Below are 50,751 nucleotides of genomic sequence, written 5' to 3' on the forward strand. Positions count from 1 at the left end.
CCCCCCCCCCCCCCCCCCCCCCCCCCCGATCCCCGATCCCCGATCCCCGATGATTCTGCCGAGCGCCCCCGGTCCAACCCCGATCCAACCCCGATCCAGCCCCGAATCAGCCCCAGACCCCACGCCCTCCTGCAGGTCAGCCGCAAACCCCACCCCAGCTACGGGGGAAAGCCCCATGGCGGCGCCCGCCCCCAGATAGCAAGCTGGAGTCATGACCAACACCTACGCCCCCGAACCTGATGCAGTACCGGGATCCCGCCCGGCAGCAGTGACGCAGACTCAGCCTCGCCGCCCGGCTTTCTTCCGCAGCGCCACCTGGCGTGCCTTCGGGTACCACGGCGTCACCTTGCTTCTGGCTCCCTTCGCGCTGGCCTACGCCGTGACCACGGTGTCCCTCGGTGCATCCCTGCTGGTGACCGTAGTGGGTCTGGTTATTGTTGCCGCCATGGTGGTCGCCGGCAGGTACTGGGGCACCGTCAACCGGAGCCTCACGGCGTCCCTGCTCGGCAGGCACATCGACGCACCGCCGCCGTTCACACCCCGGCGCGGGTTCTTTGGCTTCCTGTGGTCCGGGCTGGCCGACACAGCCGGGTGGAGGGCAATCGCCCACATGGTCGTCAGCTTCGTCACCTCGGTAACGGCCGCGGTCCTCAGCATCACTTTCCTGGTTACCGGCCTTGGCTGCATGACCCACTGGTACTGGTCGCAGTGGCTGCCTGCCACGCAGGCGTCGGACGGGTCCTGGCACCGCGGCAGCATGATTGCCCCGGATGTGTTCGTGGAAGGGTTCTGGTGGCAGGCAGCCTACGTTGGAGTGGGCGTGCTGATGACCTTCGTCCTTTGGCCGGCTATCAACAACGGTTCCGCCCGGCTGCAGGCTGCACTGACCGCTGCGCTCCTGGGTCCAACAGCTGCACAGGTCCGGGTCCGTGACCTGGAGGCCAGCCGCAGCAGTTCCGTCACCACAGCCGACGCCCCGGCTGGCCAGGATCGAACGGGATCTACACGACGGAACGCAGGCGCAGCTGGTTGCCATTGCCATGAAGCTCGGGGATGCCCGGGACCGCCTCTCCGCAGGTGAAACGAACGAAGACCTGCAGCGCCTCCTGGACAGTGCACACGGAACCGCCAAGGATGCACTGGCAGACCTCCGCGGAATCGCCCGCGGCATCCGGCCCGCAGTGCTAAATGACGGGCTCGACGCCGCACTCGAGTCTCTGGCCGCGACGTCGCCCCTGCCGGTGGAACTGGACTACCGCCTGGTGGTGCGGCCGGCCCCCGCCGTCGAAGCCATTGCGTACTACTCCGCGGCGGAGCTGGTCACCAACGCGGTGAAGCACTCTCGCGGCTCTGCCGTCCGCATTTCAGTCGCCAGCGAGGGCGGGCAGCTGGTTCTCAACGTCAGCGACAACGGAACCGGCGGCGCCAATCCGGCAGCCGGCAGCGGGCTGGCAGGCCTGGCCGAACGCGTCCGCACGGTAGACGGCACCCTGGAACTCGACTCCCCCGCCGGCGGTCCCACCACGGTGACGGTCCGGCTCCCCCTGGCATGAGCACGGCCCGGCATTTCCGGACGGCGGCAGCATGGGGCAGGCTTCAAGGATGAAGATCGCGATTGCCGAAGACTCCGCACTGCTGCGTGTTGGCCTGGTGGAGCTGCTCGGCGGGCGTGGACACCAGGTTGTTGCTGCTGCCGGCAATGCAGAGGAACTGTTCACGGCTCTTGAAACCGCGGAGCCCGACGTCGTAATCCTGGACAACCGGATGCCGCCCACCCACACCAGCGAGGGAATCCGGGCGGCACTGACGCTGCGGGCGACCCGGCCGGAAATCGGCGTCCTGCTCCTCTCCCAGTACGTGGAGACCCGCTACGCCACGCAGCTCTTCGCCGGCCAGCCCCGCGGAACCGGGTACCTGCTCAAAGACCGTGTGGCGGATATCCGTGCCTTCCTGGACGCGCTCGAACGGATCCGGGAGGGAGAAACCGTCCTCGACCCGGAAGTGGTCCGCCAGCTGATGGGGGCCGGGAACACAGCGGGCCTTGGATCCCTGACTCCGAGGGAACACGACGTTCTGGAACTCATGGCGCAGGGACGGACAAATGCCGGTATTTGTGCTGAACTGTTCCTCTCCGCAGGCGCGGTGGAAAAACACATCACATCCATTTTCAGCAAGCTGGACCTAGCACCGGCGGCCGGCGACCATCGAAGGGTCCTGGCCGTTCTGCAGTACTTACAGGCCGCCTCGCCGGGTGTGGCCTGACCATTTCCCGGAAACCGGAATTCCGGAATAGATTTGAGTCGGGATAAAAGTCCCGCAGACGTCATGGATCAGGATCGTATGTCAGCCACAGCGCAGAACTTTGCCCCAGCAACCGCGTCCCTCGAGGGTGAGGGGATCAGCACCCGGGAGATCGACCGCCGGAAAATGGCGCACGATGCTTCCCACTACCTGCTGATTCCGCAGGCGGTTGCCACGCCCACGAACACTGCCGAAGTGGCACAGCTGATGCGCCGCAGCCGTGAGCTCGGCATCCCGGCAACCTTCCGCTCCGGCGGAACCTCACTCTCCGGCCAGGCCGTCAGCGACAGCCTCCTGATCGATACCCGTCACCATTTCCGGGACATCGAAGTGCTCGACGGCGGCGCCCGGGTCCGCGTGGCCCCCGGCGCGACGGTGCGCTCGGTCAACTCCCGGCTGGCTGCCTTCGGACGCAAGCTTGGACCCGACCCCGCCAGCGAGATCGCCTGCACCATCGGCGGCGTGGTGGCCAACAACTCTTCCGGCATGGCCTGCGGCACCGAGTTCAACACCTACCGGACCCTTGAGTCCATGGTCCTGGTGCTGGCCAGCGGCACCGTCCTGGACACCGCGGCACCGGACGTGGAGGAGAAACTCCGCGCCCTTGAACCGGAACTTTTCGAGGGCCTGCTGCGCCTGCGCGGCCGCATCGTGGCGAACCCGGACTCCGTCGCCACCATTACCCGACTGTTCTCGATGAAGAACACGATGGGCTACGGCCTGAACTCCTTCCTGGACTTTGAGAATCCGGCAGACATCCTGGCCCACCTGATGATCGGCAGCGAGGGAACCCTGGGCTTCGTAGCGCAGGCGACCTTCCGGACCATTCCGGCGCTGCCCAAGGTCGCCACCGGCCTGATGTTCTTTGAGTCGCTCGACGCCGCTGCCACCGCCCTGCCGGAGCTCACCGCTACCGGTCTGGCCACGGTGGAACTCATGGACGCCACGTCCCTGCGCGTCGCCCAGCAGGCAGCGGATGCCCCGCTTGAACTGCGCGGACTCCAGATCCAGGCCCATGCCGCTTTGCTGGTGGAGCACCAGGCCACTACCGCGGATGAACTCGAAGCCAAGCGGGAAGCCTCCCGGCCGCTGTTTGAGTCCCTGCGCCTCGCAGCTCCGTTCGCCATGACCTCGAACGCCCGGGATCGGGCGGGTATGTGGCACATGCGCAAGGGCCTCTACACCACGGTGGCCGGCGCCCGTCCCTCCGGCACCAACGCACTGCTGGAAGACATTGTGGTTCCGGTTCCGTCGCTGGCACGGACCTGCGCCGAACTGGCCACCCTGTTCACGGACCACCACTACCGGGACTCCGTGATCTTTGGGCATGCCAAGGACGGCAATATCCACTTCATGCTGAACGAAAACTTCAGTGATCCCGCCGAGCTCGCCCGTTACGAGGCCTTCACCGAGGAGATGGTGGAGCTGGTCCTGGGCGAAGGCGGCTCGCTGAAGGCCGAGCACGGCACCGGCCGGATCATGGCCCCCTACGTGCGGCGGCAGTACGGCGATGAGCTGTACGAAATCATGCTCGAGATCAAGCGCCTCATCGACCCGGCCAACCTGCTCAACCCCGGTGTGCTGATCAATGAGGATCCGCGTTCCTACGTGCAGAACCTCAAGATCGCTCCCACGGTGGAAAAAGAAGTGGACCGCTGTGTGGAGTGCGGCTACTGCGAGCCCGTCTGCCCGAGCAAGGACATCACCACCACACCCCGCCAGCGCATTGTGCTGCGCCGGGAAATTGCCGACGCCGAGGCCCGCGGGGATTCGGTGCTCGCCGCCACCCTGCGTGCGGACTATGACTACGACGGCGTGCAGACCTGCGCAGTGGACGGCATGTGCGGCACCGCGTGCCCCGTGCTGATCAACACCGGCGACCTCGTTCGGCGGCTGCGGGCCGAGAACACCAACAAGGCTGCCGACGCCGGCTGGAAAGCAGCTGCCGGACGCTGGGGCACCATGACCTCCGTCGGCGGCAAGGCGCTGACCTTTGCGAAGGCCGTGCCGTCGCCGCTTCCCAAGCTGGCCACCGCCGTCGGGCGTGCCATTCTCGGTGCGGACAACGTTCAGTCCTACGAGACCGTACTGCCGGCCGGCGGAACCCGCCGTGCCGCGCACGAAGACACGGACCCGGTTGCAGTGTTCTTCCCGGCCTGCATCGGCACCATGTTCGGTCCCGGCGAAGGCGGCGAAGGATCCGCCCCGGCATTCATGGAACTGTGCGAACGTGCCGGCGTGGGGGTCCGCATCCCCAAGGGCATTGAGAACCTGTGCTGCGGTACGCCGTGGAAATCCAAGGGCTTCACCTCCGGCTACCAGGTGATGACGGAGAAGGTACTGGCCAACCTGTGGGTTGCCACGGGCGGCGGGGAACTTCCGGTGGTGTGTGACGCAGCTTCCTGCACCGAAGGCCTGGACACCATGAAGCGCCTGGCCGGTGAAAGCCCGGTCTACCCGGGCCTGCGGTTCGTGGATTCCGTGGACTTTGTCCGGGAGAACGTCCTTCCGCGGCTGGAAGTTACCCGGAAACTGGGATCGCTGGCCCTGCATCCCACCTGCTCTTCCACCCAGCTTGGTGCCAATGATGCCCTGACGGAGATTGCGGCTGCGGTCAGCGCTGAGGTCTTTGTTCCTCCGAGCTGGGGCTGCTGCGCCTTCGCCGGCGACCGCGGCCTGCTGCACCCCGAACTGACGGCGTCGGCGACCAAGCGGCAGGCAGAGGAAATCAACTCCCGGGTCTTTGACGGTTATGCCTCCTTGAACCGGACCTGTGAACTCGGGATGACCAAGGCGACGGGACACACCTACCGCCACATCCTGGAGTACCTGGCTGAAGCCACCCGCTGAGCAACGGGTCCCGCGGCACCGGGCCACTGGTGCTGCGGGGCCCGGTTAGGCTTCGGCGGCGGCCCGGGTTCGCTTAATGAGGCAGCCCCGGTGCGGCCGATCGGAAGGCGCGGCTGCGGCCGGTGCGACCGGTTCGACTAACGCGGCCGTCCGGGAGCAAAATCAAAGGAGCGAGCAGATTTTGCATCCTCCGGAGGATGAGCTTCCATGAGCAAGCCAAAAAACGGTGCCGCCCGGACCGCCGGCGCACTCGCCGTCGCGCTTGGTGTTTCGGCCGCTTCGATGCTGGCCGGGTGCGGCGTCCAGGAACCGGAACCCTACCGGACCGTGCTTCCGGCGCCGTCACCAGCAGTCAGTGTTCCCGCCACTGTCCAGGCGCAGGCTCCTGCACAGCAGTATGTGCCGGCACCCGCCCCCACCCCGGAAAGTGAGACTCCCGATCCCGGGCTGGAATCCAACGCCGGCGACCCCGCTGACAGCGGGATGCCCGGCAGCGGCGAGTCTGGCGCCGTGCCCCCGGCCCCGGCCCCGGCTCAGATCCAAATCCCGGCCCCGGCCCCGGCCCCGACCCCGACCCCTGAACAGCTGGAGCTGGCAGGACGGGTTGTGTGGGATCCTTCGGAACGTGACCGGGCTGCCGCTGCCCTCGCCGAGGCTGACGCCTACACTGCGGCCCACCCCGATACAGCCGAGGCTGCCGTGTTTTCCTCTATCCGCCGGGACCTGGCCTGTGGTTCCGGGGAGAACGGGACCGCCCTGGTGACAAGGGCGCTGCGGGCCGCCGGCTACACGTTCTCGGGTTTAGCGCCGCAGGACATTGTTTCGTGGTTCGCGGCGCATCCGGGGTCCGGAACTCTCGTACGTGATCCGGGAGCAGCCAGACCCGGCTCCGTGCTCCTAACCACGGGGGCGTGCGGCACCCAGACCCTGGGCGTTTATTTGGCCGACGGCCTGGCGGTGTTCGCCGGTGCTGACGTTCCGGCCAGCGCCGGTTTCACGGCGTTTGGTACGGCACGGATCGCTCCCGTGGATCAACTGCCTCCGGGCGTTCCCGCCCTGCCGGCGGATCCCGTTTACGTCCGCGTGGCTCCGTACGTGTAGCTGGCAGCCAGCTCCGGCGGGCACACGCGCCCCCTCCCACCTGCAGGAACAGACGAAAAAAGGTCTTGCATTCTTACTTTCTTCACCGTATAAAGTAAGAATGTCGTCCACCTCACATGCACCAACGGGCCGCCAGGAACTCCGGCGGATCCGGGTGGAATCCGTTGTGGGGGCCCTCCTGTCCCAAGGCCCCATTTCCCGTACCGATCTAGCTGCCGCTACCGGGTACAGCCCATCGACGGTCACCGGGATTGTCCACGAGCTCCAGGAACTGGGTTACCTCCACGAAGTGGGACAGCGCGAATCAACAGGGGGACGGCGCAGGACCCTAATGGAGATTGACCGTTCGGCAGTGGTGCTGGTGGTCGCAGAAGTCTGCCAGGGAAGCGTCAGGGCGAGCCTTGTCGATCTCGATGCCGCAGTGCTGGAGACACGCGAATTCGCTTTCAATGCCGAAGATCCGGTGTCCTCAACCGCCCAGGCTGTCTCTGAACTAGCTGCAGCTGCGCCCCGGCAGCCGGCCCGGCTGGTCCTGGCACTGCCCGGCGTGGTGGGAACCGACGGCACGGTCAGTCTCGCTCCGGACTTCGCCGCCGCCAACGGATCCCAGCTGGCCGATGAACTGCAGCGGCGCACCGGACTGGCCGTAACCGTTGAAAACGACGTCAACCTGGTGGCGCTCGGCGAGCGCAGTGCCGGAGCCGCAGCCGGCGTTGATGACCTGGTGCTAATCCACATCGCCGAAGGCATCGGAGCGACTATCCTCTCCGGCGGCAAGCTGCTGCATGGCTCCACCCGGTCCGCGGGCGAGGTTGGTTTCCTGCCTGTTGCACCCCGCCCCCTCCCCCACGGCAACCGCGGCCCGTTTGAAGCTGCCTGGAGCACTCCGGCCATTGCCGCCGCCGCCGAGTCCGCCGGGCTGGACAGCGGCGGTCCCGTGGTAGGCCGGATCTGCTCCGATCACCGTGCCCAAACGCTCTTGAATGACGTCCTGGATGCCTGGGCCTGGGCCGCCGTCGTCTGCGCCTGCGTCCTGAACCCCGCGCTCGTGGTCTTTTCCGGCGACGCCGTCCAGCTGGACGATCCGGCACGCGCAGCACTTACAGACCGCATCCGGGCAGCAGCACCTTCTGCCCCGGACGTCACGTTCGCTTCCCTTGGCGGAGCCGGCATCCTTCACGGTGCCGTTGCCCGCGTCCTCGAAGACCCCTCTGCCCTCATCACTCCCGGCGGCTAAGCCGCAGGGGCCCGAAGTTCACCTGGCACCACCCAACCCTAGGAGAAGTACATGGCTCTGCACCGCACTATCCGTAAACCGCTCGGCGCCGTTGCCGGCGGGCTCGCGCTCATGCTTGCGCTCTCGTCCTGTGGCCTGGACGATTCGTCTTCCGGGTCGGAAGGCTCAGGCGGCGAGACCCTGACCATTTACACCGCCCGGGACAAAGGCCTCGCCGAAGCAGTCGTGGCCGACTTCGAATCAGCCAACCCGGACTACGCCGGCAAGGTGGAAATCCTGACCCTTGGCGCCCAGGAAGCACTTGAACGTATCCGCGCAGAAAAGGCCAACCCGCAGGGCGACATCTGGTGGGGCGGAACCGGCCAGCAGATGAAGCAGGCAGCCACGGACGACGTCCTGGCCCCGGCTCCGGACGCCGTCGTCGAAGCCGTCCCGGAGGAACTCCGGGATCCGGATGGTCTGTGGGTGGGCGAAATGCAGCTTGCTGAAGTCATCTTCTACAACCACGACATGCTCAGCGAAGAAGAGGCCCCGAAGGACTGGGACGACCTCGTTGCGCCGGAGATGGCTGACAAGCTGGCCATCCGCGACGTCGAGGCTTCCGGCACCATGCGCAGCATTTACGCAGCCATGATCGACCGCCAGTATGACGCCGCGGGCTCCCCCGAAGCCGGCTACGAGTGGCTCGGCAAGCTCGACGCCAACACGAAGGTCTATGCCGCGAACCCCACGGACCTGTACCTGCGCGTGACCCGTCAGGAAGCAGCTGCCAGCGCCTGGAACCTGCAGGACGTCATGCTGCAGATCGAAAACCAGAACGCTCCGTTCACCCCCGTTGTCCCCGAATCCGGCGCACCCATGCTGGTAGACGGCGTTGCCAAGATCAAGAACGGTCCGGCGTCGGACGCCGCTGACGCCTTCCTCGAGTTCCTCTTCAGCGAAGATGCCCAGAAGAAGCTCTCCGAGACCTATTACCAGATCCCGTCCATCAGCATGTCCGAGCAGCCGGCCTGGCTCGCAGACCTGGACCTCGTGGAAATGAAGGTCGACTGGGACCGGATCGGGCAGAACGAATCCGAGTGGATCGGCTACTGGGCCGAGAACATCAAGGGCAAGAACTAGCCCGGAGCCGGGACGGGCGGCACACCTGCTGCCCGTCCCTGGCCTTTCCCCATCCCCCAAACCCTGCGGAGAGCAGCCATGACACGAGTCCTCCTCGAATCCCTCGAAAAGCGGTACCCCGGCGCCGCGCCGTCCGTGTCCGATCTGGACCTCACTATCCAGGACGGAGAGTTCTTCACCCTTCTGGGGCCGTCCGGATGCGGCAAGTCGACTACCCTGCGCATGGTTGCCGGCTTCATTGCCCCCACCCGCGGACGCATTCTTTTCAACGACCGCGACGTCACCAACACCGCCCCCAACCGGCGCGACACCGGCATGGTGTTCCAGAACTACGCCCTCTTCCCCCACATGAGCGTCCGCGCCAACGTTGGATACGGACTTAGTGTCCGCCGTACCCCGCGGGCGGAAAAGAACAAGCGGGTGGACCGGGCACTGCAGCAGGTTGGACTGGAACGGTACGCCGACCGCCGGATCGATATGCTCTCCGGCGGCCAGCAGCAGCGTGTGGCCCTGGCCCGCGCCCTGGTCATTCAGCCGTCGGTGCTCCTGCTGGATGAGCCGCTCTCCAACCTCGATGCCAAACTCCGCGAGGAAACCCGCGCCGAAATCCGCGGTACACAAAAAGCGGCCGGGATTACCAGCATCTATGTCACCCATGACCAGGCCGAGGCCATGGCGATGAGCGACCGCGTGGCCATCCTTGAATCCGGCCGCCTCCACCAGGTTGCCCCGCCGCGCGAGGTCTACCACCGCCCTGCAACGTCATTCGTGGCACGCTTCATCGGCCGTTCCAACGTGCTCCCGTGCACAGTCCTTGCCATCGGATCGGACACCGTGGACGTCCGGTTGGAGGACGGTTCCCTGCTGCGGGCGCCCCGGGTTGCCGGCACCCCGTCCTGGCTTGCAGCCGTTGGAGACCAGGCCGCCGTCAGCCTGCGGCCGGAGGCCTTCACCATGTCCGTGCAGCACGGGGCTCCCTCGCTGCCGGAGGCCGGAGAGCTGGAAGGGACCGTGAAAACGGCTGAGTTCACCGGCGCAGTAAACGTCTATGAAGTGGACTGGAACGGAACCGAGCTGGTCGTCTCCGTGCCGGACGCCGAGGACCGCGCACAGCCCGGCGACCGGGTCATCCTGGCACCCCATCCCGCACGCGTGTGGCTGGTGGCACCGTGAGCAGCCTGGTAGCGAGACTGCGCCTGCGCAGCGGTACGACGTCGTCTGACCGGTTCATCTACTGGCTGGCAGTGCCGCTGGCACTGATCCTGCTCATTTACATCGTCATCCCCATGTTCGCTACCGCCCGCACCTCGCTCGACGGCGGTACCGGCAACTACGCCGGCTTCTTCGGCGGCAACTCGGGCCGGGCCCTTGGGCTGTCCGTGGGCATCTCCGTGGTTTCCGTCATCACCACGGGCGTCATCGGCACCGCCCTGGCCGTGCTGCTGACCCGGTTCGATTTCCCGGGCCGGAACGTGCTGCGGCTGTTCGCCATGCTGCCAATGGCCCTGCCGCCGCTGATCGGCGCCGTGTCCTTCTACTTCCTCTACGCCGAGAGCGGGATTGTTCCGCGTTTCCTCGCGCAGTACTTCGGTGCGGATCCCTCCGCGGTGTCCGCCAACGGTGTCCTTGGCGTCCTGCTGGTCCACACCATGACCATGTACCCGTACTTCTATCTCGCGGTCGCCTCCGGCCTGGCCGGTTCGGACGCGTCCATGGAGGAAGCAGCACTGAACCTCGGAGCCAGCCGCTTCACCATGTGGCGCACGGTACTCCTGCCCATGCTCACTCCGGCGCTGGTATCCGGTGCCCTGCTGACATTCATGGTCTCCATGGCGTCGTTCACGGCACCGCAGTTCTACAACGTACAAACACTGACGATGCAGATTGTCGCTTCCCGGACCTCGGGTGCCTATGAACTGGCTGCCGCACAGTCAACCGTGCTCTCCATCGTCTCGATCCTCTTCCTGCTCGCCATGCGCTGGTACCAGAACCGGCGGGTGCACCGCAGCGCTTCCAAGGGCACTCCGCAGGCGGTCAAAGTCCTGCATGGAACCCTCCCCCGGGTGAGCGCCGGCATCGGCTCCGCCCTCCTGGTGCTGATCCTGATGGCACCGGCTGCAGTGATCGTGCTCCTTGCCTTCACGGTGGACGGATCCTGGACCGTGCAGATCCTGCCCAGCGAATACACACTGGGCAACTTCGAGCGGATCTTCACGGACCCCTCCACCCTGCGCCCGATCCTGGTCAGCAGCCAGATGGCGTTCATCGCGATGATCGCCTGTGCGGTGGTCGGAGTGCTCGCCTCCTGGGTGGTTACCCGGTGGAAGGGCCCGGGCAAGGGCCTGCTGGACGTAATGGTCATGATTCCCTGGGCACTGCCCGGCACGGTGGTCGGCGTGAACCTGGTGACCGCCTTTGCCTCCCCCAGCCCCTTCAACCTCGGCCAGGTGCTGATCGGCTCGCTCTGGATCCTTCCCGTGGCGTACTTCGTCCGGTTCCTGCCCCTGGTCTTCCGGTCCGCCAACGCAGCACTGGCACAGATCGATCCGTCGGTGGAGGAAGCCGCCCGCAACCTGGGAGCCGGATCCTGGCGGGTACTGCGCACCGTTACCGTGCCCTTGATGTACCGCGGCATCCTGGCCGGCGCGCTGATGGCCTTCATTCAGGGCTTCGGCGAGTACGTGGCATCCGTCGTCATCTACCCCGCCCGCTTCGCCCCTCTGTCAGTGGAGATCTACAACCGCATCTACTCCAACGAATTCGGCACGGCAGCAGCTTACGGTGCACTGCAGATGGGCCTGATCCTGATCGTCCTGATCATCTCCCAGCGCCTGGAGAACCCGCGGGCCGGCGGGATTGCAGCCCTGCTGCGCCGCCGCCGTCGTCCCACCGTGGAGACACCGCTTGTGGGGCCGATCCCCTCCAGTGCCACGCCGCTGCCCATTCCCGCACCTGAACCAGCCGCCCCCGACCTGAAGCCGGTGAAATAAGCATGACCGAGTCTCCCCGTCCTCCTCTGACCGACCGCCCGGATCTGTCCGTCTACTGGGACAACCACCTGCGTGATGCCTTCGAAGAAGCCGCGTCCTACATCTATCCGCCCATGGTCGAAGCATCCCTGGCCCATGTGTGGATGCTCGACGACGAAGGCATCCTTCCGCGGGAGCGTTCCGCCCGGCTGGAGAAGGGTCTGCTTGATCTGTGGAAACGGATCACCGACGGCACCCAGGAATATGTCTTCGACGGTTCGGTGGAGGACCCCTACTACTTCATGGAGCAGCAGCTGGCTGCTGCCTGCGGGATTTCAACCTCTGAACTGGATGTGCAGCTGGCCCGCAGCCGCAACGACCTCGACGCCGGTGCGTTCCGGATGGTGCTTCGGCGCCAGATCCTCGACCAGGTGGACCTGGTTCTCCAAACCGCGGCAGACGCCGCTGAACTGGCGCGCCGGCACGCAGACGCGCTGATTATCGGCTTCACCCACCGGCGTCCTGCCCAGCCCACCACCATCGGCCACGTCATGGGGGGCCTGGCCGAAGCTTTGCTGAGCCAGGGCCGGGAACTGCTGGACATCTACGCAGAGATGAATGTGTCTCCGCTGGGATCGGCTGCCTTCACCGGCTCCGACGTCCCGATCAACCCGCAGACGGTTGCGGACCTGCTGGGCTTCGACTCAACCTTCACGTCCAGCTACGAGGCGGTTGCCGGCGCCGAGCACTTTATGCGCCTCGCCGCCGCACAGGCGCGGATCTGCGCCACCGGTGCCCGTTTTTCCCGGGTGCTGCTGGAATGGATGACGTTCGGCTGGGTCGCTACCCCGGATGCCTACACGCAGGGCTCCTCGATTATGCCGCAGAAGAAGAACCCTGTGGTCCTTGAGCACATGGTCTCCATGGCCGGGGCTGCTGCAGCGGACATGTCCGCAACCTACGCGAACATCAACTCCGGCTGGTATGAGGACTCGAACAACGCCACCACCGATGTGCAGAAGCAGCTCTGGCGCGCCTCAGACCGGGTCATCCGGTTTGTGCGCATGCTGGACGGCCTGCTGGGCGAGTTCACTGTGCAGCGTCTCCCTGAGAAGGAGGAGATTGTGCGTTCCGGCGCCACCACCACCTCCGTGGCTGAAGCCCTGGCTGTGGCCGGCGTGCCCTGGCGCGGCGCCCACGACGTCGTTGGCCGGCTTTTCAAGTCCGCAGACCCAACCGCGTGGTCACGGGAACAGGTAGAGGAAGCACTCGCTGCCGGAAACATCAGCACTGCCCTGACGGATCTGGTGCTCGCGGCGGGAACTGATCCCGGGCGTGTGCTGGACCGGCCCCAGGCCGGCAGCCCCGGCAGCAAGGCCGTCACCGTCACGGCGGACCTGGCTTCGAGTGCTGCGCAGCACCTCGCCGCGCGCGCGGCTGAGCTCCGCTCCGGGATCGACGGAGCGCGGGAAACGCTGCTCCAGCGGGCACACTCATTGGCGGGAGCGGCATGAGCGGTGCGCCGTCCGCGGTCACGGTAGTAGGCAACACCAATCTGGACATCATGGTCTCCGGCGCAGCGGCGCTTCCCGAGCCCGGCACTGAGTCCATAGTCCCCGGCATCAGCATTCGCCTGGGCGGCTCCGCGGGCAACCTGGCAGTCCGCTGTGCGGGCCTGGGCCAGTCCACCACCTTGGTAAGCAAGGTCGGCGACGATGCCTCCACACGGCTGCTCGAACAGGAACTGGCATTACCGGGACTTGAGTCTGTGCTGGTTCGTGACGCCGGGCTGCCCAGCGGCATCACCGTGGCGGTGGAAGCTCCAGGACGGGACCGGGCGTTTCTCTCGTCGCTCGGGGCAATGGCCGAGCTGACCCCCCAGGATGTCCCGCCAGCGGCCCTCGAGGCCGGAGCAGTAGTACTGGCGGGCTACTTTCTGCTCCCCAAGCTGCGTGCCGGTGCCGCCCAGGCGCTCTTCGCTGCCGCGCATGCCCGGGGAGCGTTAACAGTGCTGGATACCGGCTGGCCGGCCGAAGGCTGGACGGAAAGTGTCCGGGAAGAAGTGCACAGCGTGCTGGCATCGGTGGATCTGTTCCTCCCGAACAGTGATGAACTCGCCGGTCTGACATCCAGTCCCAGCCCACAAGCGGCGGCCCTGTCCCTGGCCGCCGGGACAGCCACCATGGTCGTCGCCAAACTGGGCGCCGGCGGCGCCGGGCTTGCACTGCCGGACGGCACCTGGATCCATGAGCCTGCCCGCCAGGTAGTCCCCGTGGACAGCACCGGCGCCGGCGATGGGTTCAATGCAGCGTTCCTGGCCTGCCTCGCCCGGGGAGACTCCCCCGCCCGGTCCCTGGCTGCCGCAGTCCGCTATGCCACCGAACTCGTGGCCACCCACCCTGATCTGCGTGGATCTGTGCCATTGCCTGAACCGTTGAGCTTGTAGGAGGAACCGTGCATGTCTCGCGAATCGCGAACCGCCCAGTGGTGCAGGGCATTTCGATTGTCGACTTCCATCTGCACTTCCGGATGCCGTTCGACCCGCTGACTAAGTCCCTCTCCGGCGGCCAGTTCGCCTGTGAGGAGTCGAGTGCAGCAGCGGCAGACCGCGCCGCCAAAGTAGCCGGGATGTCCGCCCGGTGGCGCCGCAGCTGGGACTTTGCCGATCCGGAGCAGGGGGATGCGGACCAGGGTGCCGAAGCGGAAGCAGACCGGTGGGCCGCTGAACTGGATGACAACCATATTGAACACGCTGCGTTCGTCACCGCGGGCGGCAACGATGCGATGGCCAAACTGGTGGCACGGGGCGGAGGCAGGTTCCTCGGCATGGCAGCAATGGCAGACCCGTTCCAGCCCGGAGCTGCTGAAAACTTCCGTCAGGCACTGGAACGGTATGACCTGCGCGGGCTGAAGATCTTTGCTCCGCTTATGTCCGCCCGGATCGATGATCCGGGCGCTGATCCGGTCTGGCGTGTGGCCGCTGAGCACCGGGTGCCCGTGCTGATCCACTTTGGCCATTGTGGTTCTGCCGGCGGAATCGCGCACAACGAGATGATTGAACCGGCCTGGCTGGAAACCGTTGCCAAACGCCACCCGGATGTCACGTTTGTGATTCCGCACTTCGGCATCCAGCACGTGCAGCAGGTCCTCTTCCTGATGTGGGCCTGCCCCAACGTCCAGGTGGATACCTCCGGGTCCAACCAGTGGGTGCGTTTTATGGCTCAGCAGCTCACGCTGGAAGATGTGTTCCGCCGGTTCTACGAAACGCACGGTCCTGAGCGGATAATCTTTGGAACCGATTCATCCTGGTTCCCGCGGGGGTACGTTCGCCGTTACCTCGCTGACCAGCTGAGGATCTGCTGGGAGATGGGCATGCCCGCCAGCCACGTTCAGCAGATCTTCGGGGCAAACGCAGCTTCGCTGCTTCGCATCGAAGGCTGGACCCCCGCGGACCCTGCCCTTCACACTGCCCAGGCCCCGGGAGCAAAGCTGTGAGCGTCACGATCCGCACCGCTGCAGGCCTGCCTGACCTTGGAGAACAGGCTGCCGCCACGGTGCTGGCCCGGCTGCAGGCCAGCACCCGGCCGGTCCTCGGTGTTGCCACCGGTTCCTCACCCCTGCCCCTGTACCAGGCACTGGCACGCCGGCGTGCGGAGCTTCCGCCGCTGCGGGCCTTTGCGCTGGATGAATACCTGGGCCTTCCGGCGGGGCATCCGCAGAGCTACCGCGAAGTGGTGCGGCGCGAGGTCACCGCACCACTGGGACTGGATCCTGCAGAGGTGTTTGTGCCCGACGGCGGAACAAACAACCCGGACCGGGCAGCAGCGGCATATGAAGACACCATCCGCGCTGCAGGAGGGATCGATGTGCAGGTGCTGGGCATCGGCAGCAACGGCCACCTGGCTTTCAACGAACCTGGTTCACCTCTGGACTCCCGGACCCGCGTGGTGGACCTGGATGCCAGCACCAGGCAGGCCAATGCCCGGTTCTTCGCTTCCCCGGAGGAAGTCCCGTACCGGGCGCTGACACAAGGCCTGGGCACCATCCTGGAGGCGAAGGCGCTGGTGCTGATGGCTGCGGGTGAATCCAAGGCGGAGGCGGTGGAGCGGGCCCTCTACGGGCCCGTCACGCCGGAGCTGCCTGCTTCGGTTCTGCAGCTGCACCCGGACGTGACGGTGCTGCTGGCTGAAGGCGCCAACAAGCTGCTGCCGCGCGAAGCAGGAGCGAACCTCAAATAGGTGAAACTGCCGGGAGCTCCTGCAGCGACCACTGGTTGCCGTCCGGATCGCTGAAGTAGACAAAGGTGCCCCACTCCAGGGGTGCCAGCTCACTGGCCTGCACCCCGCCGTCCAGCAAATGCTGCCGGGCTTCCGCAGCGCTGGGCACCACGATCTGGATCCGCTGGCTGCCGGGGACCATGTCCGTGGTTCCTTCGCCGATCACCACTGAACAGGCTGAGCCGGGCGGGGTCAGCTGCACAAACCGCAGGCTGTCGTCCACCCGGTGGTCGTGATCGGCGGCGAAACCCACCTGGTTTACATAGAAGTGTTTGGCGGCATCGACGTCGGACACCGGCACGGGAACTAACTCGATTTTCCAGTCCATGCCCGGGACGCTACGCCCGGGCTTTAGAGGCTGGAAGAGCTGCGCGGACACCTTTTGTCCGCAATGACGTGGGTCGGACGGGAATAAGCCTGCTTAGTATCGTGTTGGCACAACACATGACTGAGCAGACTGAAAACACCCTGTCCGCAACCATCGACCTCAAGGACCTGGGCACCGTCAGGCGCCTCGGGTTCGGGGCCATGCGCATTGTTGGCCCCGGTGTCTGGGGCGAGCCGGAAAGCCGCGGAACCGCCGTCGAGGTGGTGCGCCGCGCCGTGGAGCTGGGCGTCGACTTCATCGACACCGCAGACTCCTACGGCCCCAACATCAGTGAAGAGATCATTGCCGAAGCGCTCTACCCCTACCCCGACGGTGTGCGGATCGCCACCAAGGCCGGGTTCGTGCGCACCGGACCGGACGAGTGGATTCCGCTGGGCCGCCCCGAGTACCTGCGCCAGCAGGCGGAACTGAGCCTGCGTAAGCTCAGGGTTGATTCCCTGGACCTGTTCCAGCTGCACCGTATTGACCCCACAGTCGACGCCGAAGAGCAGTTCGCCGTGCTGCGGGACCTGCAGCAGGAAGGCAAGGTCAAGGCCCTTGGCCTGTCCCAGGTCAGCGTCGAAGAGCTCCAGGCGGCAGAGAAGTACTTCACCGTCTCCACAGTGCAGAACCGCTACAACCTGACCGACCGCTCTTCGGAAGACGTCCTGGATTACGCCACCGCCAACGGGATCGGGTTCATTCCCTGGGCTCCGATTTCTGCCGGTGAACTGGCCCAGCCAGGGGGCGTCCTGGACGAGGCCGCCAAGAAGCTTAACGCCACCACCTCCCAGGTTGCCCTTGCCTGGCTTCTGCAGCGTTCACCGGTCATGATGCCCATTCCAGGCACCGGCTCGGTGGCCCACCTTGAAGAGAACCTCGGTGCCGGGGACCTGGTGCTGGACGCCGACACTTTCGCGGAGATCGACGCCGCCGCAAGCTGAGTTTGCCGGCCCACCCGCTGACTGACTCCCCCAATGGAAGGACCCACACCATGAACAACATCCTGATGGTTGTCTCCGCAGCCGATTCCCTCACCATGAAGGACGGCTCCAAGCACCCCACCGGCTTCTGGGCCGAGGAACTGGTCGAATCACACCGCACGCTGCTCGAAGCCGGTCACCGCATCACGTTCGCCACCCCGGGCGGCAAGACCCCCACGGTGGACCGGATCAGCCTCCAGCCCGACCAGGCCGGAGGCGAGGAGAAGGCGGCGCACCTGTCGTCCTACCTTGAGGAGCTGCGTCCGGAGCTGGAAGCCCCCATGGCGCTGGCGGACGTCGCACCCCTGGAGTACGACGCCGTAGTGATCCCGGGCGGGCACGGCCCCATGGCGGATCTCGCCTCGGACTGGGACATGGGACGGATCCTGATCGCGGCAAACGATGCGGGCATGCTCATTGCCCCGTTCTGCCACGGCCCGGCGGCACTGCTTAGCGCTGAAACCCCGGAAACAGGATTCGCTTTCTCCGGCCGCCGACTCACCGTTTTCACGAACGAAGAAGAACTGAACGGCGGCACTGGCGAGAACACCCCCTGGATGGTCGCTGACGCCCTCGCCGAAAAGGGTGCAGTCGTCGATTCCGGTCCCGCCTGGGAGAGCTTTGTCGTCACCGACGGCAACCTGATCACCGGGCAGAATCCGCAGTCCAGCGTGGACGTGGCCCGCCAGGTCCTGGCGTCCCTGCCCGACTAGATCTTTGGCAGACTGTTCCCATGACTGTCCTGATTGCCGGCTGCGGTGACCTGGGCACGGAAGCCGGCCTGCGGTTCGCCGCGGCCGGCTTTCCCGTGCTGGGGTGGCGCCGTTCGCCCGAAAAGATTCCCGCGCCCCTGGCAGGCCGGGCGGCCGACCTCACCGGAACGCTTCCGCGGGTTCCCGCGGATACCGACATTGTGGTGATCTGCGTTGCCGCCGGTGAGCGCACCGAGGCGGCCTACCGCTCGGCATACGTGGACGGCACATCGAATGTACTGGATGCCCTAGAGCGCGACGGTGTCCAGCCGCAGCGCATCCTTTTCGTCTCCTCCACCGCCGTCTACGGAGACGCAGACGGCGGCTGGCTGGATGAAGACTCCCCCACTGCTCCTGCCTCGGTGACCGGTGCCGTCATCCGTGAGGCCGAGGAACTGCTGCACTCCCGGCGGCCCGATGCCATAGTGCTGCGGCTGGCCGGAATCTACGGGCCGGGCCGCACCCGGCTGATCGACCAGGTCCAGGCAGGGGCAGCGGACCCGGGTCCGGGCCAGCTGACCAACCGGATCCACCGGGACGACGCAGCGGCCGCCGTCGTCCATCTGACCACCGGCGTGGCGGACCCGGCTTCGCTGTATCTCGGAGTGGACAACGAGCCCGTGGAGCAGCGTGATGTCCTCACTTTCCTGGCCGGGGAACTCGGCACCGAGCTGGGGCCGGCCGCGCCGTCGTCCTCATCCCGCGGCGGAAACCGCCGCCTGTCCAACGCCCGGCTGCGCTCCACCGGATTCGAATTTACCTATCCGACGTTCCGGGAAGGGTACCGCGCGGTGCTGGCCGGGCAGGGTATGCGCCACAGCTGAGCGGTTAGACCTGGGCGTATCGCCCGGCGCTGGCGGCTGGGTTCCGATGCCGCGCTCTTCAGCCGGAGGTGAACACCAGGGTCCGCTGACCAGCCGCGATCAGCCGCGTTGGCGGAGAAGAACCGGTGGCTTGCCCGTGCCTTGGTCAGGCGGTCCGGCTTCGGTAGGCGTCCCCGGGCTTTGGGCAGGCGTCCGGGCTTTGGGTCGGCGCGGAATTCCTTCACTTTGGGACTCCCCTGCCGGTTCGGGACATTCCTGCCGCGGCGCCGCGCAGGAAAGTCCCAATCTGGCAGGCATGTCCAAAACCGCAGGGAACCGGCCCTGGCTTGGTGCCCAATCTGGCAGGAATGTCCCAAACCGCAGGGAACCTGCCCCGGATTCGTGCCCAAACCGGCAGAAATGTCCCAAACCGGAGGGCCGAGTAGCCGCCGCCGCAGTAGCAGCCGGCGCCGCCGCATCCAGCGACGCCACGTTAGAGCTGCGGGTACCGTCCCGCCCAGGGGCGGAGCACCTCGATTGCAGCACCCACACGGAAGACGGATTCCTCCGCAAACGGGTGGCCCACAATCTGCACCCCCGTGGGGACCCCGTCGGCGCCAAACCCTGACGGCACAGCCAGGACCGGACACCGGTTGGCGATGTTGAACGGCGCGGTCAGGTGCCCTTCCCAGTAGTGCTGCAGCCGGGATCCAGCCACCTCGATGCCGTCAAGGTACTCTGCATCGGCGGCCAGGGAACCGGCACCGGATGTTGGGCACAGCAGCACGTCGAATCCGTCCATGACATCAGCCAGCTCCGACTGGATCTTCGCCTCCGCCGCCAGCCCTTCAACCAGGGTCCTGCGCTCGGCAGCCACCCGGGCGTCTGCCATGAACCGGCGGGTGTAGGAGGCCAGCGAGTCTTCGGTCCCGGCAGTGGCCTCCTCCATGGCCGGACCCAGAATGTGGCCGAAGTGGGTGAAGATCGTGTCCCGGATTTCCGCAGTGGTCCATGGCAGTTCCACTTCTTCGACCACGGCTCCTGCTGCCTGCAGGGTTTCGGCGACTGCGCGGGTGTTGGCTTCCACGGCAGGGTCGAGCGGATAGTCGCCCAGCCGCAGGCAGAGTGCCACCCGCAGCCCGGCCGCATTCCCGGCGTCGTCGAACTCCAGCGGCAGCGTGCCCGGCCCGCCGAAGGAGGAGTGGTCCCCCGGGTGCCGGCCGGACATCACGTTGGCGAGCAGCGCCGTGTCCGCAACGGTACGCGCCATTGGTCCGTCTCCGCGGTACCAGTCGACGGACAGCGGAGCCAACCCGGGAATCCTGCCATAGGGGGCTTTGTACCCAACGGTTCCGGTGAAGGCCGCCGGAAGCCTGGTTGACCCGGCAATGTCCGACGCCGTTGCAAGCGGTGCCAGGCCGGCAGCCAGTGCCGCTCCCGCGCCTCCGGAGGACCCGCCCGGGGAACGCTCCAGATTCCACGGATTGCGTGTCACTCCCCACATGGGGCTGTGCGTCACTGTGGCACAGCTGAATTCCGGCGAGGTGGTCCGTGCGTGCACGATTCCGCCGGCAGCACGGATACGCTCCACCACGGGATGGTCGGCCGTGGCTACTGCACCGGCCTGGGCAAGCAGTCCCTGGGAGAAGCTGCGCCCGGCCAGGGCGTGCTTCTCCTTAGTCGCCACCGGCAGTCCCAACAGGGACCGCCGGCCGGCGCTTCCCCGCAGGTACTCTGCTTCCGCACTGCGGGCCTGGACCATTGCGTCGTCGAACATGGTTTCCGTGAACGCATTGACCGAATCATTTGCCGAAGCGGCGCGGTCAATCATGGACTGCAGCAGTTCCACGGGAGACAGCTCCCGGGAACGGAACAGTTTCAGCGCAGTGACGGCGTCCAGGTAATGCAGGGGCTGTCCCTGCGCCGGTGCGGGGAGCTCGCCGGTGGCCGGTGTGCTCATGCTGCCGGACCCGTGGCCTGATCCGTCAGGGCACCGTGCACGAGCTTCCAGCCCAGTTCGGTGAGCGCGTCCAGTCCGGCAACCATGTCCTCGTCCTTGGTGAACTCGCGCTCACAGTGCGAGACCCCGTCAACGGAGGGAATGAAGAGCATGACGGTGGGCGCGATGCGGTTCAGCGCCACCGAATCATGCCCGGCCATGGTCTGGATCCGGCGGATCCCCAGCCCCAGCTCAGCGGCAACCTTCTCCGCCAGTTCGAGGCCTTCCTCCGGGTAGTACTGGATGCCGCGGATATCGAAGTCGTTCACGTTGATGGTGATGTCGTGTTCGCGGGCGATGGCATCGATGTCGGCGAGCAGGGACGCGCGGGCTTCGCTGACGATCTCCGGTGATGCCGAGCGCAGGTCCGCCACCAGGTGGACCCGGCGGGCGACGACGATCGGCGAGTTCGGCTCCAGTGTCATCCGCCCCACCGAGGACACCAGCGCTTCTTCGGCGAACTTCTTCGTCACGTCATGGACCAGCAGCACCACCTTGGACGCCGCCACCAGGGCATCGTGCCGGTCTGCCATGGCAGTGGCGCCGGTGTGCGACTGTTCGCCGAGCACCTCGATGTCCAGTTTCTGGGTGTACCAGGAATAGTCGACGGCGCCCAGCGGCAGCTGCTCGCGTTCCAGGATGCGGCCCTGCTCAATGTGGATTTCCGCGTAGCTGGCCACTTCCGGCCGCTCATCCGTGCCGAGGTAGCCAATTCCGGACAGGGCCTCCCGGACGGAAACCCCGGCAAGGTCACGGACCTCCAGCATGGCTGCTTCATCCATGAGCCCGGCAAACACTGAACTGCCCATGATGGACGGGGCGAACCGCCCGCCTTCCTCGTTGAACCAGTTCACAACCGCCAGGTTGAAGACCGGAGTTCCAGCGCCGGACTGAAGGCGCTCGGTGATCCGGGAGGCGGCGTGCAGGCCGGCGATCACGCCGTACGCGCCGTCGAACCGGCCGCCCAGCGGCTGGCTGTCCAGGTGCGAGCCAACCAGCACGTACGGTGCGCCGGGAACCAGCTCGATCAGCGCGAACATGTTGCCGATGCTGTCCACACGCACCTCCCAGCCCCGGGCTTCGGCGTAGGCGGCAAACCAGTCCCTGGTCTGCTTGTCTTCAGCGGTGGCTGCTTGCCGGTCGACGCCGTTGGCTTCGGTGGCGCCAATGGCGGCGACGTCGTGGAAATCCTTCAGGAAGGCCTGGGATGAAGTCATGGTTCTTTCCTTTGGTTCAGGCGGGCTTGGTCCGTGCGGCTGTACCGAGCGGCGCTAGCCCATGCGGCCGCGGGTTTCCGGCACTTTGGTGAGGGTGAGCAGCAGCAGCACGATCACGGCTGCAGCACTCATGTAGAAGCCCGGCGAGTACGCCACGTCCGTCGCGGCTACCAGTGCGGTGCCCACGAACGGTGCGGTTCCGCCGAAGATGGCATAGGCAACGTTGTAGCTGATGGCTGCGGAGGTGAAACGGGTCTTGGTGGTGAAGATTTCCACGAAGAAGGTGTAGCAGCCGCCGCCGTAGATGCAGAGCGGAATGACAAAGAGCAGCTGGCCCAGGATGGCCAGTCCCAGCACGCCGCTGGTCACCAGCATGAAGCAGGGCACGGCGAAGACGGCCAGTGCAGCCGAGCCGGCAATCAGCATGGGCTTGCGGCCAACCCGGTCCCCTATGATTCCGCCCAGCGGCAGGAGCAGTGCGTAGAACGCCATGGCTGCGGCGTTGGCCAGCAGGGACTGGTCCCGGCTCAGGTTTCCGGTGGTCTGGACGTAGGAGACGAAGTACCCGGAGAGGAAGTAGAAGCCCATTGCGGTCAGGCCCATCACGAAGATGACCTGCAGCATACGGACCTTGTTGGTGCGGAAGGTCTCGCGGATGGGGCTGTATTCCTTGGTCTGGTTCTTGGCCAGGACTGCCTTGAAGACTTCGCTTTCCTCGGTCTTGGCGCGGATCCACAGGCCGAAGAGGGACAGCGGCAGTGCCAGCAGGAACGGGATGCGCCAGCCCCAGCTCTGGAAGTCGGCGTCGCTCATAGACTGGCTGAGGATCAGGATCAGCGTTCCGGCCACCACGGAGGGCAGCGCGGTGGCAGCGAGGGTGATGTTGAGCCAGAAACCGCGGCGGTTCGCCGGCGCGTGCTCAAAGACGAACGACGGCGCGCCCACCGATTCACCGCCTGCCGAGAATCCCTGCACCAGCCGGCAAAGCACCAGCAGGGCCGGAGCCAGCGCACCAATGGTTGCGTAGGTCGGAAGCAGTCCGATGGCTGCAGTCGCCGCACCAATGGACACGAGGGTGATGTAGAGGACCCGGCGCCGGCCAATCTTGTCGCCCAGAGCACCGAAGAACAGTCCGCCCAGCGGCCTAATCAGGAAGGCGACGCCGAAGGTGGCGAAAGTGGACAGCAGCCCGATGAAGGCGCTTTCACTGGGAAAGAAGAGCTGTGAGAGAACCACGGCTGAGAGGCCGTAGAGGGCGAAGTCGTAGAACTCAATGAACTGGCCAACGCTGCCGCCGGCCAGGACACGCTTCTGCATGCCTGTAATGCGGGGCTTGGCACCTTCCGCCGGAGCGGACTGGACACTGGTGTCGTGCGGAGTCACTTCGTTCGTAGTCATGAGAGCCACCGTACGCATTCCGCGTTGAGCGGTCGTTGCCTGCGGTTTCCGTGAAGTAACGCGTTGTCAGCCGGTGTAACAAGTGCGTTTCCCGAAGCGGGTCCGGGTGCCGGATGCTGCGTAATACCGAGGAAACATGGTTCTGGACTTCTCAACTGCACTCCTGGTGGTCAGTGCCGGCGCTCAGGGGCAGGAGTCCCGCAGTGGTGCGGATCTTGCCCCTGCATAACGGCAGGGCAGAGATGATGATGGGTCCACTCTGGTGATCCAGATCACAGATGTCCAGTTCATGTTTCTGAACAGAATGATCGATTTTTCTGATGCGAGAACTAGCGCGCTGCCCCATAGAGGCGGCCGCAAACGTCCTCGAAGGCGAGCGCCCGGCGCGTGGGGCGGACGCCGGCCGGCCGTACCAGCATGACTTCGATTCCGGGAACGTCATCGGTGAGCCGAAGCGGAACAACCCGGCCGCCGGCATAGGTCTGGTCATGGTGCAGCCGCTGGTTCAACACCGCGTAGCCGTGCCCCCGGCCCACGAAGGAGCGCACAGTTTCATACCCTGAGGCACGGTGCCGGATTCTTGGGCGGACACCGGCCGCTGCAAACAGGCTCATAAAGTACTCGCGGGTGTGCGGCAGATCCAGCAGAATCAGGGGCTCGTCTTCGAACTGGCGAAGGGACACTTCGCCTTCCGCGCTGGCTGCCAGTGGATGATCCGCAGAGACCAGCACGTGCGCTGGGATCCGCTCAACTACCTTGGTGGTGAAGCCGTCGTCCAGCCCCAGCCCGTACATCAGCGCCAGCTCGCAGTCTCCCTGCAGCAGGGACGTTCGCACATACTCCTGGTCCCCCTCCAGGAACGAAATCTGGACATCGGGGTGGGCCGCTTCAAAGGCCTGCAGTATCACCGGGGCGCGGAACGGCGCCAGCGGCGCAAAGACACCGACGCGCAGCTCTCCGGTCAGGGCATCCGAGTAACCGCGCGCCGACTCGTAGAGGGCATCCGCATCCTCAAGGAACGGAGTGATGTCCTTGGCGAACTGTCGCCCGGCTGCCGTGAGCCGCATTCCCCGCTGCCGCCCCCGGATAAAGAGCTGCACCTCCAGGTCCTTCTCCAGCTGGGAGACAGCAGCGGACAGCGCTGACTGGGTGACATTGAGTTCCCGGGATGCCGCTGTCATGCTCTCTGCAGCCGCTACCGCCGAGAAGTAGCGCAGCTGCACCAGGGTGAACGGTTTGGCCATGGGCCCTATCCTGCCAGCACCTGCCTCTGGCCTGCGGTTACATGACGGCCTGTAGTTACATGAGATCGGGCAGGGCATGCGGCACAGCTGAACGCCTACGCCGGCTAAAGCGAAGGAAACGCAGCCACAAAAAAGCCGCACCGGCGGCTCCCCCTGGGAACCACCGGTGCGGTTATGTATTTGGGAGCTTAGCCCTTGGGGATGGGCGGGCCGAGGTAGAGCAGGATTGAGAAGACGACGGCGACGCCGGCTACTGCAACCAGTGCGGAAGCTCCCGGACGGCGCAGCACCATGGCCTGTACCTTGTCCAGGAAGTTCTTGGGTTCTTCGCCGCCGGGAGCCAGGCGCCAGCCGCCCTCCAGCAGTCCGCGCTTGTCTACAGACTTTTCGAACGGAATCGTGGCCCAGGGCACCACGGCGAGCGCCACGCCAAGCACACCGGTACCGGCCGACCATTTCTGGTTCACCCAGACGAACACGGTCACCACGGCGTAGGAGAGGAACACAAAGCCGTGGATGCCGCCGGCGATGGGAGTGAAGGCTTCGTTGCCGAACGCATACTTGGCCACCAGGGCAGCGATCAGCAGGGTCCACGTTACGGCCTCCGCAAAGGCCAGGGTTGTGAACAGTTTGCGGGGAGTCATGGAGGAGAGCACCTTCCGACGGGGGTTTGCCAACATTATGTCAGCATGGAACGGCGCACCCTAATTCAGGCTGCACGCCGGATTGGTCTCAGCGGTACAGTTCCGGCCGCATGTCCTGCGCATAGGTATTGATATGCCGGGCACGGTGGACCTCGTTGGGATGGATGTCCGTCAGAAGCAGCTCTTCCGTGTCCGCTCCGCCGGCCGCCAGCAGCGTTCCGTACGGTGAGGCAATCACGCTGTTGCCGGTGAAACCGGGGCCGCTGTGGTTGGCATACGCAATGTAGACGCCGTTCTCCAGTGCCCGGGCAGGGACCAGCAGCGTCGAAATCCGTTCAGCGTTGTAGGTGTGCAGGGGCTGCGGCCCGCCCACGTCCCCAGTGGCGGGAACCGCCGTCGGAATGCACAGCAGGTCCGCTCCGGCGCGCACCGCTGCGCGCGCATACTCGGGAAACTCAATGTCATAACAGATTCCCAGTGCCACCTTCAGGCCCCGGAAGCCGGTTACGCGGGGCACCCCGGCACCCGGAGTGAAGGCACCGCGTTCATCGTCACCGAAGAGGTGGGCCTTGCGGTAGCGCAGCAGCTCCGTTCCCGTCTCGTCGAAAAGGGAAGCGGCAATAAAGCGGGCGCCTCCTTCCTCCTCCACGGTGGAGGCAACGACGCCGATGCCTTCCTCGTCCGCGATGGCCGCCAGTTCCCGCCGGAGTCCGGCGCCGTCGGAACCCGCTGCCCGGGCCGGGGCATAGCCCGTGGCGAAAAGCTCGGGGGTGACGATCAAGTCGGCTCCGGCATCGGCCGCGCGGACAGCGGCGCTTCGGATCAAAGCCAGGTTGGCTTCAGGCTTACCTACCTCGGATGCTGCCTGCAGCACTGCTATGCGGACCATTTGTGCTCCTCGGGAGGCCTTCGCACCTGCGCCGTACCGGGCGCCGTGCCTGTGCTTTTTTCCCATCATAGGCACGGCGCCCGCGGCGCTAGGCTGATGAGACGGGGTATCCGAGCGGTTCGGTGATCCAGTCCAGGTCTGCCCAGCGGTCAATCCGCTGGACGATCTCGAAGCTGGTCCGGCACATGTCCACCACGGCCTGTTCGGGGTCCGGATAGGAGAAGGCATCCTCCAAGGTGAGGATGAACTCGTTTTGCCGGGCCTGGAACTGCGCCCGGTCCGGCTTCAGCATCGAAGAGTAGCTGTCGATGCTGGCCATAAACGGATACGGCATGCCAAAGAAGGACGGCTTGGACGTTTTGACGTCCCCCGGCCAGAACCCGAACTCCATGAACTTCTCATCGAAGCAGTTCACGCCGATCACGTCGGTCCCGCTGTACGGTGCTGCCTGGCCTGCAAACACTGACCCTGAGAGATCCATGGTGCCGAACCAGAACTCAGGCATGTCCCGTTTGCCGCGGAAGGGTGCCAGGAACCGGGAAAGGCTGCGGTAGGCGAAGTGCAGGTTCTCCAGGTAGATGGCCACGGCCTCCCGGTCCCAGGAATGATGCTTCGTGTCCTGGTCGAAGGGCGTCTCGTCGTAGAACTCCTGCGGGGTGGTGTTGATCTCGGTCGGCATCCCGATGTAGTCCAGCGCACCCATGAGCTGGGAGTAGAACTCCGCCACGCTGAGGCCGTCGCTGAGCGGGATCCGGCTCTTGCCGCCGTCGGTGTTCTGCACGTCCACATGGTGCTGGCGCAGGTTGAAGTAGATCTCGAAACTTGAGCCGTTTCCCGGGATGATGCCGGTGCCAATCCCGTCGATGGTCAGCGGCATCCGGACGTGCCCCCACCCTGGCTGCTTGTCGCTGTGCTCGATTTTGACCTTGCCTGCCATTTGGAGGAAGAGATGCAGGGTGTCTGCTGTGTCCTGCCAGTCCGGGTAATCCAGGATCCGTTTTTCCATGGTGTCGCCTCGCTTCGGTGGCGTAACGGGAGGGAACGGGTGTTGGCCGTTCCTCAAGTGTGGAGCGGCCGCTGCGCGGGGGTCAACGCTTTCCGGCTGCGCGGGTTCTCCCGGGAAGGGTGGGACAGATCACTACGCCGGCCCCCAGGCCACGGTGTGCCCGGCGGGGCCCGAAGCCTATACTGGCAGCAGATCTCACGGGTGCCCCAGTTGGATACCCGTTGGCCCTGCGGCAGCCCAGAGAGCCGAGGCCCACACCCGCAATCCTCCCTAGGAGCCTTTCCCCGGTGACAAGTCCTTCCCCGAAGCGCGCCACGTCCCGTTCACGCAGCCTGAAGTACATCCTGATGCTCGGAGCGCTGGCCGCGCTGCCGGCGGTCACTACGGACATGTATCTTCCGGCGCTGCCTGAAGTTGCCTCGGACCTGGCCACTACGACGACGGCCGCCCAGTTCACGCTTTCCGGCACCCTGCTGGGCACGGCTGTTGGCCAGCTGGTGATCGGCCCGCTATCCGACCGATTCGGGCGCCGGCTGCCGCTGCTGATCGGCATTTCCATGCACGTGGTCACCTCACTGCTGTGCGCGATCGCCCCGAACATTGGCCTGCTGATCGGCCTGCGCATTATGCAGGGCTTCTTCAACGCTGCCGCTTCCGTGGTGGCCATCGCCGTGATCCGCGACCGGTTCACCGGTTCTGACGCCGCCCGCCTGCTCTCCCGGCTGATGCTGATGATCGGACTGGCCCCGCTGCTGGCTCCCACACTGGGCCAGGCGGTGGAGGGAATCTGGGCGTGGCGGGCCGTCTTCTACGCGCTGGCGCTGATCGGCGTCATCCTGGTGGTGATCGTCTGGCGCTGGATGCCCGAAACCCTGCCTCCGGAACGGCGGCTGGCGAAGGCGAAAAAGGGAACCCCCAAGTCCGGCAAACCCGGAGGCTACCGGATCCTGCTGCGTGACCGCCGCTTCCTGGCGTTCGCCGTCATCCCGGGCCTGTCGATGGGCATCATCATGAGCTACGTGGTGGGTTCACCGTTCGTGATGCAGGAAGAATACGGCCTCTCCCCCGCGACGTTCGCGCTCATCTTTGCCGTCAACGGCGTCGCAATGGTGGTCTCCTCCCAGGTGAACGCTTCCCTGCTGAACCGCTTCCCGTCAGCGGGCATCCTGCGCATCGCAGCCCCGGTGCTGCTGCTCCTGGCCGTGATCCTGCCGATCATCATCGCCACCGGATTCGGCGGCGTCATTGGACTCGTGGCCGGGCTCTGGGTGGTGCTTGGCATGCTGGGCTTCATCTTCTCCAATGCCACTTCACTGGCACTGGACGGCTACGGGCACATGGCCGGAACCGCCGCCGCACTGCTCGGCTGCCTGCAGGTGGGCCTGGCCGGGCTCATCAGCCCGCTGGTGGGTGTCTTCGGCGGCTCGGCGCTGTCCATGGCCGGGGTGATCATCGGCTGTGCACTGGCCATCAACCTGGTCCTGGCGACGACGCCGGCCTACCGCCGCGGCGGGCGCCGGCTACAGGGTTCAGCCGCGACAGCTGCTCCCCGGGAGACCGAATCCGGCGAGCCCGCCGACACCGTCTAAAGCGGACTCAGGCTCAGGCGCCGGCAGGCGCAGCCGTGCTCTGCCGGATGACGAGGGACGTCGAGAGGTCCAGCCGGGTGTTCTTTGGCTGTTCGCCGTCGCGCAGCATCAGCACCATGCGTGCCGCTTCCTCGGCCATTTCAATCAGCGGCTGATGCACTGTGGTCAGCGCCGGAGAAGACCAGCGTGCCACCGGCAGGTCGTCATACCCAACGATCGAAAGTTCCTCCGGAACGCTGATGCCCAGCTGCCGGGCGGCGTCGAGCACTCCAAGGGCCTGCAGGTCACTGCCGGCGAAAACTGCGGTGGGACGGTCCGGCGCAGCGAGCAGCTCCATTGCATGGTCCCGGCCGCCGTCCACGTGGAAATTGCCGTACCGGACCAGCTCTGGGTCGAACGGGAGGCCGGCGGTGTTCAGCGCTGACCGGTAACCGTCAATCCGGGCCAGGGAACACATCAGGTCTTCCGGTCCGGTAATCGCTGCGATGCGCCGGTGGCCCAGATCGATCAGGTGGCGGGTGGCCATCATGCCTCCGGCCCAGTTCGCGGAACCTACCGAAGGTACATCCGGCGCAGGGTCGCCCGCGGGATCAATGATCGCGAACGGTATTCCGCGGGATTCGAGCAGCCGCCGGGACTCCTGCGCCAGGTCCGCGAAAACCAGTACGACGCCGGCCGGGCGCCGCGCGATGACACCCTCCACCCACTCGGGGCCGGGTGAATGCCGCGTGCCGCTCTCGGTCAGCACGACGCTCAGCCCGTGTTCACGTGCCACGTTCTCAACACCGCGGATAATCTCCAGTGCCCAGGCGCTTTCGAGTTCGTGGAACACCAGTTCCAGCAGCGCGGATTTGGAGCTGCGGGCAGCGCGGCGCTGATACCCGTGCCCGTCCAGGAGGGCTTCAACTTTCGTGCGGGTTTTCCGCGAAACGTCGGCCCTGCCGTTCAGGACTTTCGAGATGGTCGAGAGTGAAACCTCGGCCTCCGCCGCCAGTTCGGCGAGCGTCACTCTCCCAGCTGCAGGCGTTTGCGCCATCTGTTTCTCCTCCGCACGAAAAGCCCTGAGGTGAAGCGGCAGCAAAAAAGTGTTGCGCATCACATCCTTGCATCCTAAGCTAGCGGCATTCCAGAACTTTCGGCAAGTGTTTCGAAACTTTCGGAACATGCTTCCCGGAAGAACTTCCAGTGAGGAGCAGTTCAATGAGGAACAACCGCAGCTGGCTCAAACCAGCTACCGCAGCGGCCGGCGCAATAGCGCTGGGCCTGTCGCTGTCCGCCTGCTCGAGCAGCGGCGGAGACTCTGCCGGAAGCAACCGGCCGGAGAACGAGGTCCATGTCCTGGTCTACGGCGATGCCGGCAACGACGTCGAACGGGCCATGGTGGACAAGTTCAACGAAACCTCGGACGTCAAGGTTGTCCTGGACACCATCCCGGGCGCCGACTACCAGCAGAAACTCCAGACCGTGATCGACACGGACTCCGCGCCGGACGTCTTCTTCAATTGGGGCGGCGGATCCATCACGGACTACGTGGACGCCGGCCTGCTGATGCCGCTGGATGACTTCATCGAGGAAGACCCGCAGCTCAAGGATGCCTTCCTGCCCTCCGTGTTCGACACCGCAGTAGTGGATGGCGAGGCCTACGGCATTCCAATGCGCGGAACCCAGCCGGTGATGCTCTTCAGCAACGAGGAAGTACTGGCACAGGCAGGAGTCGACGGCGCCCCGGAAACCTGGGACGAACTGCTGGCCGCAGTCGAAAAGCTCAAGGCAGCCGGCGTAACGCCCATCGCGCTGGGCGGAGCCGATGAATGGCCCACCCTGATGTGGGTCGAGTACGTCTACGACCGCGTTGCAGGCCCTGAACTCTTTGAAAGCGCACTGGCTGGTGACACCGAGGTCTGGGACTCAGAAGAAAGCCGCGAAGCGCTCGGAATGCTCCGCGAACTGGTGGACGCCGGAGCCTTCGGCACCAACTTCCAGTCAGTGAAGTTCACCGACGGAGGTTCGGCATCACTGCTCTCCAGCGGCCAGGCAGGCTTTGAGCTCATGGGTTCCTGGGCCTACTCCACGCACCAGGACGCCGCTCCCGAGTTCGTCGAATCCGGACTGGGCTACAGCGAGTTCCCGACCATTGACGGCGGCAAGGGCGACCCGCAGAACCTGGTTGGCAATACGAACAACTTCTACTCCGTCCTGGCAAACACCCGGTACCCGGACACCGTCCGGGATTTCCTGAAGCTGATGTACTCGGATGAGTTCGTGCAGGAGCAGGTCGCTATCGGCAACCTCCCCACCACCACCAACACCGAGCAGTTCCTGGACCAGTCTGCCGATCCCGAGTATGCCCGTTTCCAGTACGGACTGGTGGAGCAGGCCCCGGCCTTCCAGCTCTCCTGGGACCAGGCCTACCCGCCCTCGGCCACACCGGCCATCCACGGAGCAATGTCTGACTTCTTCAGCGGACGCATCGATGAAGACGGCTTTATTGCCGCCATGCAGGGACTCTAGGGACTTCTCCTCATGACTGCACTGCTCCCGCCCAAGCCGCCGGCGCTGGCGGACGGATCCGAACGGGTCCGTCCTGCCCGCGCCGGCCGCTCGGCCCGCACACCCCGTCCGGGCCTGGCCTGGACCCTCCCGGCCACGGTCTTTTTCCTGCTCTTCGCCGTGATCCCGCTGATCGCCGTCGTAGTCCTGTCCTTTATGAGCTGGCGCGGCATCGGTGAACCCAAGTTTGTTGGCATGGAGAACTGGCAGGAGCTCTCCAGCGACCCGGTGATGCTGAAGAGCCTGTGGCTATCACTGCTGTTCATTGTGCTTGGTGTTGCCACCCAGACACCGGTGAGCATGCTGCTCGGGGTCTGGGCCGCCGGACCGCAGCGCAACCGTGCCGTCCTGAGCGCCATTTACTTTGTGCCGCTGCTGCTCTCATCCGCAGCCATTTCGGTTCTGTGGCGGGCGCTGCTTGATCCGAACTTCGGGGTGCCGTCCCAGTTCCGCTGGCTCTTCGGCGACGGCAACCTGTTCGGTCATCAGGCCACGGCAATCGGCGTCATCATCTTCGTGAGCATGTGGCAGTTCACGCCTTTCCACACGCTGATCTACCAGGGTGCCGCGCGGGCCATCCCGCAGGTGCTCTACCAGGCGGCGGAAGTCGACGGCGCCGGCCGGGCGCGCACGTTCTTCAGCATCACACTGCCCCAGCTGCGCAACTCCATCATCACCTCGGTGATCCTGATGGTCGTCGGCGGGCTGACCACGTTTGAAACGGTCCTGATCCTGACCAACGGCGGACCGGGCACCGACACCACCATCACGGCCTTCTACATGTTTGAGCAGGCCTTCCGCCGCTTCGACTTTGGCACTGGAGCCGCCGTGGCCCTGGTGCTGGTAGTCGTGGCCACCACTATCTCGCTCATCATGGTCAAGGTCTCCGGCTACGACAAGATGCGCAGCACCATGGAAGGAGTCTAGATGCGCACGCGCCCCAACTACATTGCCGGAGCCGCCGCCGTCGTATGGCTCCTCATCGTTGCCCTGCCGCTGTACGTGATGATCGCCGCAAGCGTGCAGACGCGAAGCGACTTCAGCGCCGGCGGGCCGCTCTCCTTCCCCACCAGCTTCACGCTGGAGAACTACGCGGGAGTGTTCCAGAGCGGATTCGGGCTCTACTTTCTGAACACCCTGATAGTGACCGGCGGAGTGGTCGGCATTGTGCTGCTGGTAGTACCGCCGCTGGCGTATGCCATTGTGCGCAGCCAGTCCCGCACCACCACCCTGATCTTCCGCTTCTTCCTGCTGGGGCTCGCAATTCCGGTCCAGGCCGTGATCGTTCCCATGTTCTACCTGATCAACACGGTCGGCCTGTATGACACCCTGCTGGGCATCATCCTGCCCACCGCGGCATTCGCCCTGCCGATCTGCACGCTGATCCTCTCCGGCACCATGCGGGACATCACGCCGGAGCTGTATGAGGCCATGGCGGTGGACGGTGCCGGAACCTGGCGGACGTTCGTCCGGCTGGTGCTCCCGCTGTCCAAAGCCGGGATCTCCACGATCGCCGTCTTCGCGGCGCTGCAGGGCTGGAATGGTTTCCTGCTGCCCCTCATCCTGACCCAGTCGGAGTCCACCCGGGTCATCACCCTTGGCCTCTTCAACTTCCAGACCCAGTACGGAATCAACGTCCCCGGCATCCTTGCCGCGGTGATGCTCTCCATGATTCCCGTGCTGCTGGTGTACCTCTTTGCACGCCGCGCACTAGTCCAGGGCCTTATGGGCGCTGGCGGAAAGTGACCCATGTCGAACACCACCACCAAACGCGTCCCCTGGCGGGATGCCTCCCTCTCCCCCGCCGAACGCGCGGATGCCCTGCTGTCCCAAATGACACTGGAAGAAAAGACCGCCCAGCTCATCGGAGTGTGGGTGGGCGCCTCCGCCGACGGCGCCGAGGTGGCCCCGCACCAGCATGAGATGAACGAACCCCCGGACCTCGAGTCGCTGCTGCCGAACGGCCTCGGCCAGCTCACCCGGCCGTTCGGCACCAAACCGGTGGACGCCGGAGCCGGCGCCCTCTCGCTGATGCGCACCCAGGAGCGGATTGCCGCTTCCAACCGGTTCGGCATCCCCGCGATGGCCCACGAGGAGTGCCTGGCCGGGTTCGCGGCCTGGGGTGCGACGGCGTATCCCGTGCCGCTTGCGTGGGGCGCCACCTTCGACCCCGGTCTGGTCCGGCGCATGGCCGCTGCGATCGGAACCGACCTGCGCCGGGTAGGAATCCACCAGGGGCTGGCCCCGGTGCTGGACGTGGTGCGCGATGCCCGCTGGGGCCGGGTCGAGGAGACCATCGGCGAAGATCCGTACCTGGTGGGCAGCGTAGCCAGCGCCTACATCCAGGGCCTCGAACAGGCCGGCGTCGTTGCCACGCTGAAACACTTCGCCGGGTACTCTGCCTCCCGTGCCGGGCGGAACCACGCTCCGGTCTCCATGGGACCGCGCGAGTTCGCCGACGTCGTCCTGCCGCCCTTCGAAATGGCCGTCCGGGAATCAGGCGTCCGGTCAGTGATGCATGCCTACACCGATACTGACGGCATCCCCTCCGCCGCCAACCGCGCCCTGCTGACCGGTCTGCTGCGCGACACCTGGGGTTTCGAAGGAACCGTGGTGGCCGACTACTTCGGAATCGGGTTCCTGGAGGATCTGCACGGAGTGGCCGGGAGCCGCGGTGAAGCCGCCGCGGCAGCGCTGGACGCCGGAGTGGACGTGGAGCTGCCCACAGTGGACGCCTACGGCGAACATCTGCTGGCCGAACTGGAAGCCGGCCGGGTTGATCCCGCCCTGGTGGACCGGGCCGCCCGTCGTGTGCTGCTGCAGAAAATCGGCCTGGGCCTGCTGGATGAGGACTGGTCCCCGGTGCCCGCGGCCCTTGCCTCCGGTGCCGGGGATCTGGGCTCGGTCCAGGACACCGTGAACCTGGATCCGCCGGAAAACCGCGGCCTGGCAGCACGGCTGGCCGAAGAGTCAATCGTCCTGCTGAGCAACAACGGCACCCTGCCGCTGCGCTCGCCCGCGCGCATCGCCGTCGTGGGTCCCAATGCGGAGAACCCCATGGCGTTCCTTGGCTGCTATTCCTTCCCTGCCCATGTGGGGTCCCAGTTCCCGGAGGTCCCCGCCGGCATTGAGCTGCCCACGGTGGCGGCATCGCTGCGCGCAGAGTTCGGGGACAGTGACGTGGTGTACGCCCAGGGCTGCGGCATTGATGATCCTGATACCTCGGGCATCGGGGACGCTGTGGCGGCGGCCAAGGAATCCGACGTCGTCATCGCGGTGCTCGGCGACCGGGCCGGGCTCTTTGGCCGCGGCACCAGCGGCGAGGGATGCGACGTCGAGTCCCTCGTACTCCCCGGCGTGCAGCAGCAGCTGCTGGATGCGCTGCTGGACTCAGGCACGCCGGTGGTCACCGTCCTGCTGACCGGCCGCCCCTATGCCCTGGGGCAGGCTGCCTCCCGTTCCGCCGCCGTTGTGCAGGCTTTCTTCCCCGGAGAGGAAGGCGGCTCCGCCGTGGCCCGGGTGCTGAGCGGGGCGGTGAATCCCTCCGGCAGGCTGCCGGTCAGTGTCCCGGCCACTCCGGGGAGCCAGCCGGCCACCTATTTGGCAGCACCGCTTGCCGGTCCCACCGATGTGTCCAGCATCGATCCGACGCCGGCCTTCGGCTTCGGTCACGGCCTCAGTTACACCGAGTTCAGTTGGGACGGCCTACACGTTGAGACCCCGGAAACCAGCACCGACGGCGAAACGGCGGCATCGCTGGCCGTCACCAATACCGGAGCGCGCGACGGCGTGGAGGTGGTCCAGCTCTACCTGCACGATCCGGTGGCTTCCGTGGTCCGTCCCGTGCAGCGGCTCATTGGCTACGCCCGGGTGCCGCTGAAGGCCGGGGAATCCGCACGGGTTCGCTTCACCGTGCCGGCAGACGCAGCCTCATTCACCGGAGTGGACCTGGAACGGATAGTGGAACCCGGCGTGCTTGAACTGCGCTTCGGTGCATCCAGCACCGATATCCGGCTGACCGGCGACGTCAGGCTGACCGGCCCGGTACGCTCGGTGGACCACACCCGGCGCCTGCACTGTGCAGTGGACGTGGAGGCAGCAGAAGCAGGGCCGGGGGTGGAAATCACGGCCCCGTAGGAGGAAGAACGTGTACACAGACCTGCCCGTTGACCAGCTGGGCACCTACCTGGGCAGCCAGGGCGAACCTGCCGATTTTGATGAGTTCTGGGCGCGGACTCTCGAAGAAGCGCAGGCCCATCCGCTGGGCCTGATCCTTGAACCGGTTGAAACCGTGCTGTCCACAGTGGACGTCTGGGACGTGACGTTCAACGGCTACGGCGGGGAACCAATCCGCGCCTGGCTGCGGGTGCCGTCCGGAGCATCCGGTCCGCTGCCCGGCGTCGTCCAGTTTGTCGGCTACGGCGGCGGGCGCGGCGACGCGCACGAGAACCTTTTCTGGGCGTCCTGCGGTTTCGCGCACCTGGAAATGGATACCCGGGGGCAGGGGGCGGGCTGGAGCACGGGTGTCACCCCGGACGCGGCGGGCAGTGCCGGGCCCCAGGGCCAAGGCGTCATGACCCGCGGCATTACCGATCCCGGGACCTACTATTACCGGCGGCTAATCACGGACGCCGTCCGGGCTGTCCAGGCCCTGCGGTCATTGGACAGGGTAGATCCCGACCGCTGCGCGGCTGTGGGCATGAGCCAGGGCGGCAGCCTGGCAGTAGCCGTCGCAGCCCTGGCACCGGAGCTGGCGGCCATCGTAGCGAAGGTGCCTTTCCTATCCGATATCCCCCGCGCGCTGCAGGTCACGGATGCGTACCCGTTCCGGGAACTGGTTGATTATCTGGCGATCCACCGCACCCGGGTCCAGCAGGTGCACCAGACGCTGCAGTACTTTGATTCGATCAACTTCGCCAAGCGGGCCAGGGTTCCGGCGCTGTTCTCGGTGGGTTTGATGGATCAGATCACGCCGCCGTCCACCGTCTATGCGGCGTACAACAACTACTCCGGGCCCAAGGAGCAACAGGTGTGGCCCTTCAACGGGCACGAAGCCGGCGGGATCGAGGACGATGTTGCTGCTGTGGCCTTCCTGCGCCGCGTCTTTGGAGCCTAGTCCGCCTGTTTTCGGGCGCTCAGCCAACGATCACGCACACGGCGAGCGCCGCGGCAAGCAGGGCAGCGTAACCGGTGAGGGTAGCCGGACCCGGCTCCTTGGGTTTCCGGGCGGGAACCGCAGCGGGGAAACCAGCCCGGGGCTCTGTTACCTGTGCGCGGCGGGCTGGAAGCCGGGGCCAGCGAATCACCAGACCGGCTGCGGCCGCAGCCAGCGCTGCCGCGGAGAGAACCCACAGCCAGATGGTGGCCGCGGACCACTCCACCACCAGCCGCATTAGAACGGCCACGAAGGCCGCCTCCAGCAGTGTTGCCACATAGGAGCCCCGGCTCTTTTCCGGCACTGACTGAGTCCAGGCGAAGTAGGCAAGCCAGCCACAGTAAACCACCAGACCCAGCGGCAGCACCCAGCCGATCACTGCGGCCATCATTCCGGACCTCCGGCCAGCAGCTCAAAAGCGGCTTCTTCCTGTCCCGCGGCAACGTTGGAGAGCATCACCACCGCACGCCCGTTGTCCCGGTCCAGGGCGACTATGGACCAGAAGCCACCGGTCTGTCCGTTGTGCCAGGTGATCTCCGGGCCGCCGGCTCCGCCCTCCCGGCTGGTCACCCAGGCCAGTCCGTAGCGTGAACCTTCTTTGCCGTTCCACTGCGGCTCCAGCGCCGCTGCCCCGGGGGCGGTTCCGTCCAGCTGCGCCTGTGCATAGACGGCTAGGTCTGCCGTGGTGGAACGGATGCCTCCGGCCGGCGCCGTCCCATTGGCGGTCCACGCGTCCTCGGGACGGCCGGCGGCGCTGCGACCGGTGGGGGCGCCGTCGCGCAGGTTCTCCGCGGTTACGGGGGCATAGGTTTCCTTCAGCTGCAGCGGAGCCAGGATCCGTTCCTCCAGGAGCTGCTCCCAGCTTTGGCCGGCGGCCCGCGCCAGCAGCTGGCCCAGGAAGGCGTAACCCAGGTTTGAGTAGGTCACGGTGCCGCGGTTGTTCAGGCCAGCGGCCTGGGCCTGGGCCAGAACCTGTTCCGGCGTTGCGGTGTAGGGGTCGCGGTTGAGCAGCTGCCCGGCCAGCAGGGACGGCAGCGCATCCAAGCCCGTCGCCAGCCGCGGCAGGCCGGAGCGGTGGCTGGCGAGTTCGGCAAGTGTCACGGTGCCGATTTCCGCGGATGCGTCCGCGAGGTCATCTCCCAGGATGTCCGCCGCTGTGGTCTCCAGTGTGACTTCGCCGCGTTTCACGGCGTCGGCAAGCAGCGACGCGGTAAACGTCTTGCTCACGGAACCGATTTCGAATTCGGTGTGTTCATCCGCGCCGAAGCCGGCATAGCGGATGCTGTCTCCGTCGATGTAGGCCACGCTGATGTGCTGGGCGGGGTTCGTCAGCAGCGGCCGGACGCGATCCGCCAACGCGGTGTCCCCGGTAATGTTCCCGGAGAGCCGCGGCGGCCAGGGCGCGGCGGCCAGCCCGCAGGCCAGCACGACGGCGGCCGCCACACAGCCGGCAACGATCCGTGCCTTGGGTTTGCGCCTGGTCTGGACGGTCGCAGTCATCTCAGTTGCCTCCTGTGGCAGCGGTGAGGATAGCCAGCAGCGGGATGACGCGGGGCGCCGGAATCCGATAGCGGGAGCGGGCATGGGCAGCCAGCCAGCCCTGGGCCAGAAGCTGGTTGACGTGGTGGTAGATCTGACCCGCCGTTCCCGCGCCGAGTTCCTCCACCAGCTGCGCTACGGTTTCCGTTCCGCCCAGGACGGCGCGCAGGATCGAGAGCCTCACCGGGTTGCCCAGGGAAGCGAGGGTTTCTGCATACGCGGTCCAGTCGACGTCCAGCAGGTGCGCCGTTTCCAGGCCGTACTGGTATTCGTACCGCTCCCCCGGACCCACGGCGGCCTTACCGGCAAAGAGCACAACGCCGGAGTCCGGGTACCGGTCCCGGATCCCGTTCAGGACCCAGAAGACGTCGTCCGCCGCCGGCGCCGGGGGCACGGACGCACCGGCGAGCCGGTCTTCCAGGGCGGCCACCCGTTCCTCGAGGGCCCGCAGCCGGGGTTCAGCATCGTTTTGCATGGCTCAAGAATTACGTAATAACTGAACCACGTCAAGGATTCCGAATATCGGTCTCAGCGCCTCCTGCGCACAAGGGCGCGCACACCTGCGAAAACTGCTCCGCCGGCAAGGATCCAGGGAGCCCCCACAAGAATGGGGTCAATCCACTGGTGGTTTACATCGGCGCGGCGGCTGCGGGCACGGGACGAGAGCCCGCCGACGCGGAACTCGCTCAGCACGCCGGTTTCGGTAACGGGGTTGTCCGGGCGAACCGTGGCCAGCGAGGTGACGTGGGCGCCGAACGCGTCCACACGGTCGGCTGCCAGCAGGATCAGCCAGTGCGCGGCGCGCGCTTCGCTGTAGCGCTTATAGGCCAGGCGGCGCATGGCTCCGGAGACACCCTTGAGCGGCACTGCCGTACCGAAAACCGGGGTCAGCATCTTGTGTTCAATCGACCGTTCCCGCGGGTAGGTTTCCTCCTGCCGGTCAGGAAAGTCCCAGTGCGCTCCGGTGCGCTCCGGGTCGAACTGCAGCTTGGGAACGGAGGGCCGGTCGAGGGGATTGAGGTCAGCCCCCCAGCCGGGGATGCGTGCCTTCAGTTCCTCAGCGGTGGGTATGGGTACGGGGTTGTAAGCGGTGTAGGCCATGGCAGGCTCCTTTGCGGGTTTAGGACGCGCTGGGGACGATCACGGGCTTGATGCAGTTATCGAGTTTGGAGGAGAAGATGTGATATCCCTCGGCGATGTGCTCCAGCGGAATGCGGTGGGTAATGATGTCGCTGGGCGTCAGGTAGCCGTTGCGGATGTGCTCGAAGAGGCGCGGCCACTGGCGCTTCATGGGGCACTGGTTCATGTTCAGCGTCAGCCCCTTGTTCAGCGCGTCGCCGAACTTCACTGCATTGAAAATCGGCCCGTAAGCGCCCATGACGGAGACGGTTCCGCCCTTGCGGACGGAGTCGATCGCCCAGTTCAGCGCCACCGCGGACCCGCCCTGGAGTTTGAGCTTGGTGCCGGTGACATGCTGCAGGAAGTTCCCGTCTGCTTCGGCTCCCACTGCATCGATTGCAACGTCCGCACCCAGGTAGCCGGTGTCCTTCTTCATCTGGACCACAATGTCGTCGTACTCGGTGAAGTTGTAGGTTTCGGCATGGGCGAAGTCCCGCGCCTTTTCCAGCCGGTAGTCCAGGTGGTCGATGACCAGGACCCGGCCGGCACCCATCAGCCACGCGGATTTGGCTGCGTACAGCCCCACCGGTCCAGCGCCGAACACCACCACAGTGTCGCGTTCCTTGATGTCCCCGAGCTGGGCACCGAAGTACCCGGTGGCCAAAGCGTCGGTGCACATCAGTGCATCCTCCTCAGCCATCCAGTCCGGGATCAGGGAGGGCCCGACGTCGGCGAACGGGACCCGCACATACTCTGCCTGCCCGCCGTCGTAACCACCGGTGGTGTGCGAGTAGCCGTACAAAGCGCCGACGGCGGTGGCGTTGGGGTTTACGTTGTGGCAGTTCGAGTACAGGCCGCGGACGCAGAACCAGCAGGAGCCGCAGTAGATGTTGGCCGGAACCATGACCCGGTCTCCCGGTTTCAGGTTCTGAACCGACGGCCCAACCTCTTCCACAACGCCGATGAACTCGTGCCCGAAGGTGGTTCCCACCCGGGTGTCCGGCATCAGCCCGTGGTACAGGTGCAGGTCGGAGCCGCAGATCGCGGCGAGGGTCACCCGGATAATCGCGTCATTGGGGTGCTCCAGGCGCGGCATCTCTTTTTCTTCGACCCGAACCTTGTACGGGCCGCGGTACACCATTGCTTCCACTGGTCCTCCTCATTGCTTCGGTGATCAGTTGGGATCAGATGGTAAGCAACCTTATGATGCGTCGTGGGAAGGGTCAACGGGTGCCCGGAACGGCCCCAGAACCAGGAAGTTACTGCAGCTGGCCGGGCAGTTTGAGCTTCTCCTTCGGAGGGAAACCGGCGTCGAAGGCCTCCACATCCTCCTCACGGACGGCGTAGCCGGGAGGATCGGCGTAGCTGCCAGTCACTCCGGCGAGGTATCCGGCACGCAGTTCGCGGACCATAAAGAACGGTGTGGGTACGTCTTCCGGGACGCCGGCGTAGCGGATTCCCAGTGATTGGGCGTCGGTAAACCCGAACCGGGAATAGTACTCCGGGCTCCCTGAGAGGACGACGGCGCCGAATCCCCTTTCTGCGGCAGCTTCGAGCGTGTGCCGGATGAGCTTTCCGCCGAGCCCGCGGCGTTGGAGTTCCGGGCGGACCGACACCGGGCCGAGGACCAGGACGGGAAGGCTGCCGCCGCCGTCGAGCGCCACTTCGGCCCGGCTGTACATGATGTGGGCTGCGATCCTGCCGTCCAGCTTCACGACGCAGCTCAGTTCGGGAACGAACTCCGGCAGGCTGCGGTAGCTGTGCACCAGGTAATGCTCCACGCAGCCGGGCCGGTAGACATTCCAGAATGCCTCCCGCGTCAGGCTTTCCACTTCGGCGTAGTCGGCAGGCTGCTCCTGCCGGATGGTGTATTCCGAATCCATGGCCACCCCTGTGCAACAGGCCCGCAAACAGGTTGGGGCGCCGGCCCCGCCGGAAATAGAAACCGAATCCTGTCCGCAGAGCGGAAATGATGTCGTTTACATTCTGGCGGAACCGGCGCCCCGGTCCCAGATGCAGCTGTTACTGCACTGAGTTGTTGTAGTTCTCGACCTCGGTCTTCAGTGCTTCCACCGATTCGGTGAGCTCGGCCTTGCTGTCCCCGCCGAGCAGCGCACCTTCGAGCGCGTCCTCAGCGGCCTTGCGGGCCTGCGGCATGGATCCGGCTGAGCAGCCCTGGGTGGCGGCCGTCAGCTCAGTGCCTTCGAGCTGCTGGACCGCGACGTCGAACTGCGGGTACTGCTCACGCCAGGCGACGTCTTCGGGCTCGTCCAGTGCAGCCTTGGAAATCGGGAAGTAGCCCGTGCCGGTGTGCCAGGTGGCCTGGGTGGCCGGCTCCGCGAGGTACTGCATGAACTGCCAGGCAGCTTCCTTCTCGGCGTCGGAGTGGCCTTCATCGGAGACCCAGAGGGAGGCACCGCCAATGATCGGACCGGAATCGTTCTGCTCGATCTTCGGGTAGAAGCCCACTCCGAGTTCGAAGCCCTGCTCTTCAGCGGCCTTCTGCATGCCGCCCAGCGCGCCGGTGGATTCGAGCGTGATGCCGATGGTGCCGGACTTGAAGGCGTTCTGCGCATCGGCGGTGGCACGGCCGGTGTTGCCGGCTACGCCGGTCTCAACGAGTCCCTTCCACCAGTCGACGAACTCCACGGCGGTGTCATTGTTGAAGCTGTAGTCGGTCACCCGTTCGCCGCTGCGGCCGTTGTCCGGACTGCAGTACAGCGCGCCGTTGGCGGCAATTTCCTGCTCCAGGAGCCAGCCGTAGATGGCGGCGTTGAAGCCGAATTCAGCCGGGCCGCCGTTCGTCTTGGAGAGCTTGTTGGCAGCTTCGCCCACCTCGGCGAGGGTTTCCGGAGCCTTTTCAGGGTCCAGCCCGGCAGCCTCGAACAGGGTCTTGTTGTAGTACATGACCGGCATGGAGGTGTTGAAAGGCATCGACCACAGCTCGTCATTGATCGAGTAGTAACCGGCGATGTTGGGCTGCAGGTCGGAGACGTCGTACTCGTCGCGGTCGATGAACGTCTGGGTGGGCATAACAGCCCCGGAGTCGATCATGAACTGGGTGCCGATGTCATAGATCTGCACCATGCTGGGCGTGCTGTTGGACTGGACCGCTGCCTTGTACTTGGTAATGGTCGTGTCGTAGTCGCCCTGGTAGACGCCCTTGACCTCGATCTTGCCCTCATTGGCGGCGTTGAAGTCGGTGATCAGCTTGTTCAGCGTCTCTCCGTTGGTCCCGTCCATTGAGTGCCAGAAGTTGACTACCGTGACGCCGTCGGCGTTCTCCAGCGCATCGGCCGCGGGAGCGTCCCCTGCCCCGGCTGATCCTGGGCCGCCGCAGGCGGACAGCGTCAGGGCGAGTGCAGCAGCACCGGCGGCCGCCATTGGCAGTCGGCGCCCTCTACGTATGGTTCGCATTGAATTCCCTTCGGTTGGACCGGAGGGTGTGCCCTCCGGGTTGAGCAGGGTAAGTGATGAATCGATATGGCTATTTGATGGAACCCGCGGTCAGGCCGCGGACAATAAAGCGCTGGCCGAAGATGACCAGCAGGAGCGTGGGAATGATGGCCAGGACGGTTCCTGCCAGCACCAGCCCGGCGTTGAAGTTGTCTGCGGACCGCAGCTGGGTGATGCCAATCTGGATGGTCTGCATCTGCGGCGTCTGGGTGACCAGCAGCGGCCAGAAGTACATGTTCCAGGCGGAGAGGAAGGACCAGATTCCCAGTGCTGCCAGCGTGGGCTTGGACAGCGGGACCAGTACCGAGAGCAGGAACCGCATGTGGCCGGCACCGTCGATCCTGGCGGCTTCCCACAGCTCCACCGGGAAGGAGAGGAATGCCTGGCGCAGCAGGAAGATGCCGAACCCGTGTGCCAGGAACGGCAGCACAAGTGCCGGAATCGTGTTGATCAGTCCGGCGGAGGACATGGTCAGGTAGTTCGGGATGATGATCGCTTCAGCGGGAACCATCATGCTGCACAGGAACAGCGCGAACCAGAAGACCCGTCCCCGCACCTTCAGGAACACCAGGGCGTAAGCCGCCAGCAGCGACGTGACAATCTGCCCCAGCGTGATGAGTCCGGCCATCACCACGGAGTTCATGTACTGCCGGCCCAGCGGGATCGAGTCCAGCGCACCGGTGAAGTTCTCCACCCGGAATCCGTTGAACGGCCAGAGCGAGGCCGGGTAGGCGTTGATGTCCGCCGGGCCCATAAAGGAACCCACAAAACCAAAGTAGACGGGAAAGAGGACGACGACGGCGCCCAGGGTGAGCGCGGCATAGGTCAGGACACGCCCCAGTGTGAGCGGACGCCGCTGCCGCTTCCTCGCGGCAAGGGTGCCGCGCACCGGGCGGGCATCGCCGCTGCGGGTGGCTGCGGCGGTTGCGGTGCGGCTCATCGGTAAAAGACCTTTCGTTCCAGGACACCGAATTGGATGGCGGATACCGCGACCACGATGATCAGCAGGACTACGGCCTGCGCGGAGGCATAGCCGAAGTTGGAGTTGTTGTTGGCGAATGCCTGCTCGTAGATGGAGTAGACAAGGGTGGTGGTGCTGTCCTGCGGGCCGCCCTTGGTCAGGATGTGGATCTGGCCAAAGCTCTGCAGGGCGTGGATGGTGCCGGTGACCAGCAGGAAGAACAGCTGCGGTGTCAGCAGCGGCATGATGATGGAGCGCTGCATGCGCCAGCCGTGTGCTCCGTCCAGCCGGGCAGCTTCAACTACGTCGTCTGAAACTGCGCCGAGCCCGGCAGAAAGGACCAGCAGGTTGTATCCAAGCTGCATCCACACCGTCGCCAGTGAGACTGACAGCAGCGCCCACGCGGGATCGGTCAGCCAACCCACCCGGTCCAGCCCGAAGAAGGCCAGCATTCCGTTGAGCACACCGGTTGCCTGGTTGAACATAACCCCGAAGATCACCGAGGCCGTGGCTACCGAATAGGCGAAGGGAAGCGCGAAAGCCGTGCGGAAGAACCGGATTCCCCGGATCTTCTGGTGCAGGAGCAGGGCCAGTGCCAGCGCAATGGCGATCGAAGGCACCACTGTGAGCACGGTGAAGCCGAGCGTCACCCACATGACGTTCCAGAACCCTGAGTCCGTGAACAGGCGGGTGTACTGGTCGAAGCCGACAAAGCCCGAAGGGCGGCCAAAAAGGTCGCTGCCCTGGAAGGACAGGAAGACGGACCGCCCCAGTGGATAGAAAAGGAACAGCGCGAAAACCAGCAGTGCCGGGACCAGGTACCACAGGGCCCGCAGGCTGCCGCGGTCCGTTTGGCGGTCGGGCTGCGGCGAGGCCTTTGCAGCCGGCGGGTTTGCCGGTTTGGTGATGGTCATGCTGCGGGGCCGGGTGAAGCGTGCCCGGGATCCGCGTGCGGACAGCGGACACGTGCATCCGGCTGCAGCAGGTCACTGCAGAAAACTCTCATTGGGTTCTTTCCGTCCGTATCGTCCGGCACATCTCACTCACCGGGAACTTCTGTTGCATGAGTCACAGTAACCAAGATTTTTTGCCTAAGGCAATAAACCCGCTGGTGGCGACGGAAAGAGGGAGATGCCCAAGCATCCTGCAGGCGTGCCCGCTGACGCAGCGGGGCTAGCGGTACTGGCGGTCCGCCGCTGCGCGGTAACGCTCGAGCACCTGCGGTGCAGGCGGCGCATCGACGGTCAGGGAATCCTGTGTTTTCCACTCCGGCCACTGCCCGGCGAGCACCGCAGCAGCCTGGCGGGCAGCGCCGTCGGCCACGTATTCTCCCGGCTCAGGCACTTCGACCGGCATCCCGAGCACGGAGGAGAGTGTCTGCTGCATTGCCGCGGACCGGGCTCCGCCGCCTACCAGGATGACGCGCCGTGCCTCAATCCCCAGCTCGGTGAATGCGCGGAAGGCGTCCGCGAGGGAACAGGCCACACCTTCAAAGGCGGCGCGTGCCAGGTTTGCCGGGACGTAGTTGGCCAGCGTCATGCCGTGAAGGCTCGCCTGGGCGTCAGGAAGGTTGGGGGTACGTTCGCCTTCGAAGTACGGGACCAGGGACAGCCCGCCGGCTCCGGGCTCGGCGGACAGCGCGAGTCCGGTGAGTTCGGGAAGGCTGACGCCGAGGATGCCCGCCGTCGAGTCGAGCACCCGGGAGGCGTTGAGGGTGGCGGCCAGCGGAAGGAAGTTGCCGGTGGCGTCGGCGAATCCTGCCACGAGACCGCTCGGGTCTGCGGTGGGCTGGTCCGCGACGGCGAAGACGGTTCCCGAGGTGCCTACGGAAATTACGATGTCGCCGACCCCGGCACCCACACCGAGCGCCGCTCCGGCGTTGTCACCTGCGCCGGGGCCGATGAGTGCACCGGACGGTGTTGTCAGTCCGGATTCCAGCGGTTCCAGGACGGCGGGCAGCACCGGCACATGGCCCAGCGTCGATTCCAGTACGGATGAGAGGTATTCCCCGGTGGCCGGAGACCAGTACGCCGTCCCGGAAGCGTCAGACCGGTCCGTCCGCAGTGCGGCCAGCCCTTCCGCTCCGCTTCCCGGCCCGTATCCGGCAAGGCGCCAGGACAGCCAGTCGTGCGGCAGGCACACGGCGGCTGTCCTGGCGGCGTTCTCCGGTTCGTTTTCGGCCAGCCAGCGCAGCTTGGCGGCGGTGAAGGATGCCACCGGGACACTGCCGGTGGTCTCCGCCCAGTACTGCGCGCCGTCGGGCCCGGCCTCGGCGATCATGTCCGCCGCGGCACCGGCCGAGCGGGTGTCATTCCACAGCAGCGCCGGGCGCACCACCGCACCGTCCGCATCCAGGCAGACCATGCCGTGCTGCTGGCCGGACACGGCCACCGCTGCGACGTCGTCCAGCCCCCCGGCAGCCTGCGCGGCTTCGTTCAGCGCCAGCCACCAGGTCTCCGGATCCACCTCCGTCCCGGGCGCGTGTCGGGCAGTTCCCTGCCGTTGCAGCGCACCGGTTTCGGCATCACGGATTACGACCTTGCAGGACTGCGTGGAGCTGTCCACCCCTGCGACTAGCGGCATAACGGACCTTTCAACAGGCTGGTTCCGGGCGTCAGCGCCCGGAACCAGGAATGCTAGCAAACGGTGCCCGGGTAAGGTGCCTAGCGGGCGCCGAGCAGGTGCTCCAGAGCCAGCTGGTTGAGGCGGATGAATCCGAACGAACGCTGGGCTGCGGCCTCGGCATCGAACTCCTCGAAGGAAGCGGTGTCTGCAAGCAGGTCCGCCGTGGACTCCCCCGCTGCCAGCGTGGGCTCGGCCAGTTCTGCAACACCGGAGGCGGCGAGAGCCTCCTGGACCTCCGGGTCCGCGCGGAAGGCCAGTGCGCGTTCCTTGAGCAGGAGGTACATGGACATGTTCGCGGCAGCCGACTCCCAGACGCCGTCGTAGCCGTCGGTCCTGGAGGGCTTGTAGTCAAAGTGCCGCGGGCCGTCATAGACCGGGCCGCCGTTGGGGAAGCCGTTCTCAAGCAGGTCCACGGTGAAGAAGGCACTGGTCAGGTCTCCGTGGCCAAAGACCAGGTCCTGGTCGTACTTGATGGACTTCTGGCCGTTGAGGTCAATGTGGAAGAGCTTGCCGGCCCACAGGGCCTGCGCGATTCCGTGCGTGTAGTTGAGGCCCGCCATCTGCTCGTGCCCGGTTTCCGGGTTCAGGCCCACGATGTCCTGGTGCTCCAGCTGGGCGATGAAGGCCAGGGCGTGGCCCACGGTGGGGAGGAGGATGTCTCCGCGGGGTTCGTTCGGCTTGGGCTCGAGGGCGATCCGGAGATCGTAGCCCTGCTCCTTGATGTAGCCGGCAGCGGTGTCCACGCCTTCGCGCATCCGGTCCAGGGCTGCGGAAACGTCCTTCGAGCCGTCGTACTCGGCGCCTTCGCGTCCGCCCCACATCACGAAGGTCTTCGCGCCAAGCTCCGCCGCAAGGTCCATGTTCCGCAGCACCTTGCGAAGGGCAAAGCGGCGCACGGAACGGTCGTTGGAGGAGAAACCGCCGTCCTTGAAGACCGGATGGCTGAACAGGTTGGTGGTGACCATGGGAACCTGCAGGCCGGTCTCGGCCAGGGCTGCGCGGAAGCGCTTCAGGATCAGGTCCCGTTCCTGTGAGGAAGAACCGAACGGCACCAGGTCATCGTCATGGAACGTGACGCCGTAGGCGCCCAGGTCGGCCAGCTTGTGGACCGCCTCCACGGGGTCCAGGTCAGCACGGGTCGCGGTGCCGAACGGATCGTTTCCCGTCCAGCCGACGGTCCAGAGTCCAAAGGTGAAGCGGTCGGCAGGTGTTGGCGTCTTTGTCATGTTGCACTGCTCCAGAGAGGTGGGTTCCGCGGAATTGTTGTGGACAACAACATATGCATTGCCCCAGAGAGTGTCAATGGGTTCCGAAAGCGAACTTCCTTCCGAAACGTGCGGTCTAAATTGCTGTTCCGTGCAACAATCAATCGTCCCGTCCACGGTGCAAAGGATCCAGCGCATGCCGAGCAAACCGGCCACCGACAGCATCCGCGTACAGAACCTCTCCCGGGTGCTGACGCTGCTGCACCGGCGCGGACCCCTGTCCAGGGCACAGTTGACCCGGCTTACCGGCTTCAACCGGTCCACTGTCGGGGCACTGACATCCGAGCTGTCCCGGCTGGGCCTGGCCTACGAAACCGAACCCGCAGCTGCCGGCCGGGCAGGCCGTCCGAGCCCCCTGGTCCACCCCAACGAACGCGTCGCTGCGCTGGCTGTGCACCCCGACGTCGACGCCGTCACCGTAGGTCTTGTGGGTCTGGGCGGAAAGGTCCACCGGCGTGTCCGCTACGACGCCGCCGCCGTGCCCGGTGTCGCTGAAACCCTAAGCATCACGCGGGCCGTGGTGGAGGGCATGACCGCCGAGCTGGCATCAATGGACCGCATCGTCGGCGTGGGCGCTGCAGTGCCCGGCCTGGTGGACAGCACCGACGGTTCAGTGCGGCTGGCGCCGCACCTCGGCTGGGAAAACGAGCCGCTGGCCGAATCACTCTCCCGGACGCTCGGGCTTCCGGCATTCGCCGGGAATGACGCCACGCTCGGGACCCTGGCCGAATCCGTCTTCGGCGCCGGCGTGGAACAGGCAGACGTTGTGTACCTCAACGGCAGCGCCAGCGGCATCGGCGGCGGCGTGATAGTTGGCGGGATGCCGCTGGGCGGCGCTGCCGGGTTCGCCGGGGAACTGGGCCATACCCTCGTGCGGTCCGACGGCCTCGCCTGCTTCTGCGGACGCCGCGGGTGCCTGGAGACCGAGGTGAACCTGGGCGGGCTGCTGGAACCGCTGGGCCTGAAGCATGCCGACCTGGAACAGCTGGAAGAGGCGATGGCCGCCCGCAGGACGCCGGGGTTCGAAGCCGCGGCTGCCCGCCAGCTGGACATGCTGGCAGAGGCACTGGTGAACTTCGTGAACATCTTCAATCCGAGCACCATCCTCCTCGGCGGGTTCCTCGGCGTGCTGTTCTCCTTCGATCCGAGGCGGCTGCAGAACGCCGTGGCCCATGGCGGCATCGGAGGCCTGGGCCGCCAGGTGCAGATCCGCAGGGCCGCCCTGGGCGCTGACCTGCTGCTGGTGGGAGCCGCGGAACTGGCCTTCGCCGACCTGCTGGCTGCTCCGGCTGCTGCCCTCAATTCCGCCGAACAAACCCCGCAGCCGGCCGCGGGCGCCTGACTCCGCGGGAGTCAGGACTCCCAGCCGAAACCGAAGCGTTCGGGGCGGAACGGCTCAAGCAGTGGATGACGCCGCCCGGTAAGGATTTCATCGGCCACCAGCTCTCCTCCGATCAGGCCGAGGGTGGCTCCGGAGTGGGTGAACGCCACCCAGCATCCCCGGACGGCCTGCAGCTCACCGAACACGGGTTCGCCGTCGGCGGGCACCGGTTTCAGCCCAGGCTGCCAGCTCTCCACCACAACCTGCGGATTTCCGGCCAGCACCCGCGAGGCCTCCGCGGCCAGCTCCGCCATGACCGCGGGGTCTGCGTCCCAGCTGTGGTTTGGCCGCTGGACAACCCGGTCCAGGTACCAGGTGTGGTCCATCGCCAGCCGCCCGCCCGGATGGGGGCGCAGTGAGATCCGCGGCGTGTTAAGCACAGCGCGCAGGCCGTGCTCCAGGGGAGCACTGATGAGGAGCATCGCCTTGTCTGAGGCATTGGGCAGCTCGACTCCCAGCTGTCCCACCACCGCCGGAGTCCCGGCACCGCAGGCCAGCACAACGGCGTCGGCCGGATATTCCTCGCCGGTCCCGGTGCGAACGCCGCGTGCCGGGGCACCATCGCCTCCCACCACCGTGCACAGTCCGGCGTGTTCAATCAGGACTCCGCCGCGCAGGGTGAACTCTTCTGCCAATCGCCGTACCAGGTGCGGCAGTGACACCCATCCTTCGCCCGGGTTGACCAGGACCCGGTGGGGCAGAACCCCGGGATCGACGCCGGGAACCTCCGCGGGAACATCGTCCCTGTCCAGCATCCGCGCGTCGTAGCCCTGCCTGCTTTGCTCGTTGTGCCGCTCAATGACAGTGAACGGGTCGTCATCCCAGTACAGTCCGCCGTCAAATGCCAGCCAATCCACTCCGGGGTTGCGTGCCAGCAGTGTCCGGTAACGGTCGATGCCGGCCATCCGCAGCCTGAAGTACGGATCGGAGTACCCGCCGCCGGCATTCAGCCAGGACAGGGACCGCCCGGAAGCCCCGCTGCCGACTTCGGTTTCGGTAAGCAGGAGCACTTCCGCTCCGCCGCGCAGCAGCTGCACCGCCGTCGAGAGTCCCAGGACGCCGCCGCCAACCACAGCGACCTGCCTTGTGCCTTCCACCGGTTCCGCCTTTCCTTCGGCATTGCTTGCGGTTTCGAGCCTATCTGCCGGTGCCCGGAGCGGGCAGGCCTACTCCAGCCCGGGGACCAGGATTGCCCGTCCGGTGAGTTTGCCGGCGTCCAGGTCGTGCAGTGCCTGGACGGCATCCAGAAGGTCATAACTGCTGGTGGTGAGGGTGATCTGGCCCAGCGAGTTGAGGGTCATGAGTTCCACGAGGTCCCGGTAGGTGCCCACAAGGTTTCCGACCACGCTGATCTCGCGCGAAATCAGGTCAATGGTCGGCAGCATGACTGTGCCGCCATAGCCGACGGCATAGTAGCTGCCGCGGTTGCGCAGCATTGCCGGCCCCGTGATCTCAGTGCCGTGCTCGCCCACGAAGTCGAATACAACGTGCGCTCCCCCGCAGGTGATGTCCAGGACCGCCAGTACGACGGCGTCTGCCGGGGGCTCCCCGACAGCGCGGGCAGCGGGGTGCAGGTCATTGGGATTCACAGTCGCGTCGGCGCCCAGCTCCTTCGCCAGCGCCAATGCCTGGTCAGAGGTGTCCACCACCGTGATGTGCGCGCCGGTGAGCGCCTTGATGGCCTGCACCCCGATGTGCCCCAGCCCGCCGGCACCGATCACCACAGCTTCAGAGCCAGGCCGCAGCAGGGGCACGGCACGGCGGACTGCATGGTAGGCGGTCAGGCCCGCGTCTGCGAGCGCCGTGACGTCGGCAGGCTGGACGGAGGGATCCAGTTTAACGACGGTGCGGCCACTGGTCCTGAGCAGTTCGGCCATCCCGCCGTTGGTGTTCAGCCCCGGAAAAGCAGAAGCTTCACAGTGCGAATCCTCCCCCGCCCGGCAGGGGGTACA

The 50,751-nt window shown here is 65.8% G+C and carries 45 protein-coding genes; 23 read left to right on the top strand and 22 right to left on the bottom strand.

Translation table 11 applies throughout. The features are described from left to right. The first annotated feature begins 211 nt into the window (after positions 1 to 211). The 13 genes from AO716_RS17375 (at position 212) to AO716_RS16555 (ending at position 15,818) form a co-directional block, all read left to right on the top strand. Complete coding sequence (locus AO716_RS17375; protein WP_055243041.1) at positions 212 to 1,081, top strand: sensor domain-containing protein; 870 nt, start codon at positions 212 to 214, stop codon at positions 1,079 to 1,081. Then, the gene (locus AO716_RS17380; RefSeq protein WP_055243043.1) at positions 1,041 to 1,553 is read left to right on the top strand and encodes a sensor histidine kinase; all 513 of its coding nucleotides are present in this window, start codon (positions 1,041 to 1,043) and stop codon (positions 1,551 to 1,553) included. The genes AO716_RS17375 and AO716_RS17380 overlap by 41 nt, the downstream gene beginning before the upstream one ends. Positions 1,554 to 1,602: 49 nt before the next feature. Next, the gene (locus AO716_RS16505) at positions 1,603 to 2,262 is read left to right on the top strand and encodes a response regulator transcription factor (RefSeq protein WP_055243045.1); all 660 of its coding nucleotides are present in this window, start codon (positions 1,603 to 1,605) and stop codon (positions 2,260 to 2,262) included. A 78-nt stretch (positions 2,263 to 2,340) separates the two neighbouring features. Next, on the top strand, positions 2,341 to 5,151 hold the full coding sequence (locus AO716_RS16510; protein WP_055243047.1) for an FAD-binding and (Fe-S)-binding domain-containing protein: 2,811 nt from the start codon (positions 2,341 to 2,343) through the stop codon (positions 5,149 to 5,151). 207 nt (positions 5,152 to 5,358) lie between these two features. Next, positions 5,359 to 6,252 carry a hypothetical protein gene (locus tag AO716_RS17485; protein WP_055243050.1) on the top strand — a complete coding sequence of 298 codons (894 nt, stop codon included), beginning with the start codon at positions 5,359 to 5,361 and terminating at the stop codon, positions 6,250 to 6,252. Positions 6,253 to 6,352: 100 nt separating this feature from the next. Next, positions 6,353 to 7,489, top strand: a complete 1,137-nt coding sequence (locus tag AO716_RS16520) for an ROK family transcriptional regulator (RefSeq protein WP_082413684.1) — start codon at positions 6,353 to 6,355, stop codon at positions 7,487 to 7,489. A 51-nt stretch (positions 7,490 to 7,540) separates the two neighbouring features. Then, a complete protein-coding gene (locus tag AO716_RS16525; protein WP_154578647.1) occupies positions 7,541 to 8,611 on the top strand; it encodes an extracellular solute-binding protein in 1,071 nt (356 codons plus the stop codon). Positions 8,612 to 8,689: 78 nt separating this feature from the next. Next, the gene (locus tag AO716_RS16530) at positions 8,690 to 9,784 is read left to right on the top strand and encodes an ABC transporter ATP-binding protein (protein ID WP_055243055.1); all 1,095 of its coding nucleotides are present in this window, start codon (positions 8,690 to 8,692) and stop codon (positions 9,782 to 9,784) included. After that, entirely contained in the window at positions 9,781 to 11,601 is a 1,821-nt protein-coding gene (locus AO716_RS16535) for an ABC transporter permease (RefSeq protein ID WP_235472148.1), read from the top strand. Before AO716_RS16530 ends, AO716_RS16535 begins: the two co-directional genes overlap by 4 nt. 2 nt (positions 11,602 to 11,603) lie before the next feature. Then, positions 11,604 to 13,094: an argininosuccinate lyase gene (locus tag AO716_RS16540; RefSeq protein ID WP_055243057.1), complete on the top strand. Its 1,491-nt coding sequence runs from the start codon at positions 11,604 to 11,606 to the stop codon at positions 13,092 to 13,094. Further along, positions 13,091 to 14,026: a carbohydrate kinase family protein gene (locus AO716_RS16545; RefSeq protein ID WP_055243060.1), complete on the top strand. Its 936-nt coding sequence runs from the start codon at positions 13,091 to 13,093 to the stop codon at positions 14,024 to 14,026. Before AO716_RS16540 ends, AO716_RS16545 begins: the two co-directional genes overlap by 4 nt. An 8-nt stretch (positions 14,027 to 14,034) precedes the next feature. Continuing rightward, positions 14,035 to 15,075 carry an amidohydrolase family protein gene (locus AO716_RS16550; protein WP_200907664.1) on the top strand — a complete coding sequence of 347 codons (1,041 nt, stop codon included), beginning with the start codon at positions 14,035 to 14,037 and terminating at the stop codon, positions 15,073 to 15,075. Beyond that, complete coding sequence (locus tag AO716_RS16555) at positions 15,072 to 15,818, top strand: glucosamine-6-phosphate deaminase (RefSeq protein WP_235472149.1); 747 nt, start codon at positions 15,072 to 15,074, stop codon at positions 15,816 to 15,818. The genes AO716_RS16550 and AO716_RS16555 overlap by 4 nt, the downstream gene beginning before the upstream one ends. Here AO716_RS16555 and AO716_RS16560 read toward each other — a convergent pair. After that, positions 15,811 to 16,185: a glyoxalase superfamily protein gene (locus AO716_RS16560; protein ID WP_055243061.1), complete on the bottom strand. Its 375-nt coding sequence runs from the start codon at positions 16,183 to 16,185 to the stop codon at positions 15,811 to 15,813. The two genes, AO716_RS16555 and AO716_RS16560, sit on opposite strands and share 8 nt — an antisense overlap. A gap of 116 nt (positions 16,186 to 16,301) precedes the next feature. Here AO716_RS16560 and AO716_RS16565 point away from each other — a divergent pair, with 116 nt between their 5' ends. The 3 genes from AO716_RS16565 to AO716_RS16575 are packed head-to-tail and all read left to right on the top strand — an operon-like array spanning position 16,302 to position 18,783. Continuing rightward, the gene (locus tag AO716_RS16565; RefSeq protein WP_055243063.1) at positions 16,302 to 17,168 is read left to right on the top strand and encodes an aldo/keto reductase; all 867 of its coding nucleotides are present in this window, start codon (positions 16,302 to 16,304) and stop codon (positions 17,166 to 17,168) included. A gap of 50 nt (positions 17,169 to 17,218) precedes the next feature. Beyond that, positions 17,219 to 17,920, top strand: a complete 702-nt coding sequence (locus AO716_RS16570) for a type 1 glutamine amidotransferase domain-containing protein (protein ID WP_055243065.1) — start codon at positions 17,219 to 17,221, stop codon at positions 17,918 to 17,920. Between the two features lie 20 nt (positions 17,921 to 17,940). Further along, the gene (locus tag AO716_RS16575; RefSeq protein WP_055243066.1) at positions 17,941 to 18,783 is read left to right on the top strand and encodes an SDR family oxidoreductase; all 843 of its coding nucleotides are present in this window, start codon (positions 17,941 to 17,943) and stop codon (positions 18,781 to 18,783) included. Positions 18,784 to 19,255: 472 nt separating this feature from the next. Here AO716_RS16575 and AO716_RS16580 read toward each other — a convergent pair whose 3' ends face one another. From AO716_RS16580 to AO716_RS16610, 7 genes are all read right to left on the bottom strand, one after another. Continuing rightward, positions 19,256 to 20,722, bottom strand: coding sequence for an amidase (locus tag AO716_RS16580; RefSeq protein WP_055243068.1), 1,467 nt, complete (start codon positions 20,720 to 20,722; stop codon positions 19,256 to 19,258). Then, positions 20,719 to 21,978, bottom strand: a complete 1,260-nt coding sequence (locus AO716_RS16585; RefSeq protein WP_055243071.1) for a M20 family metallo-hydrolase — start codon at positions 21,976 to 21,978, stop codon at positions 20,719 to 20,721. The genes AO716_RS16580 and AO716_RS16585 overlap by 4 nt, the downstream gene beginning before the upstream one ends. A 54-nt stretch (positions 21,979 to 22,032) precedes the next feature. Further along, on the bottom strand, positions 22,033 to 23,376 hold the full coding sequence (locus AO716_RS16590) for an MFS transporter (RefSeq protein WP_082413690.1): 1,344 nt from the start codon (positions 23,374 to 23,376) through the stop codon (positions 22,033 to 22,035). 329 nt (positions 23,377 to 23,705) lie between these two features. Continuing rightward, positions 23,706 to 24,620: a LysR family transcriptional regulator gene (locus AO716_RS16595; RefSeq protein ID WP_055243072.1), complete on the bottom strand. Its 915-nt coding sequence runs from the start codon at positions 24,618 to 24,620 to the stop codon at positions 23,706 to 23,708. A 188-nt stretch (positions 24,621 to 24,808) separates the two neighbouring features. Further along, a complete protein-coding gene (locus AO716_RS16600; RefSeq protein ID WP_055243074.1) occupies positions 24,809 to 25,264 on the bottom strand; it encodes a DUF3817 domain-containing protein in 456 nt (151 codons plus the stop codon). A gap of 88 nt (positions 25,265 to 25,352) precedes the next feature. Continuing rightward, the gene (locus tag AO716_RS16605; protein ID WP_055243075.1) at positions 25,353 to 26,153 is read right to left on the bottom strand and encodes a nitrilase-related carbon-nitrogen hydrolase; all 801 of its coding nucleotides are present in this window, start codon (positions 26,151 to 26,153) and stop codon (positions 25,353 to 25,355) included. An 88-nt stretch (positions 26,154 to 26,241) separates the two neighbouring features. Then, positions 26,242 to 27,159 carry a DUF5996 family protein gene (locus AO716_RS16610; protein WP_055243077.1) on the bottom strand — a complete coding sequence of 306 codons (918 nt, stop codon included), beginning with the start codon at positions 27,157 to 27,159 and terminating at the stop codon, positions 26,242 to 26,244. A gap of 287 nt (positions 27,160 to 27,446) precedes the next feature. On the opposite strand from AO716_RS16610, the gene AO716_RS16615 reads away from it, so the two are divergent. After that, positions 27,447 to 28,748, top strand: a complete 1,302-nt coding sequence (locus tag AO716_RS16615) for a multidrug effflux MFS transporter (protein WP_235472150.1) — start codon at positions 27,447 to 27,449, stop codon at positions 28,746 to 28,748. 13 nt (positions 28,749 to 28,761) lie between these two features. Here AO716_RS16615 and AO716_RS16620 read toward each other — a convergent pair whose 3' ends face one another. Continuing rightward, on the bottom strand, positions 28,762 to 29,784 hold the full coding sequence (locus tag AO716_RS16620) for a LacI family DNA-binding transcriptional regulator (RefSeq protein ID WP_055243078.1): 1,023 nt from the start codon (positions 29,782 to 29,784) through the stop codon (positions 28,762 to 28,764). Between the two features lie 164 nt (positions 29,785 to 29,948). Between AO716_RS16620 and AO716_RS16625 the strand changes: the two genes are divergently transcribed. Genes AO716_RS16625 through AO716_RS16645 form a run of 5 tightly spaced genes read left to right on the top strand, consistent with a single transcriptional unit; the run spans position 29,949 to position 36,414 of the window. Beyond that, entirely contained in the window at positions 29,949 to 31,259 is a 1,311-nt protein-coding gene (locus tag AO716_RS16625; protein WP_055243080.1) for an ABC transporter substrate-binding protein, read from the top strand. Positions 31,260 to 31,271: 12 nt separating this feature from the next. Continuing rightward, complete coding sequence (locus tag AO716_RS16630) at positions 31,272 to 32,225, top strand: carbohydrate ABC transporter permease (RefSeq protein ID WP_082413686.1); 954 nt, start codon at positions 31,272 to 31,274, stop codon at positions 32,223 to 32,225. Continuing rightward, a complete protein-coding gene (locus AO716_RS16635) occupies positions 32,226 to 33,044 on the top strand; it encodes a carbohydrate ABC transporter permease (RefSeq protein ID WP_055243081.1) in 819 nt (272 codons plus the stop codon). Positions 33,045 to 33,047: 3 nt separating this feature from the next. Further along, positions 33,048 to 35,435 carry a glycoside hydrolase family 3 N-terminal domain-containing protein gene (locus AO716_RS16640; protein ID WP_055243083.1) on the top strand — a complete coding sequence of 796 codons (2,388 nt, stop codon included), beginning with the start codon at positions 33,048 to 33,050 and terminating at the stop codon, positions 35,433 to 35,435. A 10-nt stretch (positions 35,436 to 35,445) separates the two neighbouring features. Beyond that, positions 35,446 to 36,414: an acetylxylan esterase gene (locus AO716_RS16645; RefSeq protein WP_055243085.1), complete on the top strand. Its 969-nt coding sequence runs from the start codon at positions 35,446 to 35,448 to the stop codon at positions 36,412 to 36,414. Between the two features lie 19 nt (positions 36,415 to 36,433). Here the strand turns inward: AO716_RS16645 and AO716_RS16650 are convergent, their stop codons facing one another. The 11 genes from AO716_RS16650 to xylA all read right to left on the bottom strand — a co-directional run bounded on the left by AO716_RS16650 (position 36,434) and on the right by xylA (position 47,379). Further along, positions 36,434 to 36,844 carry a hypothetical protein gene (locus tag AO716_RS16650; protein WP_055243086.1) on the bottom strand — a complete coding sequence of 137 codons (411 nt, stop codon included), beginning with the start codon at positions 36,842 to 36,844 and terminating at the stop codon, positions 36,434 to 36,436. After that, entirely contained in the window at positions 36,841 to 37,953 is a 1,113-nt protein-coding gene (locus AO716_RS16655) for a serine hydrolase domain-containing protein (protein WP_055243088.1), read from the bottom strand. Before AO716_RS16655 ends, AO716_RS16650 begins: the two co-directional genes overlap by 4 nt. Before the next feature lies 1 nt (position 37,954). Then, a complete protein-coding gene (locus tag AO716_RS16660) occupies positions 37,955 to 38,467 on the bottom strand; it encodes an ArsR/SmtB family transcription factor (protein WP_055243089.1) in 513 nt (170 codons plus the stop codon). A gap of 53 nt (positions 38,468 to 38,520) precedes the next feature. Beyond that, positions 38,521 to 39,093: a hypothetical protein gene (locus tag AO716_RS16665; protein ID WP_055243091.1), complete on the bottom strand. Its 573-nt coding sequence runs from the start codon at positions 39,091 to 39,093 to the stop codon at positions 38,521 to 38,523. A gap of 19 nt (positions 39,094 to 39,112) precedes the next feature. Continuing rightward, on the bottom strand, positions 39,113 to 40,261 hold the full coding sequence (locus tag AO716_RS16670) for a zinc-dependent alcohol dehydrogenase (RefSeq protein WP_055243093.1): 1,149 nt from the start codon (positions 40,259 to 40,261) through the stop codon (positions 39,113 to 39,115). Between the two features lie 109 nt (positions 40,262 to 40,370). Continuing rightward, a complete protein-coding gene (locus tag AO716_RS16675; protein WP_055243095.1) occupies positions 40,371 to 40,994 on the bottom strand; it encodes a GNAT family N-acetyltransferase in 624 nt (207 codons plus the stop codon). Between the two features lie 139 nt (positions 40,995 to 41,133). After that, positions 41,134 to 42,528: an ABC transporter substrate-binding protein gene (locus AO716_RS16680; RefSeq protein WP_082413688.1), complete on the bottom strand. Its 1,395-nt coding sequence runs from the start codon at positions 42,526 to 42,528 to the stop codon at positions 41,134 to 41,136. 70 nt (positions 42,529 to 42,598) lie between these two features. Beyond that, positions 42,599 to 43,507: a carbohydrate ABC transporter permease gene (locus AO716_RS16685; protein ID WP_055243099.1), complete on the bottom strand. Its 909-nt coding sequence runs from the start codon at positions 43,505 to 43,507 to the stop codon at positions 42,599 to 42,601. Beyond that, positions 43,504 to 44,442 (bottom strand): carbohydrate ABC transporter permease, encoded by a 939-nt coding sequence (locus AO716_RS16690; protein ID WP_055243101.1) that lies wholly within the window; start codon positions 44,440 to 44,442, stop codon positions 43,504 to 43,506. The genes AO716_RS16685 and AO716_RS16690 overlap by 4 nt, the downstream gene beginning before the upstream one ends. A gap of 259 nt (positions 44,443 to 44,701) precedes the next feature. Beyond that, entirely contained in the window at positions 44,702 to 46,111 is a 1,410-nt protein-coding gene (locus AO716_RS16695) for a xylulokinase (RefSeq protein ID WP_055243103.1), read from the bottom strand. Between the two features lie 80 nt (positions 46,112 to 46,191). Further along, positions 46,192 to 47,379 carry a xylose isomerase gene (xylA, locus tag AO716_RS16700; protein ID WP_055243105.1) on the bottom strand — a complete coding sequence of 396 codons (1,188 nt, stop codon included), beginning with the start codon at positions 47,377 to 47,379 and terminating at the stop codon, positions 46,192 to 46,194. 175 nt (positions 47,380 to 47,554) lie between these two features. On the opposite strand from xylA, the gene AO716_RS16705 reads away from it, so the two are divergent. After that, a complete protein-coding gene (locus tag AO716_RS16705; protein ID WP_055243107.1) occupies positions 47,555 to 48,760 on the top strand; it encodes an ROK family transcriptional regulator in 1,206 nt (401 codons plus the stop codon). An 11-nt stretch (positions 48,761 to 48,771) separates the two neighbouring features. Here the strand turns inward: AO716_RS16705 and AO716_RS16710 are convergent, their stop codons facing one another. Together AO716_RS16710 and AO716_RS16715 are read right to left on the bottom strand one after the other, a co-directional pair. Continuing rightward, the gene (locus AO716_RS16710) at positions 48,772 to 49,896 is read right to left on the bottom strand and encodes an NAD(P)/FAD-dependent oxidoreductase (protein WP_055243109.1); all 1,125 of its coding nucleotides are present in this window, start codon (positions 49,894 to 49,896) and stop codon (positions 48,772 to 48,774) included. Between the two features lie 69 nt (positions 49,897 to 49,965). Then, the coding region (locus AO716_RS16715) for a zinc-binding dehydrogenase (RefSeq protein WP_082413691.1) at positions 49,966 to 50,751 on the bottom strand (786 nt) is incomplete at its 5' end.

Source organism: Arthrobacter sp. Edens01, from assembly GCF_001307035.1.
Lineage (GTDB): Bacteria > Actinomycetota > Actinomycetes > Actinomycetales > Micrococcaceae > Arthrobacter_B.

Coding starts and splice junctions, on each gene's coding strand:
- AO716_RS17375 (WP_055243041.1), top strand. CDS start 212: ATGACCAACACCTACGCCCCCGAACCTGATGCAGTACCGGGATCCCGC.
- AO716_RS17380 (WP_055243043.1), top strand. CDS start 1,041: ATGAAGCTCGGGGATGCCCGGGACCGCCTCTCCGCAGGTGAAACGAAC.
- AO716_RS16505 (WP_055243045.1), top strand. CDS start 1,603: ATGAAGATCGCGATTGCCGAAGACTCCGCACTGCTGCGTGTTGGCCTG.
- AO716_RS16510 (WP_055243047.1), top strand. CDS start 2,341: ATGTCAGCCACAGCGCAGAACTTTGCCCCAGCAACCGCGTCCCTCGAG.
- AO716_RS17485 (WP_055243050.1), top strand. CDS start 5,359: ATGAGCAAGCCAAAAAACGGTGCCGCCCGGACCGCCGGCGCACTCGCC.
- AO716_RS16520 (WP_082413684.1), top strand. CDS start 6,353: ATGTCGTCCACCTCACATGCACCAACGGGCCGCCAGGAACTCCGGCGG.
- AO716_RS16525 (WP_154578647.1), top strand. CDS start 7,541: ATGGCTCTGCACCGCACTATCCGTAAACCGCTCGGCGCCGTTGCCGGC.
- AO716_RS16530 (WP_055243055.1), top strand. CDS start 8,690: ATGACACGAGTCCTCCTCGAATCCCTCGAAAAGCGGTACCCCGGCGCC.
- AO716_RS16540 (WP_055243057.1), top strand. CDS start 11,604: ATGACCGAGTCTCCCCGTCCTCCTCTGACCGACCGCCCGGATCTGTCC.
- AO716_RS16545 (WP_055243060.1), top strand. CDS start 13,091: ATGAGCGGTGCGCCGTCCGCGGTCACGGTAGTAGGCAACACCAATCTG.
- AO716_RS16560 (WP_055243061.1), bottom strand. CDS start 16,185: ATGGACTGGAAAATCGAGTTAGTTCCCGTGCCGGTGTCCGACGTCGAT.
- AO716_RS16565 (WP_055243063.1), top strand. CDS start 16,302: ATGACTGAGCAGACTGAAAACACCCTGTCCGCAACCATCGACCTCAAG.
- AO716_RS16570 (WP_055243065.1), top strand. CDS start 17,219: ATGAACAACATCCTGATGGTTGTCTCCGCAGCCGATTCCCTCACCATG.
- AO716_RS16575 (WP_055243066.1), top strand. CDS start 17,941: ATGACTGTCCTGATTGCCGGCTGCGGTGACCTGGGCACGGAAGCCGGC.
- AO716_RS16580 (WP_055243068.1), bottom strand. CDS start 20,722: ATGAGCACACCGGCCACCGGCGAGCTCCCCGCACCGGCGCAGGGACAG.
- AO716_RS16585 (WP_055243071.1), bottom strand. CDS start 21,978: ATGACTTCATCCCAGGCCTTCCTGAAGGATTTCCACGACGTCGCCGCC.
- AO716_RS16590 (WP_082413690.1), bottom strand. CDS start 23,376: ATGACTACGAACGAAGTGACTCCGCACGACACCAGTGTCCAGTCCGCT.
- AO716_RS16595 (WP_055243072.1), bottom strand. CDS start 24,620: ATGGCCAAACCGTTCACCCTGGTGCAGCTGCGCTACTTCTCGGCGGTA.
- AO716_RS16600 (WP_055243074.1), bottom strand. CDS start 25,264: ATGACTCCCCGCAAACTGTTCACAACCCTGGCCTTTGCGGAGGCCGTA.
- AO716_RS16605 (WP_055243075.1), bottom strand. CDS start 26,153: ATGGTCCGCATAGCAGTGCTGCAGGCAGCATCCGAGGTAGGTAAGCCT.
- AO716_RS16610 (WP_055243077.1), bottom strand. CDS start 27,159: ATGGAAAAACGGATCCTGGATTACCCGGACTGGCAGGACACAGCAGAC.
- AO716_RS16620 (WP_055243078.1), bottom strand. CDS start 29,784: ATGGCGCAAACGCCTGCAGCTGGGAGAGTGACGCTCGCCGAACTGGCG.
- AO716_RS16625 (WP_055243080.1), top strand. CDS start 29,949: ATGAGGAACAACCGCAGCTGGCTCAAACCAGCTACCGCAGCGGCCGGC.
- AO716_RS16630 (WP_082413686.1), top strand. CDS start 31,272: ATGACTGCACTGCTCCCGCCCAAGCCGCCGGCGCTGGCGGACGGATCC.
- AO716_RS16635 (WP_055243081.1), top strand. CDS start 32,226: ATGCGCACGCGCCCCAACTACATTGCCGGAGCCGCCGCCGTCGTATGG.
- AO716_RS16640 (WP_055243083.1), top strand. CDS start 33,048: ATGTCGAACACCACCACCAAACGCGTCCCCTGGCGGGATGCCTCCCTC.
- AO716_RS16650 (WP_055243086.1), bottom strand. CDS start 36,844: ATGATGGCCGCAGTGATCGGCTGGGTGCTGCCGCTGGGTCTGGTGGTT.
- AO716_RS16655 (WP_055243088.1), bottom strand. CDS start 37,953: ATGACTGCGACCGTCCAGACCAGGCGCAAACCCAAGGCACGGATCGTT.
- AO716_RS16660 (WP_055243089.1), bottom strand. CDS start 38,467: ATGCAAAACGATGCTGAACCCCGGCTGCGGGCCCTCGAGGAACGGGTG.
- AO716_RS16665 (WP_055243091.1), bottom strand. CDS start 39,093: ATGGCCTACACCGCTTACAACCCCGTACCCATACCCACCGCTGAGGAA.
- AO716_RS16675 (WP_055243095.1), bottom strand. CDS start 40,994: ATGGATTCGGAATACACCATCCGGCAGGAGCAGCCTGCCGACTACGCC.
- AO716_RS16680 (WP_082413688.1), bottom strand. CDS start 42,528: ATGCGAACCATACGTAGAGGGCGCCGACTGCCAATGGCGGCCGCCGGT.
- AO716_RS16685 (WP_055243099.1), bottom strand. CDS start 43,507: ATGAGCCGCACCGCAACCGCCGCAGCCACCCGCAGCGGCGATGCCCGC.
- AO716_RS16690 (WP_055243101.1), bottom strand. CDS start 44,442: ATGACCATCACCAAACCGGCAAACCCGCCGGCTGCAAAGGCCTCGCCG.
- AO716_RS16695 (WP_055243103.1), bottom strand. CDS start 46,111: ATGCCGCTAGTCGCAGGGGTGGACAGCTCCACGCAGTCCTGCAAGGTC.
- xylA (WP_055243105.1), bottom strand. CDS start 47,379: ATGACAAAGACGCCAACACCTGCCGACCGCTTCACCTTTGGACTCTGG.
- AO716_RS16705 (WP_055243107.1), top strand. CDS start 47,555: ATGCCGAGCAAACCGGCCACCGACAGCATCCGCGTACAGAACCTCTCC.